General features: G+C 33.6%; 63 protein-coding genes and 1 pseudogene. 12 read left to right on the top strand and 52 right to left on the bottom strand.

The genetic code is table 11. The annotated features are described in order from the left end of the window. The coding region (locus IJ258_RS02940) for a transposase (RefSeq protein ID WP_292802652.1) at nucleotides 1–1,474 on the top strand (1,474 nt) is incomplete at its 5' end. Nucleotides 1,475–2,026: 552 nt separating this feature from the next. Here the strand turns inward: IJ258_RS02940 and mch are convergent. From mch to IJ258_RS02960, 4 genes are all read right to left on the bottom strand, one after another. Further along, nucleotides 2,027–2,998, bottom strand: coding sequence for a methenyltetrahydromethanopterin cyclohydrolase (gene mch / locus IJ258_RS02945; protein WP_292802655.1), 972 nt, complete (start codon nucleotides 2,996–2,998; stop codon nucleotides 2,027–2,029). Between the two features lie 109 nt (nucleotides 2,999–3,107). Further along, the gene (locus IJ258_RS02950; RefSeq protein ID WP_292802658.1) at nucleotides 3,108–4,913 is read right to left on the bottom strand and encodes a BspA family leucine-rich repeat surface protein; all 1,806 of its coding nucleotides are present in this window, start codon (nucleotides 4,911–4,913) and stop codon (nucleotides 3,108–3,110) included. Between the two features lie 58 nt (nucleotides 4,914–4,971). Beyond that, entirely contained in the window at nucleotides 4,972–5,472 is a 501-nt protein-coding gene (locus IJ258_RS02955; RefSeq protein ID WP_292802661.1) for a nitroreductase family protein, read from the bottom strand. Continuing rightward, on the bottom strand, nucleotides 5,473–7,029 hold the full coding sequence (locus tag IJ258_RS02960; RefSeq protein ID WP_292802664.1) for a ClC family H(+)/Cl(-) exchange transporter: 1,557 nt from the start codon (nucleotides 7,027–7,029) through the stop codon (nucleotides 5,473–5,475). It abuts the gene before it with no gap. A 147-nt stretch (nucleotides 7,030–7,176) separates the two neighbouring features. On the opposite strand from IJ258_RS02960, the pseudogene IJ258_RS11920 reads away from it, so the two are divergent. Beyond that, nucleotides 7,177–7,317: pseudogene (locus IJ258_RS11920) on the top strand (hypothetical protein); the annotation flags it as partial. A gap of 76 nt (nucleotides 7,318–7,393) precedes the next feature. On the opposite strand, the gene IJ258_RS11925 reads toward IJ258_RS11920, so the two are convergent. The 8 genes from IJ258_RS11925 to IJ258_RS03000 all read right to left on the bottom strand — a co-directional run bounded on the left by IJ258_RS11925 (nucleotide 7,394) and on the right by IJ258_RS03000 (nucleotide 12,220). Next, nucleotides 7,394–7,498, bottom strand: coding sequence for a zinc-ribbon domain-containing protein (locus IJ258_RS11925; protein WP_366514562.1), 105 nt, complete (start codon nucleotides 7,496–7,498; stop codon nucleotides 7,394–7,396). Nucleotides 7,499–7,509: 11 nt separating this feature from the next. Then, nucleotides 7,510–7,827, bottom strand: coding sequence for a transcription factor S (locus tag IJ258_RS02970; RefSeq protein ID WP_292802670.1), 318 nt, complete (start codon nucleotides 7,825–7,827; stop codon nucleotides 7,510–7,512). Between the two features lie 58 nt (nucleotides 7,828–7,885). Next, nucleotides 7,886–8,275, bottom strand: coding sequence for a hypothetical protein (locus IJ258_RS02975; RefSeq protein WP_292802673.1), 390 nt, complete (start codon nucleotides 8,273–8,275; stop codon nucleotides 7,886–7,888). Continuing rightward, nucleotides 8,276–8,716, bottom strand: a complete 441-nt coding sequence (locus IJ258_RS02980) for a hypothetical protein (RefSeq protein ID WP_292802676.1) — start codon at nucleotides 8,714–8,716, stop codon at nucleotides 8,276–8,278. Between the two features lie 59 nt (nucleotides 8,717–8,775). Further along, nucleotides 8,776–9,099 (bottom strand): DUF2149 domain-containing protein, encoded by a 324-nt coding sequence (locus IJ258_RS02985; RefSeq protein WP_292802679.1) that lies wholly within the window; start codon nucleotides 9,097–9,099, stop codon nucleotides 8,776–8,778. A gap of 7 nt (nucleotides 9,100–9,106) precedes the next feature. Continuing rightward, nucleotides 9,107–9,751 (bottom strand): MotA/TolQ/ExbB proton channel family protein, encoded by a 645-nt coding sequence (locus IJ258_RS02990; RefSeq protein ID WP_292802682.1) that lies wholly within the window; start codon nucleotides 9,749–9,751, stop codon nucleotides 9,107–9,109. Between the two features lie 12 nt (nucleotides 9,752–9,763). After that, nucleotides 9,764–10,474, bottom strand: coding sequence for a DUF2162 domain-containing protein (locus IJ258_RS02995; RefSeq protein WP_292802685.1), 711 nt, complete (start codon nucleotides 10,472–10,474; stop codon nucleotides 9,764–9,766). Nucleotides 10,475–10,666: 192 nt separating this feature from the next. Next, a complete protein-coding gene (locus IJ258_RS03000; protein WP_292802688.1) occupies nucleotides 10,667–12,220 on the bottom strand; it encodes a hypothetical protein in 1,554 nt (517 codons plus the stop codon). Nucleotides 12,221–12,434: 214 nt separating this feature from the next. On the opposite strand from IJ258_RS03000, the gene IJ258_RS03005 reads away from it, so the two are divergent. The 3 genes from IJ258_RS03005 to IJ258_RS03015 all read left to right on the top strand — a co-directional run bounded on the left by IJ258_RS03005 (nucleotide 12,435) and on the right by IJ258_RS03015 (nucleotide 14,979). Further along, complete coding sequence (locus tag IJ258_RS03005; RefSeq protein ID WP_292802691.1) at nucleotides 12,435–13,736, top strand: phenylacetate--CoA ligase family protein; 1,302 nt, start codon at nucleotides 12,435–12,437, stop codon at nucleotides 13,734–13,736. An 8-nt stretch (nucleotides 13,737–13,744) separates the two neighbouring features. Continuing rightward, the gene (locus IJ258_RS03010) at nucleotides 13,745–14,176 is read left to right on the top strand and encodes an acetolactate synthase (RefSeq protein ID WP_292802694.1); all 432 of its coding nucleotides are present in this window, start codon (nucleotides 13,745–13,747) and stop codon (nucleotides 14,174–14,176) included. A gap of 179 nt (nucleotides 14,177–14,355) precedes the next feature. Then, nucleotides 14,356–14,979, top strand: a complete 624-nt coding sequence (locus IJ258_RS03015) for an ERCC4 domain-containing protein (protein WP_292802697.1) — start codon at nucleotides 14,356–14,358, stop codon at nucleotides 14,977–14,979. On the opposite strand, the gene IJ258_RS03020 is transcribed toward IJ258_RS03015, so the two are convergent. The 4 genes from IJ258_RS03020 to IJ258_RS03035 form a co-directional block, all read right to left on the bottom strand. Beyond that, nucleotides 14,980–15,666, bottom strand: coding sequence for a hypothetical protein (locus tag IJ258_RS03020; protein ID WP_292802700.1), 687 nt, complete (start codon nucleotides 15,664–15,666; stop codon nucleotides 14,980–14,982). It lies immediately after the preceding gene. Between the two features lie 20 nt (nucleotides 15,667–15,686). Beyond that, nucleotides 15,687–16,670, bottom strand: coding sequence for a beta-ribofuranosylaminobenzene 5'-phosphate synthase (locus tag IJ258_RS03025; RefSeq protein WP_292802703.1), 984 nt, complete (start codon nucleotides 16,668–16,670; stop codon nucleotides 15,687–15,689). Between the two features lie 70 nt (nucleotides 16,671–16,740). Beyond that, on the bottom strand, nucleotides 16,741–17,391 hold the full coding sequence (locus IJ258_RS03030; protein WP_292802706.1) for an adhesin: 651 nt from the start codon (nucleotides 17,389–17,391) through the stop codon (nucleotides 16,741–16,743). A gap of 40 nt (nucleotides 17,392–17,431) precedes the next feature. Further along, nucleotides 17,432–17,932 carry a ferritin gene (locus IJ258_RS03035; protein WP_292802709.1) on the bottom strand — a complete coding sequence of 167 codons (501 nt, stop codon included), beginning with the start codon at nucleotides 17,930–17,932 and terminating at the stop codon, nucleotides 17,432–17,434. Nucleotides 17,933–18,016: 84 nt separating this feature from the next. Here IJ258_RS03035 and nudC point away from each other — a divergent pair, with 84 nt between their 5' ends. Together nudC and IJ258_RS03045 are read left to right on the top strand one after the other, a co-directional pair. Beyond that, entirely contained in the window at nucleotides 18,017–18,805 is a 789-nt protein-coding gene (nudC, locus tag IJ258_RS03040; RefSeq protein ID WP_292802712.1) for an NAD(+) diphosphatase, read from the top strand. A 34-nt stretch (nucleotides 18,806–18,839) separates the two neighbouring features. Continuing rightward, entirely contained in the window at nucleotides 18,840–20,000 is a 1,161-nt protein-coding gene (locus IJ258_RS03045) for an MFS transporter (RefSeq protein WP_292802715.1), read from the top strand. Here the strand turns inward: IJ258_RS03045 and IJ258_RS03050 are convergent. Together IJ258_RS03050 and IJ258_RS03055 are read right to left on the bottom strand one after the other, a co-directional pair. Next, nucleotides 19,987–21,171: a MalY/PatB family protein gene (locus IJ258_RS03050; RefSeq protein ID WP_292802718.1), complete on the bottom strand. Its 1,185-nt coding sequence runs from the start codon at nucleotides 21,169–21,171 to the stop codon at nucleotides 19,987–19,989. The genes IJ258_RS03045 and IJ258_RS03050 overlap by 14 nt on opposite strands. After that, the gene (locus IJ258_RS03055) at nucleotides 21,158–21,676 is read right to left on the bottom strand and encodes a nitroreductase family protein (RefSeq protein ID WP_292802721.1); all 519 of its coding nucleotides are present in this window, start codon (nucleotides 21,674–21,676) and stop codon (nucleotides 21,158–21,160) included. The genes IJ258_RS03050 and IJ258_RS03055 overlap by 14 nt, the downstream gene beginning before the upstream one ends. Nucleotides 21,677–21,737: 61 nt before the next feature. Here IJ258_RS03055 and IJ258_RS03060 point away from each other — a divergent pair, with 61 nt between their 5' ends. After that, on the top strand, nucleotides 21,738–22,223 hold the full coding sequence (locus IJ258_RS03060) for a DUF308 domain-containing protein (protein WP_292802724.1): 486 nt from the start codon (nucleotides 21,738–21,740) through the stop codon (nucleotides 22,221–22,223). 96 nt (nucleotides 22,224–22,319) lie between these two features. Here the strand turns inward: IJ258_RS03060 and IJ258_RS03065 are convergent, their stop codons facing one another. From IJ258_RS03065 to IJ258_RS03100, 8 genes are all read right to left on the bottom strand, one after another. Continuing rightward, a complete protein-coding gene (locus IJ258_RS03065) occupies nucleotides 22,320–23,102 on the bottom strand; it encodes a hypothetical protein (protein WP_292802728.1) in 783 nt (260 codons plus the stop codon). A 110-nt stretch (nucleotides 23,103–23,212) separates the two neighbouring features. Then, nucleotides 23,213–23,818, bottom strand: coding sequence for a flavodoxin family protein (locus tag IJ258_RS03070; protein ID WP_292802731.1), 606 nt, complete (start codon nucleotides 23,816–23,818; stop codon nucleotides 23,213–23,215). Continuing rightward, entirely contained in the window at nucleotides 23,815–24,447 is a 633-nt protein-coding gene (locus tag IJ258_RS03075) for a flavodoxin family protein (protein ID WP_292802734.1), read from the bottom strand. The genes IJ258_RS03070 and IJ258_RS03075 overlap by 4 nt, the downstream gene beginning before the upstream one ends. Before the next feature lie 61 nt (nucleotides 24,448–24,508). Continuing rightward, a complete protein-coding gene (locus tag IJ258_RS03080) occupies nucleotides 24,509–24,715 on the bottom strand; it encodes a hypothetical protein (RefSeq protein ID WP_292802737.1) in 207 nt (68 codons plus the stop codon). A gap of 8 nt (nucleotides 24,716–24,723) precedes the next feature. Then, nucleotides 24,724–25,119 carry a type II toxin-antitoxin system VapC family toxin gene (locus IJ258_RS03085; protein ID WP_292802740.1) on the bottom strand — a complete coding sequence of 132 codons (396 nt, stop codon included), beginning with the start codon at nucleotides 25,117–25,119 and terminating at the stop codon, nucleotides 24,724–24,726. 23 nt (nucleotides 25,120–25,142) lie between these two features. Next, nucleotides 25,143–25,376 carry a hypothetical protein gene (locus IJ258_RS03090; protein ID WP_292802743.1) on the bottom strand — a complete coding sequence of 78 codons (234 nt, stop codon included), beginning with the start codon at nucleotides 25,374–25,376 and terminating at the stop codon, nucleotides 25,143–25,145. A gap of 605 nt (nucleotides 25,377–25,981) precedes the next feature. Next, the gene (serS, locus tag IJ258_RS03095) at nucleotides 25,982–27,259 is read right to left on the bottom strand and encodes a serine--tRNA ligase (RefSeq protein WP_292802746.1); all 1,278 of its coding nucleotides are present in this window, start codon (nucleotides 27,257–27,259) and stop codon (nucleotides 25,982–25,984) included. Nucleotides 27,260–27,397: 138 nt separating this feature from the next. Further along, nucleotides 27,398–27,763: a helix-turn-helix domain-containing protein gene (locus IJ258_RS03100; RefSeq protein WP_292802749.1), complete on the bottom strand. Its 366-nt coding sequence runs from the start codon at nucleotides 27,761–27,763 to the stop codon at nucleotides 27,398–27,400. Between the two features lie 181 nt (nucleotides 27,764–27,944). On the opposite strand from IJ258_RS03100, the gene IJ258_RS03105 reads away from it, so the two are divergent. Beyond that, a complete protein-coding gene (locus tag IJ258_RS03105) occupies nucleotides 27,945–28,199 on the top strand; it encodes a hypothetical protein (RefSeq protein ID WP_292802752.1) in 255 nt (84 codons plus the stop codon). 220 nt (nucleotides 28,200–28,419) lie between these two features. Here IJ258_RS03105 and IJ258_RS03110 read toward each other — a convergent pair whose 3' ends face one another. The 7 genes from IJ258_RS03110 to IJ258_RS03140 form a co-directional block, all read right to left on the bottom strand. After that, the gene (locus IJ258_RS03110; RefSeq protein ID WP_292802755.1) at nucleotides 28,420–28,806 is read right to left on the bottom strand and encodes a helix-turn-helix domain-containing protein; all 387 of its coding nucleotides are present in this window, start codon (nucleotides 28,804–28,806) and stop codon (nucleotides 28,420–28,422) included. Nucleotides 28,807–28,894: 88 nt separating this feature from the next. Further along, nucleotides 28,895–29,500: a pyridoxamine 5'-phosphate oxidase family protein gene (locus IJ258_RS03115; protein WP_292802758.1), complete on the bottom strand. Its 606-nt coding sequence runs from the start codon at nucleotides 29,498–29,500 to the stop codon at nucleotides 28,895–28,897. Next, a complete protein-coding gene (locus tag IJ258_RS03120) occupies nucleotides 29,497–30,483 on the bottom strand; it encodes a zinc-binding dehydrogenase (protein WP_292802762.1) in 987 nt (328 codons plus the stop codon). Before IJ258_RS03120 ends, IJ258_RS03115 begins: the two co-directional genes overlap by 4 nt. After that, on the bottom strand, nucleotides 30,480–31,508 hold the full coding sequence (gene acgM, locus IJ258_RS03125; protein WP_292802765.1) for a radical SAM/SPASM domain protein, ACGX system: 1,029 nt from the start codon (nucleotides 31,506–31,508) through the stop codon (nucleotides 30,480–30,482). The genes IJ258_RS03120 and acgM overlap by 4 nt, the downstream gene beginning before the upstream one ends. Before the next feature lie 49 nt (nucleotides 31,509–31,557). Continuing rightward, nucleotides 31,558–31,929 (bottom strand): hypothetical protein, encoded by a 372-nt coding sequence (locus tag IJ258_RS03130; RefSeq protein ID WP_292802768.1) that lies wholly within the window; start codon nucleotides 31,927–31,929, stop codon nucleotides 31,558–31,560. 98 nt (nucleotides 31,930–32,027) lie between these two features. Then, entirely contained in the window at nucleotides 32,028–32,378 is a 351-nt protein-coding gene (locus IJ258_RS03135) for an arsenate reductase family protein (protein ID WP_292802771.1), read from the bottom strand. Nucleotides 32,379–32,394: 16 nt separating this feature from the next. Further along, the gene (locus IJ258_RS03140; protein WP_292802774.1) at nucleotides 32,395–33,039 is read right to left on the bottom strand and encodes an HAD family hydrolase; all 645 of its coding nucleotides are present in this window, start codon (nucleotides 33,037–33,039) and stop codon (nucleotides 32,395–32,397) included. A gap of 45 nt (nucleotides 33,040–33,084) precedes the next feature. Here IJ258_RS03140 and IJ258_RS03145 point away from each other — a divergent pair, with 45 nt between their 5' ends. Next, nucleotides 33,085–33,789, top strand: a complete 705-nt coding sequence (locus IJ258_RS03145; protein ID WP_292802777.1) for an alpha/beta hydrolase — start codon at nucleotides 33,085–33,087, stop codon at nucleotides 33,787–33,789. Here IJ258_RS03145 and IJ258_RS03150 read toward each other — a convergent pair. Further along, the gene (locus IJ258_RS03150; protein ID WP_292802780.1) at nucleotides 33,770–34,276 is read right to left on the bottom strand and encodes a YgjV family protein; all 507 of its coding nucleotides are present in this window, start codon (nucleotides 34,274–34,276) and stop codon (nucleotides 33,770–33,772) included. The genes IJ258_RS03145 and IJ258_RS03150 overlap by 20 nt on opposite strands. Before the next feature lie 35 nt (nucleotides 34,277–34,311). Next, nucleotides 34,312–34,449, bottom strand: a complete 138-nt coding sequence (locus IJ258_RS03155) for a hypothetical protein (RefSeq protein ID WP_292802783.1) — start codon at nucleotides 34,447–34,449, stop codon at nucleotides 34,312–34,314. A gap of 19 nt (nucleotides 34,450–34,468) precedes the next feature. On the opposite strand from IJ258_RS03155, the gene IJ258_RS03160 reads away from it, so the two are divergent. Further along, nucleotides 34,469–34,657 carry a hypothetical protein gene (locus IJ258_RS03160; RefSeq protein WP_292802786.1) on the top strand — a complete coding sequence of 63 codons (189 nt, stop codon included), beginning with the start codon at nucleotides 34,469–34,471 and terminating at the stop codon, nucleotides 34,655–34,657. A gap of 15 nt (nucleotides 34,658–34,672) precedes the next feature. On the opposite strand, the gene IJ258_RS03165 is transcribed toward IJ258_RS03160, so the two are convergent. The 14 genes from IJ258_RS03165 to IJ258_RS03230 form a co-directional block, all read right to left on the bottom strand. Next, nucleotides 34,673–35,179, bottom strand: coding sequence for a methylated-DNA--[protein]-cysteine S-methyltransferase (locus tag IJ258_RS03165; RefSeq protein WP_292802789.1), 507 nt, complete (start codon nucleotides 35,177–35,179; stop codon nucleotides 34,673–34,675). After that, entirely contained in the window at nucleotides 35,166–35,840 is a 675-nt protein-coding gene (locus IJ258_RS03170; RefSeq protein WP_292802792.1) for a 2Fe-2S iron-sulfur cluster-binding protein, read from the bottom strand. Before IJ258_RS03170 ends, IJ258_RS03165 begins: the two co-directional genes overlap by 14 nt. Beyond that, nucleotides 35,833–37,446 carry an FAD-binding protein gene (locus tag IJ258_RS03175; RefSeq protein ID WP_292802795.1) on the bottom strand — a complete coding sequence of 538 codons (1,614 nt, stop codon included), beginning with the start codon at nucleotides 37,444–37,446 and terminating at the stop codon, nucleotides 35,833–35,835. Before IJ258_RS03175 ends, IJ258_RS03170 begins: the two co-directional genes overlap by 8 nt. Then, on the bottom strand, nucleotides 37,443–37,994 hold the full coding sequence (locus IJ258_RS03180; RefSeq protein WP_292802798.1) for a hypothetical protein: 552 nt from the start codon (nucleotides 37,992–37,994) through the stop codon (nucleotides 37,443–37,445). Before IJ258_RS03180 ends, IJ258_RS03175 begins: the two co-directional genes overlap by 4 nt. Nucleotides 37,995–37,999: 5 nt before the next feature. Beyond that, nucleotides 38,000–38,794 carry a Ni-sirohydrochlorin a,c-diamide reductive cyclase ATP-dependent reductase subunit gene (cfbC, locus tag IJ258_RS03185; protein WP_292802801.1) on the bottom strand — a complete coding sequence of 265 codons (795 nt, stop codon included), beginning with the start codon at nucleotides 38,792–38,794 and terminating at the stop codon, nucleotides 38,000–38,002. Further along, the gene (locus IJ258_RS03190) at nucleotides 38,787–39,287 is read right to left on the bottom strand and encodes a CDP-alcohol phosphatidyltransferase family protein (protein WP_292802804.1); all 501 of its coding nucleotides are present in this window, start codon (nucleotides 39,285–39,287) and stop codon (nucleotides 38,787–38,789) included. Before IJ258_RS03190 ends, cfbC begins: the two co-directional genes overlap by 8 nt. Before the next feature lie 60 nt (nucleotides 39,288–39,347). Then, the gene (locus IJ258_RS03195; protein ID WP_292802807.1) at nucleotides 39,348–40,586 is read right to left on the bottom strand and encodes a peptidase U32 family protein; all 1,239 of its coding nucleotides are present in this window, start codon (nucleotides 40,584–40,586) and stop codon (nucleotides 39,348–39,350) included. A gap of 6 nt (nucleotides 40,587–40,592) precedes the next feature. Then, the gene (gene purF / locus IJ258_RS03200; protein WP_292802810.1) at nucleotides 40,593–42,014 is read right to left on the bottom strand and encodes an amidophosphoribosyltransferase; all 1,422 of its coding nucleotides are present in this window, start codon (nucleotides 42,012–42,014) and stop codon (nucleotides 40,593–40,595) included. 62 nt (nucleotides 42,015–42,076) lie between these two features. Then, nucleotides 42,077–42,970 (bottom strand): hypothetical protein, encoded by an 894-nt coding sequence (locus tag IJ258_RS03205; protein ID WP_292802813.1) that lies wholly within the window; start codon nucleotides 42,968–42,970, stop codon nucleotides 42,077–42,079. A 9-nt stretch (nucleotides 42,971–42,979) separates the two neighbouring features. Further along, on the bottom strand, nucleotides 42,980–43,948 hold the full coding sequence (gene galE / locus IJ258_RS03210; protein ID WP_292802816.1) for a UDP-glucose 4-epimerase GalE: 969 nt from the start codon (nucleotides 43,946–43,948) through the stop codon (nucleotides 42,980–42,982). Between the two features lie 10 nt (nucleotides 43,949–43,958). After that, a complete protein-coding gene (locus IJ258_RS03215; RefSeq protein ID WP_292802819.1) occupies nucleotides 43,959–45,137 on the bottom strand; it encodes an NAD(P)/FAD-dependent oxidoreductase in 1,179 nt (392 codons plus the stop codon). Nucleotides 45,138–45,141: 4 nt separating this feature from the next. Then, entirely contained in the window at nucleotides 45,142–45,309 is a 168-nt protein-coding gene (locus tag IJ258_RS03220) for a 4Fe-4S binding protein (protein WP_292609466.1), read from the bottom strand. Between the two features lie 113 nt (nucleotides 45,310–45,422). Further along, a complete protein-coding gene (locus tag IJ258_RS03225) occupies nucleotides 45,423–45,848 on the bottom strand; it encodes a universal stress protein (RefSeq protein ID WP_292802822.1) in 426 nt (141 codons plus the stop codon). A 2-nt stretch (nucleotides 45,849–45,850) separates the two neighbouring features. Then, nucleotides 45,851–47,557, bottom strand: a complete 1,707-nt coding sequence (locus tag IJ258_RS03230; protein WP_292802825.1) for an ATP-binding cassette domain-containing protein — start codon at nucleotides 47,555–47,557, stop codon at nucleotides 45,851–45,853. 85 nt (nucleotides 47,558–47,642) lie between these two features. On the opposite strand from IJ258_RS03230, the gene IJ258_RS03235 reads away from it, so the two are divergent. Further along, entirely contained in the window at nucleotides 47,643–47,939 is a 297-nt protein-coding gene (locus IJ258_RS03235) for a hypothetical protein (RefSeq protein ID WP_292802828.1), read from the top strand. Here the strand turns inward: IJ258_RS03235 and IJ258_RS03240 are convergent. From IJ258_RS03240 to IJ258_RS03250, 3 genes are all read right to left on the bottom strand, one after another. Next, nucleotides 47,936–48,478, bottom strand: coding sequence for a zinc ribbon domain-containing protein (locus IJ258_RS03240; RefSeq protein WP_292802830.1), 543 nt, complete (start codon nucleotides 48,476–48,478; stop codon nucleotides 47,936–47,938). The two genes, IJ258_RS03235 and IJ258_RS03240, sit on opposite strands and share 4 nt — an antisense overlap. 100 nt (nucleotides 48,479–48,578) lie before the next feature. After that, entirely contained in the window at nucleotides 48,579–50,330 is a 1,752-nt protein-coding gene (gene uvrC / locus IJ258_RS03245) for an excinuclease ABC subunit UvrC (protein WP_292802832.1), read from the bottom strand. 8 nt (nucleotides 50,331–50,338) lie between these two features. After that, on the bottom strand, nucleotides 50,339–52,114 hold a 1,776-nt coding region (locus tag IJ258_RS03250; protein WP_292802835.1), incomplete at its 5' end, for a DUF3320 domain-containing protein.

Below are 52,114 nucleotides of genomic sequence, written 5' to 3' on the forward strand. Positions count from 1 at the left end.
GGATTTGAAATTCAATTCTAAAAGAGGACCTAAAGCTTATCCAAGAACATTAGTCCTTGGAGGATTGATGTTTGCATTAAAAATTGGAAAAACAAATTTAAAAAGTATAAGTTCCTTTTGTGAAGATAGTAGTTTAATCAACATGTTTACTTCCGGTTTTAATCCAAAGGAAGATGTTTATCGAAGATTGCTTAAAGATTCTGATCCAAGAATTTTGAAAAAAATTTTTCTATTCAGTTTAATTAGATTAAATGATTATGGTTGGTTGGATTTAGCTCAATTATTTGTAGATGGTACAGATGCATTAGTTAATGCATCTAAATATTATTTAATTCATTTGGAAGAAATTGAAAATGTCAAAAAGATTAAAAAGTTAGGATTAATCCATAATGGCAAAAAAAGTTCTCCAAAAAGATTTAAACAAAAATTAAACAAAATATTGGAGTCAGAAGATCTTGATGAAGAAACTGAAAAAGTACTTAAATTGGCTTTAAAAAACAGTAAAATTTATTGTAGAAAAGTTTTTAATAATTTGGAAGAATTAAAAAATGCTATTGGTAAAAGTAATAAAAATTATGTTTCTGTTAGTTTTCCTGATGCTGTAATGATGAAAACCAAAAAAGGAGGATATGAATTTGGATTAAATCTCCAATCAATCATGGCAAATCATCAAATATTAATAACTGGTGTTCTATTGCGAAAACCAAATGACCATTCGGTATTAGAAGAAGTTTTAAAAGAATTAAAATTAAGTTTTGAAATATTGAAAGAATTAAATCTAAAATATGGATCTCAACAAGATTACGAAAAATTTGAATTTGAAAATTTAATTGACCAAGCAATTTTTATTTGCGATTCAGGTTATTTTAGCAATGATAATTTTGAAATAGCAGATTTTAATGACCTCAATTTTATTGTAATGTCCAAACAAATTGCAAGACAAAATAATAACAAAAAAAGAAAACTTTGGAACATTCAATTAAAAGATGGAAAAAACAACAAAAAGAAAGACAATGTCTCAAAAAAACAATGCATTCGCATTGTTAATGCATATATCTGTCCAAATGAACGATTAATAAGTTTAGACAGTTATAAAGTAACAAATGGAAAATACAACAAACAATCACATATTTTTGGAGATTTACGAGAGTTTAGTTTCAAATTCAGTTGCAAAGATTGTAGTGGATGTCCTTTTGTTGAAAAATATGGTGAAAAATGCAAATGTGCTGAAATTGAGGATAGAATGAGTTTATATATGTATAAAATGACTAATGAATTTGCTGAAGGGAAATACAACGAAATTTACAAAGACAGATTCCCCAACAGCGAATGCATTAATGGATTTCACAAGACTAAGAATAGTATTTTGAACTTGTTATGCCGTGATTTCACGGCAAATCAAAATGAAATGCTTCTGAGAGGTTTATTATACAATATTATACGATTAAAAGAACTTAAAGGAACAATTTGTTGATTTTTATTCTCCCTCATAAAAAAATCAAGAAAAATTTTGTTTCCAAATAATAAAAATTTGAAGTGATTTAAATTTTTATTCAATAAAATCTTTTATTCACCTCTTTTAGGCAACCTTAGCATCGAGAAATCACTATTTTCACCAGAAATTGAATTATCTGGTGAAAATAGAAAAAATTGGTATACCATTCATATATTTGAACTAAAAAACTAATAAATTTAACTATCAAAAAAAACACCTTAAAATTAAAGGAAAATAAAATAAAAAATAAAATAAATAACAAAATAAAGTAAAAATAACATAAATCAATCAAATATTCAATTAATAAAAAAAATAAATAAAATCCCAAGTTAATTAAACTCAAAACACATAAAAATGCCATTAAAAGATTATCGAGTTACCTCTTTAAAAAAAAGATTTAATTGTAACAACCCAGATATTTCGCAAGTTGAATCAATAATTAGACTTAAACTCAACATTGCCCGATTAATTTATTATTTTTAAATTAAAGATGATGTGAAAATATTTAAAAAAAAGAAAAGATGAATAAAATTATTCATCTACGCCGAAGGATTTTTTAAGTAAATCTGCGTTAACAAATCCTTCTTTATAAATTTTACCAGTAGTCAAATCGTTAATTACTACTTCTGCAGGAGCAAACATTCCTTTGTCGATTTTGTAGAAGTCAAATTCTGCTTCTTTAAATACATCGAAGAATGGTTTACCATATCCATCAGCTGCAGATGATGGTAATTTAGCTGCTACATCAGCAATATCATCGTTTTCATCAGATTCAACATAGTAGTAGGTTCTTCCACCGAACAATACTGCATCGTTGGTTTTACCCATTGCTTTTAAACCATCTGGGTCAACAGGTGCAATTGGTGCAATACCTGCTGCATGTTTTACTTTGGTTACATCGAATTTGATTGCTTCTAACATTTTGTAGGTTCCGTTTTCAACTACTCTTCCGGAAATTTGGATAGATCCGACAAGGGAAGATGTAGGAGCTACAAGCAAGTAAACATTTTTAACATCAACATCACATTCATCAGCAATGTATTGAGCAACATCGTCACCAGGCAATACATCAGCTTCGAGTGTTAAGATTGCTAAGTCTGCATCTTTGTCTTCGTAATCAATTTCTTCATAAGTTTCAGCTGGTTTTAATGCGATTGCTCTTGCAGGTCCTGAACCTAATGCAAAGAAATCACCAACAGAAACAGACCAACCTGCTTTTTGAGAACCTAAGGTTGAAATAGAAGGTGAGTCAGTTTTAATTTTTACTGAAGGAAGTGCGAATTTTTCAGATAAATCTCCCGGAATTGAAATTCCAACATCTGCAAGTCCACCAAGACAAACTTTAGTATAAAGTTCTCCTGCTTTAAAACTTCCATCGACATTTACACCACAGTCGATAACAGTAGCACCATTATCTAAAGTTGCAACAGCGATGTTTAATTCATCTGCTTTTTCTATCATTACATCTACGGTTTTTTTAGCTTCTACGTTTACACTTACCATAGTTTTAACCTCTAAAAATATTAACTTAAAACATTAAGTTATTGTGTAAAAATTTATTGTTATTCTTATTTAAATTTGCCTAAAATAATTTAAAAAAAATAGAATTCAATTACTCTTTTTTAGCCATGTCATTTGCATACTTTAAAATCTCTTCATCACTACATTCTTCAATAATCCTTTCAAAGGAATTTTGAGATTTTATATTCAAAAGAGCAAATAAACTTACATCAAGGGATTTTGAATTTAAAACAATGTCAATCCATTCCTCTTCACTGTCAACATATTTCATAATATGGCCAATATTATCAAGAATATACTGGCTTTCTTTTGCTATTTTAACAAGCATGACTTTGTTTTTGATTTTGACAAATGCCTCTTCACGATTGTAGAAATAAAATTTGTAGTTTAAAGGATTTGACTCATCATCTGAAGGGGATATGTCATAATTATGATCATTGATTGCAATATTGGTTAAAATTGTCTCATCAGTGATTTTTTCAAGTGCAATGTGCTGAACGGATTTGAATTTAGACCTGTCAACAATGAACTCCAAAATGGATTGGCTGTCAACTGAATCCACAATGTCCATCTGAGTTTCTTCATCAAAATTATTTAGGTTTACTTTGAAAAAGGATTCATCCAGCTCATTAATGAATATTTCAAATGAATCAGGATTTAAATCCCTATTTTTTAAAACTTCCAATTTATACCATTCAGGATATACTTCAAGCAAACTGCATTCATCAAAGATGGAATCAATATTCAAATTATCTGATACTTTCCAATCGGATAATGCAGATGCATCAACTAATGAATCGCATTTCTTAAACATTCCTTCCATATTATTGATATTGCTTACATCCCACTCCTTTAAAGGTGAAACATCTTCCAACAACTCACAATGCTTAAACATGCTTTTTAATGAAGATACATTGGATATATTCCACTCCTTTAAAGCAGATATATTTGTTAGTGAAGTACAGTTTTTAAACAGAAAATCAAATGAGGAAATATTTGAAACATCCCAATTTTTAAGTGCAGACAGATTTTTAATTGAACTGCAACCTTCAAAAAGTCCAGATATCCTATTGATTTTAGATACATCCCATGATTTCAATGGAGATAAATTTTTAATAGAACTGCAATATGCAAAAATGGACAAAAGACTTTTATTATTATCCATTAATGATAAATCCCAATTAGACAATGGAGAAATATCTTTAAGACTAACACAGCTTCTAAAAAGTGCAGTTACATTAAACGCATTAATCAGATTCCAATTTTTCAATGCAGAAATATCTTCCAAGGAAGCGCAAAATTCAAACAAGCATGCAATATCCCGTACATTGCGAACATCCCAATTGGCTAATGCAGAAATATCTGTAAGTTTAAGACAATCTGAAAATAAGTAATGCATATCATCAACGTGGCTGACATCCCAATTAGCCAAAGCGGAAACACTTTCAAGTGAAGAGCATCCCATGAACATGCATGACATATCAATAACATTAGAGGTGTTCCAGTTGGCTAAAGCGGAAATATCTTCTAAGCTAGAGCATCCCTTAAACATGTTGCTGACATCATCAACCAAAGAAACATCCCATGTATCAAGAGAGGATATTTCAACTAATGATTCACAACCGTTAAACATATCTCTGGTCGACACTATATTTCCGACACCCAATGTAACAATGGCTCTCAGGTTTATTAAATCTTTGTATCTGCCTTCAAGGATTGTTTTACCGAATAGGTCTTCACTGATATATAGAATATCCTCAGGATTTTCAACATAATCCCAACTGGTCAAATTAGTTCCATCAGTTAATATAATGAGAACATTAAAATCCCCCAATTCATAAATACTCTCAGTGGTTGAATTAAAATGTTCAAAATCATTTAAATAAATCCTTGCCATGTTAACCCCTTTTAATGATTATAATTTTATTCAATTAAATATATAATCATTACACATTTCAGTATCTGTCAAAGTGAATTTTTGATTCATCATATCTAAGCTTCACTTCATTTTCTTTTTGAGGATAACCAACGCAAATTACAGAAAACGGTATGCAATAATCAGGAATATTCAAATATTCCTTTAACTTCAAAGTACGGTCTTCTATTGGGTGGAATCCCAACCAAACAGCACCCAATCCCTCATGGGTTGCCTGAAGCAATATATTTTCATTACAAGCTCCAAGGTCCTGTTCAATCATCCGGTGAATCTTAGCCTCGTTGAGGTTTCCTACTGTAACAATCAGATGTGATGCCTTTTCTGCAGGCTTTGCAAACTGATGCATCTCGGAAACTGCTTTTTTGTCTTCCTCATCACTGATAACTACAAACTCCCATGCCTGCTGGTTACAGGCAGAAGGTGCCTGCATTCCCGCTTTTAGGAGATTTTCAATTTTCTCATCACTGACCTTTTCATCAGTGAATCTGCGTACACTTTGTCTTTTGAATACTATACTCATCTAACCACCAAACAACTCTTCAATTTCCTGTCTGACAAATGGATAATCATTACTATCTGTTAAAACATGAATCTGATCGCCATATTTAATATGGAAATCCTCCGTTGGAATAATATACTTTCCATTACGTATGACTGAAACAACAATAGCATTTTTAGGAAATGGAATATCTTTAACTTTAAAATTAATATAATTACAATCAAGAGGCACCAAATACTCTGATAAGACATGTTTTGAAGGTTTTTTAACATATTCCCTATTCTTGTTCAATAACAATCTGTCATATAATGACTCGTAAATCGGATCATTTCCCAAGAGTGTAGGCACCACATACGCAATTAAAGACACTATAATCATTGCAACCAATGACTCAGTCGAACCGCACATCTCAGCAAGCAGAACCACACCGGTAATTGGTGATCTGACAGTTGCTGCAAAAAATCCTGCCATTGAAACTACAATGAACTTATAAATCAAGTCATGTTCCAATCCCAATGGCTGAACAACGACACTTCCAAAAACAGCACCAATATACGCGCCTAAAACAAGAATCGGTAAAAATATTCCTCCAGGAGCTCCTGATGAGAATGAAAACATTGAGAAGAGATATTTTAAAACCAACAATAAAAGCAAAACTCCCAAAGATGGAATGGCAACATCAAGCATGTCCATCATAAAGTGTCCTCCATCACTGATTTCAGGAATCAATAATGCAACAACACCTGAAACCATGAAAACCAATACAAACTTAAGCCATGAAGGTATATTAAGATGATTCATAACATCACTTGACTTAATCATGCCCACATTGTAGACATAACCCAAAATACCTATGATAATTCCCAAAACAATTAAAATCCAATAGCATTCAAGCGGAATGTCCAAAATTGGAAAGGACAATATTGTATGCTGTCCAAAGATAACTTTTGAGATAAAATCAGATACGATGGCTGCAACCAAAGCAATGAATACCAATGTTTTATCGAATCCATGATTAATCTCTTCAAAAACAAATATTACTCCTGCCAACGGTGCATTGAATGCTGCTGTAATACCCACTGCAGATCCGACAAGAATCAATCTTAGCTCATCGGTTTTTGATCCCTTGAATAATTTTGCAACGCCCTTTCCGGCCATACCTCCAATTTGAACTGACGGACCTTCCGGACCAAGTGACAAACCGCCAAGAGCTGTCAGAACACCTGCAGTGATTTTAGAAATAAGGACTTTAATCCAATTGGCCTCCATATGACCTTTAACCTCTGCATATATCTGAGGTATTCCGCTGCCAGCTGAGTCAACTTCCCATTTGGTGAGCCTATCAATCAAAAGTCCCATCACCGCCAGAGCTATAAAAAACAGAACAATATACAATACATTCCCATGTATTATAGTCAGATAATCTCTTAAAACACTTTCCGAACCTGAAAGTAAAAAACGATATAGACAAACCATCAGTCCAGAAAATATACCTACCATCACTCCCTGAACCGTTAATCTGAAGATATATTTGGGATTTTCAGTTACTGATTTTAGTGTTTTTTCAAGAGTTTTCATTATTAATTATTTTATTTAAATACTATAATAAAGTTTCATCCTTCGATAACTTAATAATGAAAAATAATCAAATTCCAATTAATGATTAGAAAAGCCTTAAAAAAAGATTACCCATAAATTTTTAAACTGAATCAAGCTAATGTTGAAATGCATCAAAGAAAAGAAGGTATTGCTCAAAATTTATATGAAAATATTTTCAAACACGCTTTAAATAAAAATTATGATTTGGTTTGTGCTGAAATTGACATTGAACCAGAATACAATCACAAAAGCACTCGTTTTCATGAAAAAAGGGGTTTTCATGAAGTTGGAACAAGAATTTCAAAACAGACATTAACCGTTCACTGCAAATCAAAAAACTGGATTAATCTTCCCAATCATCCATATCAAAATCCGGATTGTAACCACAGTTTTCACAATATGGTTCATTATCTGCCAGTATTGAACCGCAATTCGGACATATTTTCATATTTCATCCTCCTAGTTTGAGCTTCTCCAGGTGTTTCCACATTTTGCGCATCTTATAAAATTTGTTGGTGCCTCATCAGCCGAACGGGTTTGTACTGTCCACCAGTATCCCTTTGTCCCGCCACATTTATAGCAGGTTATTGTAGTTGTCGGAAGTGCCACATTATCCCTATCGGTTACGATAACTTTTGCTTGAGGATTGGTTTCACCTTCCATTGTGTATTGTTCCTCAATATCTTCCTTTTCAAGGTTTTTTTCATAACCGCATCTACATTTAATCTTGCCTTTTTTTGGCATTAACATCTTACCACAATTAGGACAGAATTCCATATAATTAAACACCTATTAAAATTCGTAAGTATTAGTTTAATCAAAACCACTTATAAAATTATCGGCTTGAAAAATAATTGGCAATTAAAACAATTATTGAAAAGACAATTAGAACTGCCTTGGAGTCTAAAATCAAATCATTGCCCAAAACTATCGGAGCAAATATGTTCATATCAAATACATAATGCATCAAATAAGCAAAAAACAAATAAAAAATAATTAAACATAAAATAGCTACAATATATCTCTGATAGTTATCTTCAATGATACCATCTTCGATTAAGCGGTTAACACCATAACCTGCAAAAATATACATACCCAGCAATACTCCAAGATAGGCCAAATAATCAATTTTAACAGTTGACAGCACAAATGAAACCATTATCATGATTATTACAGACATTATGAAATACATAATAACTGATTTTGAGAGTTTTGCATATTCCATCTATTCCACCCCATACTTTTCCTTATCCTTTAAGTAAAGCAAGAAATTAAAAATCAGCATGATGACAGCAAAAATAATTAAATATATACCTACATTTAATGTTAAATCAAATCTTACACCATCAAAAACAAAAATTAAGTAATCTGAAAGCTTTAAGAAATCTGATCCGAATATTAACGGTACGAAAATTAAAAATATTGCATCATAGATTATGATTAAAGCAATTGCTATGAGAAATCTTTCATGATTATTTTTCACATCACCTGATTCCACCAGAATGTCAATTCCAAAAATAACTAAGAAATACAAACCAAATATATTTGCAACGTGCAATACATCTGTCAGATGGAATGTCATTAAAAAATAACATGCAACAAATGTAATGATAAGTGCAGATATTAAATTCACTATAACTACTCTTGAAAAATGACTATCAAACATTATAATATATATTATATTTTAAAATATAAAAAGTTTAAAAAAAAAGTTCACGTGGAAGATTAACCTTCCACCATTATCAGCTTACCCGTCGCAGGGTCTTTATAAACTTTACCCATTTCAGTATAACCCTGACCTGAACTATTTGAAGTATCAGGAGTATCGTTTAATTCTTGACCTTGGTCAACTTCTGTCATTGTCTTTTGTTGCATTTGTTCTTGAATATTCTGGTCAGGATCAATCATTGCCTGCATGTTCCAGCTTATGATAACAAAAACTAAAAAACCTACAGCAATAACCAGCATTGCATCCACAAGGTTGGATGTACCAGCCATCGGGTCTTCTTCCACTCTTTTAGATCTACGTCTACTTTGTTTCCTTACCATAAAATCACTAGTTATTCATTTTGTCAAGAACTGAATCAATTAAAGCATCTAAATCAGATAAGTATCTGTCATACCATCCTGAACGGATTTTACCTATAAAGTAACATAAAGCACCAGAACCGATACCTACAATAGTAGTGTTGAATGCCACTGTCAATGAAGATGCTAATGTATTAATATCTCCAGCACCTAATGCTGCAAGACCCGGACCCATTGGAATTAAAGTACCCATTAATCCCAAGGTTGGTCCAATACGAGTAATAATATCAGTTTTTTGTAAATTATTCATTGTTTTTTCTTCTTCAAATTCAAATAATTTACGTGCAAGTGCTTCTCTTGAGGCATCCCCCAATTCAGATGAAGCAGCAATTTCATTTAAAACCTTTTTTTGTGCTTTTGGAATATTGGCATTAGTAATAACGTTTTTTAATGTTTCAACAGAATCTGCTCTATTGATATCATAAATCAAATCTCTAATTGTTCCAACGGGAACCTTACGTCTTGAAGTATACTCTGCAATAGCTCCACCCAATGTAATAATTGAAATGATAACAATAACCAGTAGAATTATCAGTACAGGTATTGTTAAACTTTGAGAAATTACATCAAGAGAACCAGTTAAAAATTCTCCACCCGGAATATTTAAAGCCATATTTTTTCACCTTTATCTTAAAATACTTCTGCCTCTTTTATTTAAAACGATACCTCCAACAAGCAAAATAGCAAATGCTAAAATCACCATTAGGATATCCTGAGGAGAACTCATTGTAATTGGACTTGTAGTTTTTGATAATGCTCCTGCAATGTTTGGTATAACAATCGCTGAAAGCAAGAAATAAGCACCAAGTAAAAGCATAAAATTACCTAAAACAATAGGATAAGGCCTATTGATAACTTTAACTATAGTATTTGATGCCAAATAAGTTACAATCATGACCCCAACAAGTGCAGCAGCTGCATACCAGCTTAAATTAAGTGAACTTACACCTATTGTTGGTGCAACGATCAAAACACTTGCGATAATTGAACCAAAACAACATGGACAAGGAGCAATAATAGCTAGGGAAGTCGCAGTAGATGTATTCTTATCATGTATCTTCCATTCTCTTATTGTAAACAAACCTGCAATAATCATTATTGAAGCCATTATAATGTAAAATATTGTATTATAACTATAAATTGCTTGAACAAGCTGTTCTGAATATAAAGAAGCAATTGCTGAAATTAATACAACACCTCCACCATAAGCAATGCAGATTACTGCAAATAATTTTTTTGACAGGTCGGCCAATCCTGAAGCAAGTCCTATCTTTATTCCAAAAACAAGGACTGATGCGAAGATTCCAACTTGCCACAATACACTCATCATATCCATAGTAAATTCTCCATGATAAAATTAAAATTAATTAATTACATTTTAATATTAATCTAATAAGATATATAAAAGTTATTAGATAGCGATATGTATCTAAGAAAACATCCTGAAAATTTATAATATAACAAGTTAAAAAGAGTTAGGTTTTGAAAAAAAATAAAAAAATATTTCACAGATGTGAAATATTATAAATTAACGTTTTCGGTAACTTCTACCAAAAATTACACACACTATTAAAATTGATGCCAATGTATATAAAATGTTAAACGGATTAGCATTTGAATTAACTGGCATGTCAACGATTTCATCAGATTTATTTTTATTGTCTGAAATATTAGTGACATTTTCCCTTGAAGTTTTATTATCAATGGAAGTCTTATTATCAGTAATATTAACACTGGCTGTTTGATTTAAATCCATTGCATAAACATTGGAAATAATCTTATGACTGCTTTTAGATGAACCATGATCTTTATGGTTAGTGGAAATCAATCCTCTAATTTTTGCCATATTATCCCCTTGTTCTTTTACTTTATCAGATTCAATTAACTCAGCAGCATTTGAATCGTATTTTAAAGCATATGATGTATATTTAGTATTTTTTACCACTATGAAATAAAATACTAAATCCTTCCATGATGGATCATCTACAGAAATTAAATGTTTTTCATTGAATTTTGGTCCCAAAGCGTCTAAAATTCCATCAAGAACCTTATCTGTTTTTAAACCATCAACTTTAACATGACCTGCAGATGTTAAAACGTACAAATATGGATAATCATTAGGAATATCAACACCCTGTGATTTTAAGTAATTAATTGCCTCATTACTTGCATCAACACCTATCTGATATAGGTTTAAGCTTGAAGATTCCTCCATAGATCTACCTACCATACTAACATCGAAGGACGCTTTTTCATCTGAAGAATTTGACTTCTCCAAAATAAACGCATCATCATCGAAATCCCTTGAGACGCCTAAAACATCAACAAGAGGCAAATCAAATTCATGTGGATAATATTTAACAGTTTGAAGCTTATCTTTTCCACCTAAAAGTCCATCAGAATTTCCAATTTGATATGACGTAATATTTAAATCATATAAATTTCCACTAGTCCAGGAATCAATAACCGACAATATCGAAGCAATTTCAATATCATGCAGTTTTAACTTTTCCAGATGACCAGCAGATATTCTTGGACCTACATTACCGCAATATATAGGGGTTGCATCGTTTTTATACAATGCAATTGTAAAAGATTTATCGTGTTTTACAAAGAATGCTACATATACTGAATCAGCAGTTGAAGATAATGATATAAGATTACCATCTTCATAAGTTATATATCCATTAGAAGCATCTATTATTCCATTTAAAACACTTTCTGTGGTTTCATTATCAATCCTTGAAATTCCAGCATTTGAAATTACCAATATATCTTCACCATCAATACTGACGGAATTGGTAAAATCCGAGGTGATTTCATATCCGAGTTCATAATTTCTATCAAGCTGTTGAGTGTGAATATCCTCCTCATCAGCAGCATATAAAATATCCTGCGAGTCATCTTCACTTAAAGATATTATATCCGAATTATCATTTTCAAGTGAAACTTCCGATACTTCACAATCACTGACTGCCTCCATTTGGATTTCGTCAGGACTATCCAGAATTGGAGCATCATCGCTTACAGTGATATTGTCACTGGCAGACACTGCACCAACCAAACTCAGAGTTAGTATCAATAAAAAAACCATAAACAAATTATGTTTTTTCATAAACTCCTAACCTAGACATATAATTAATTGCTAATTATACCCACCTAGATTTACAGCAATGCAAAAAAGCATTACTAATTTAAATATATAATTTAATATTTATAAAAAACTTACTATAAAGTGAAAGTTTTAAGCTAACAACAAATATAATATATATTAAAAAGAATTAATGAGGCAAAAAATGTTTTGGAACGAAGAAATAGAAACAATGCCAAGGGAAGAGCTTGAAGAATTACAGTTAAAAAAGCTTCAAGCAACCGTTAAAAGAGCATTTGAAAAAATACCATATTATAATAAAAAATACAGTGATGCTGAAGTTTATCCTGAAGACATAGAAACTTTAAAAGACATTGAAAAGCTACCATTCATTACAAAAGACGATTTGCGTGAAAGCTATCCGTTCGGATTATTTGCAGTGGACATCAAAGAAATCAAGGAAGTTCATTCATCTTCAGGAACTACTGGAAAACCTGTTGTCTCAGGTTATACTGAAAAAGACCTGGATACATGGGCAGAAACTATTGCACGTGGACTGACAATGATGGGAATAGGCGAAGATGATATTCTACAAAATACCCACGGATACGGATTGTTTACCGGAGGTTTTGGTGTTCATTACGGTTCACATAAGGTCGGAGCAGCAATCATTCCAATTTCAACCGGCCAGACCAGAAGACAGATTGAAATCATGAAGGATTTTGGAACCACAGGACTTATTTTCACACCATCATATGGTATTCATTTGGCTGAAGTTGCCCTTGAAGACGGAATTGATCCTAAGGAACTTGACATTAAAGCAATAGGATTCGGTGCAGAAGGATGGACTGAAGAAATCAGGACAAGAGTTGAGGAACTCTTTGGATGTAAAGCATACAACATTTACGGATTGACAGAACTAATGGGTCCGGGTGTCGGTATCGAATGTAGTGCACAAAAAGGTCTGCACATTGCAGAAGACATATTCTACCCTGAAATAATCAATCCAGATACCCAACAGGTATTGGGTGAAAACCAGCCTGGTGAATTGGTACTGACTAATATTGACCGTGAAGGAATGCCAGTTATAAGATTCAGAACAAAAGACTTGACCAAAATTACACGCGAACCATGCGAATGTGGAAGAACACATGCAAGAATGAGCAGAATAACAGGCAGATCTGACGATATGATTAAGGTAAAAGGAGTAGCTATTTTCCCATCACAAATCGAAAAGGCATTGCTTAAGGTTGGTGATGCAGAGCCTCATTACATGATTATAGTTACAAGACCCGGAACACTTGATGAAATTGAAGTTAAAGTGGAAGCATCACAAGAGATTTTCTTTGACGGAATTAAGGAAATGATGAATGTTCAAAACAAGATTGCAAAATCCATCGAAAATGAAACAGGAATCAGAGTAAAAGTAACACTGGTAGAACCAAAAACCTTACCAAGATTTGAAGGAAAAGCAAAAAGAGTAATTGATAAAAGGAACTTGCACTAGGTGATATGATGAAAATCAAACAACTATCAATATTTTTACAGAACAGAATGGGCAGCTTATCAAAACCACTGGAAGTATTGACCTTCGCAGATGTTAACATCAGAGCAATGTGTATGGCAGACACATCCGAATTCGGTATCTTAAGACTTGTGGTTGACGATCCGATTAAAGGAAAGGATGCACTTGAAGAAAACAACTTTCTGGTTAAAATAACAGACATCATAGGTGTTGAAATGACAGATACTCCTGGAGGATTGACTACCGTTTTAGGAGTCATCAAAGATAATCTGATTGATTTGGAATATCTTTACGCATTTTCACATGACAAGGAAGGCAAAGCTATCCTATTACTGCATGCAGATGACATTGATAAGTTGATTTCCGTTTTAAGTGAAAACAATATACCAATCGTTTCTGCTGAAGAAGTTTACAATTTATAAACTTCTTTAATTCTATTTTTTCAAAAAAAAAATCCTTTTAAAAACCATACCATATAGATATACTAGAACAAACATACTTATTTTTTCTAAAAATTGCTTTCACTTTGAAATATTGACCTGAAAACAAAGCAAAATTACTTATAAAAACAGGAACAAATTTAATTCCTGTTGTGGTTAGAATGATTGTCAAAATCGATAATAGAGAAACAAACAGGCATTGCGAAGCCATTAAGCAGTACAGCAAAAATCACAAAATTATCATTGAGGAATTGTCCGTAGGAGATTTCATTTTCTCAGACAAAAATGTTGAAGTTGTTTTTGAATACAAAACATTCAATGACTTCAAAAATAGCGTTAAGGAGGGAAGAGTTTTTGATCAGGCCATAAGACAATACAATAATTTTAGACACCACTTCATAATTATTGAACTGGACAAGAAAAACCCTGAATTATACAATAACAAATACTATTGTGAAGCAATAGCCAGTTTGAACACATTCACCACAGTGATAATTTGTCAAAGCAAAAAATTGGCACTTAAAATGATGGAAAAACAGGCAGAATCATGTATTGAAATAGACCCTCTGACAAAAAAGCCGCCTGAAAAATCAGATAATGTCGCATACAATTATCTGAGACTGATTAACGGCATTAATAACGTTAAAGCTCATACAATATGCAAACACCTTAATCTGAAGACATTTGAAGATTTAAGAAATGTTACAACAAAAAAATTAGTTAAAGTACCAGGGATTGGCCCGATAACTGCATTAAAAATTACAAAATCAATACATGTAAACTAATCAGCTGAATTCAACCAGCAGGTCAAAGAGTTCCTTGGTTTTGTCAGTTACTGTCCTTTCAGAAACATCTTCCGGTGCTTCATAGACAAATGTAGGATAGCCTGCCTGCGCAATTGGCTTTGAAACAAGAACTGCTGAAGTTGATTTGTAGGTTTCATTGCCTGTAACCGGATAATAGTTGAAATCACTTGTTTCATTGATTTTTTTAGCTATATCAACAGATGCATTATCCATTTCAGGTGTGGCCACATAGAACCAGTCCCCATAGTCAGGATTGTGTGAATGGCTGATTATTACTGCATCAGCATCAGAAGAGGTTACATCAGGATTAACATAATCATGTACAAGACTTTCACCGTTGGCTCTTCCCTGCTTGTAATCTTCAGGATTTTGAGTTACTGTAACCTTGTAGCTGATTATCTTGACATTATCATTGCCATATTCCTTGGCGGCTTCAATTTCAGGGTCAATTGATAATGTTTCCCGTGGATGAATTCCAGTTATTAAAGCAATGCTTACATCGGCACTGGCATTTCCAGATATTCCCTTCTCGACTGTGCCTATGCCTGTATCGGCAATTGTAGTGTAGTTAATGTCATTGTAGTTCTTATTGGTCTCTGTTAAAACTAAACCGCCAATGATTAGCAGTATAACTACAATGAGTATTAATTTTGTCTTTCTCTGCAAAATCTACACCAGAATAATTATTATTTTTCAATGACAAATCCATGGTTTTGTGCTTTGGTTACAAATACCGTTCCCTTATCACCAATGATTTCCTTGGTCTTTTCAACAATATCTGCATTGGATTCATCAAACATTGTGTATAATACAGGTCCGAATGAACTGATTCCCACACCATAAGCTCCTGCATCTTCAATAGCTTTCATTGTAGGAAGGTAACTGTCATCAAGGCTGTGTTCCAATTTGTTGAATCCTACTTTTTGAAGTTCACTTACAGCCCATCCGAAGTTTTTGATGTCCTTTTCAAGCATAAATGGTACGAGATTCATTAAAATTAAGTGTGATACCTGTTCCACTTCCTCTTTTGGGATAGGACAATATGTCTGGAATACATCCACTTCATCATCACCTTCCATATGTTTTTCAATATGTGGAATGGCAATTAATATATTCCATTCTTCAGGGAAGTCATATCTTGCAATCAATGTTGCAGGTTTTGCCTGTGATGCTCCTGAAGGTAAAAATAATGGTTTTTCCTCTTTACTGTGACCACCGTCAAGGATGAATCCACCTAAATCGTGAGTGTAGGTTCCAATACCAGAGGTTCCTCCTCTTCCTACAATACTGCTTAGTTCACGACTTTCAATTTCAATTCCCATGGTTTCAGTTATCAAGTGGGCTGTTGAAACTGCAATTTGTGTTCCGCTTCCAAATCCTGAATGTGGAGGGTAGGTATTGTGAACTGTGAATTTGAAACCTGAATCAATGCCAAAATAATCTATTGTTTTTTGAGCTGCATCAGGTATTTTTTCTCTGCATTCTTCTATTGCTTCTGAATCTGTTACTGTATCTGCAAATTCAAGTGTTATGCCACTTTCGGTTTGCTCGACTTCCAGGACAAATTGTGGATCAGCTAATGCTAAACCAATTCCACCATCGACTCTTCTATATGACCCGTTTAAATCAATTAAGGACATATGTATTCTTGAAGGTGCTCTAATTATCATATTTTTCACATCCAATTTTTTACTTTCAATATATATTTGTTGTTAATAATATATAAAAGGTTAATATGGATTAGAATACCAAATTATCAACTGTAATTATTAATTTAGATGCCAAATTGCATGAAACTTCAAATTTTTCATATGAATAGCATTCATATACAATTGTTGGAATGCCAGAAGCTGCAGTCGGTTCAGTAATGAATGGCGGACTGGACCTAAATTCCGGTGCATAATATACAATTTCATCAATTTCATCAAGTATCTGATTCAGGAATTTTGTGGATGAATCATCAAATCCTGGTGCGAAAATGAAATTGGTAATCTTATACTCGCCAGGACCTGCAGATCCACGGTTTGAGTGAATGTCTAAAAACAAGTCATATTTCTTGTCAATGATATCATCTTTTATGAACTCCTGAGCCAATTTCTGGCCTTCAAGACGACCTTCGGTTTCTGATGCCTTATCATTGACATTGATGTTGTAAATATAATAACAATATTTTAAATCATCTTTAGGTGTTAGCATGTCAAACAGTGCCCTGTGCGATTTGCTTTCAAGAGGATGCATTCCTATTACATAGGCAATCTTGATTTCTGATTCCTCATTGCCGAATGGACCATGCAAGTGCACAGTACCCAGTTCGTTTTCACCGAGCAGTATGGAATCGTATTGTGCTGAGTCTATTTGAGCTTCGCTAGTAGGACCCTCTGAATATTTCATTTAAACACCTAAAAAAAATAAGTTCAGACTAGAATATTATCTAGTCTTCTGAAGGTGAACGTGCACCTAATTCTTTGTTCAATTCATAGATTAATCTGTTGTCGCCGTCAGCGAGTTTGATTTTTGCAACGAGTTCCATTGCATTTTCTTCTTCTTCAACTTGTTCTTCAACAAACCATTGCAAGAAGTTGTTGGTTGCATGGTCTTTTTCTTCAATAGCAAGATCAACCAAATCGTTGATAAGTCCTGATACCATTTTTTCATGTTCGAGTACATGTTCGAATGCTGCTACTGGAGAATCCCATTCGGTTTGTGGGCCTTCGATTGCAGTCAAGGTTACAGAAGCTCCTCTTCTGATAATGTAGTCATAGAATTTCATTCCATGTTCTAATTCTTCTTCTGCTTGTACTCTCATCCAGGTGGCGAATCCTGCTAAGTCTTCATCTTCAAAGTATGATGCCATGGATAAGTATAAATATCCTGAGTAAATTTCAGCATTTAATTGACCGTTTAATGCTTTTTCCATATTTTCTGATACCATTAATATCACCATTTTAAATTATGTAATTAATTTCTTATATAGTTTAAGTGACCATTTAATTACTTAAACTACATAATAATAGTTATGATAGAAAAATCCATTTATGAAGATTATCAGATTGATTTCAGTGACACATACAATAGCGATAATGCATATTATTTTATTTTCAACCATGAGAGGGAATTATTTTTAGTCAATGAAACATTGCCTGAAAGTTTTAAGGATTTTGAAGTTGATTTCAAACTTTACATCGGCAAATTCAAAGGAAAAGACACTTTTGTCATAAATGCTGATTCAGACGATTCATTTTATCCTCTGCAGGAGGTTTATGAACTCAATAAAGACATCTATCTGATGGCAAATAGGGCAGTTTTAATCAGAGACTGGTTTATTTCCCATCAGTACTGCGGAAAATGCGGTGTACATACCGTTTTGGATGAAAAGGACATGATGATGAAATGTCCTGAATGCGGTCAGGTACACTATCCAAGGATTGCTCCTGCAATAATCGTGGCTGTAAGCAATGATGATAAGCTGCTCATGGCAAAGCACAGCTATCATAAAACCCACAGGTATGCTCTGGTTGCAGGTTTTGTAGAGCCTGGTGAAAGCATTGAGGAAGCGGTGCACAGGGAAGTTGGTGAAGAGATAGGAATCAAAATCAAGACCCTGAAATATATGAAAAGCCAGTCATGGCCGTTTCCAAACTCACTGATGCTTGCATTTACTGCTGAATATGACTGTGGTGAAATCAATGTGGACGGTGATGAGATAGTAAAAGCCAAATGGTTCAGTAAAGAGGATATAGTTAGATATGATTCAGACATCAGCATATCAGACTGGCTGATACAGAATTTCATCGATACACATTAAAATTTATAAAACCTTAAAGTATAATATAATTAACATGAACAATAATCCAAAAATACTCCTGTATATTTTAATGCTGTCAACACTTGCAATCAACACTCCATTGAGCATTGTTGGCATCATAGCACAGATATCCGAGTATTTTTCAACATCAATTGCAATTTCAGGACTGTATGTCAGTTCATTCACATTCACAATTGCAATATGCGGATTATTCGTTCCTATTCTGTTTTCAAGATTCAATCGAAAGAAAACATTCATTCTTATTTTAGCGATATTTGCATTGTCAAATTTCATAATAATTTTTACAAAATCATTTGCTGTTGCTTTTGCCTTCAGAATCATTTCAGCAGCATTTTATCCTGCATTCATTTCAATTGCATTGACCGTTTGTGAAGATATAGCGCCCGAAGGTGAGGAGCAGGACTACATTACAAAGATTTTGCTTGGAATATCCGTGAGAAGCATTGTCGGCCTTCCTATTACAACATGGTTAGGTACAACCTGGGGCTATCAGGTTGCAATGAGCTGGATATTCCTGATAACAGTAGTCTGTTTGATATTGATACTATTATTCATTCCAAATCTCAAAGGCAGGTCAAAAAGCTATGAAAAGCCAATATCCAGCGTTATAACAAAAGAATTCTTTTTGGGTTCCGTTGCGATAATTATGATGCCAATCGGTGCAAGCATTGTCTACAATTACATGCCATATTTCCTTCAGACCGTTACACACATCTACACTTACAAGTTAAGTGTTTTGCTGTTTGTCTATGGTTTGATATCAATAAGCGGAACATGGATTGGTGGAAAATTAATTACAAGAAATGCAAAGCTCACACTGTTAATCTTTCAATTGGTGTTAATGACAGTCTTTGCAATGCTTTATCTGTCAGCAGATTATCTTATTCCAACAATAGTCTTCTTTTTGATATTTGGAGTGCTGGATGGAATGGGTTATAATCTCATACAGTTCATTGAAAGTTCAGTTGTTCCGGACAGTCCGGAACTTGCAAACGGTGTGTTTTTAAGCATATTGAATGGTGGAATAGCTATAGGAATAGCTATTGGCGGTTTTTTAGTTACTGACTTTGGTGTGATGTCAATATTTACAAGCGGAATAGCCTTTTCAATATTGGCTTTTGTCCTGCTATATTATGCAATTTACATTTTCAAAATCAATCTTAAATATTCTTAGACAGATTATTGATATTGTTTAAGGCAATTACTCCTGCTTTGAGTTTGGACAATCCATCTTTCAGCAATTTCGGCGGACATGCAATATTCAGCCTTAAAAATCCATCGCCGACCTCCCCAAAATCACTTCCAGCTGACAAAAAGAGTCCCTGATTCTGGCGAAGGAATTCCTTAAGGACATTTGATGAAACGTTGAGTTTTCTGCAATCAAGCCACAACAAGTATGTTGCATCACAGTCAATCAGTTTTATTATCGGAAGTTCACTTTCCAAAAATTCTTTTACTATCTGCTTATTTTCATACAGCACTTCTTTAAGTTCTTCAAGCCAGTCTTCAGAGTCATTGTATGCAGCTTCAACTGCACTTACTGCAAATACGTTGCATGAGTCTGAATTGTCAATGTGGAGTTGTGTTTTTATTCTTTCAAGCAGTTCTGTGTTTTTTGAGTATACCACTGAACTTTGAAAGCCAGCAACATTGAAAGATTTGGAAGGTGATATAGCTAGTATACTATTTTCATAGTCACTTGATGTCATGAATGGATTATAATGCTTTCCAGGGTCAGTTAAATCACAGTGAATCTCATCAGATACCAAAATAACATTGTGTTTCTTGCATAATTCACCTATTTGTTTGAGTTCATCTTTTGACCATATTTTGCCGACAGGATTTTGAGGGTTGCACAGTATCATCATCCTGACCTTTGAGAGCTTCTCATCCAAATCATCAAAATCGATTTTATATTCCTCATCTTCATAAATCAATTCGTTTTCAACTACCTGGCGATTATTATCCCGAATCACATAAAAGAACACATGATAAACCGGTGATTGGATAAGAATAGCATCATTTTCATCTGTCAGGCATCTAATCATTGAGGATATTGAAGGCATCACTCCTGTTGCATAAAGCATTTCTTCACGGGACATCTTGAAATCGTATCTCCTGTCCCACCAGCTGACATATGCTTCAAAGAGTGAATCCGGTATGATTGAATAACCATATACCGGATGAGAGGCTCTTTTTAAGATGGCATTTTCGATTGCTGGAGCAACCTTGAAATCCATATCTGCCACCCACATGGGAGCATCATCATCAAACAAATCCCACTTAAGTGAGTTGGTATTTTTGCGGTCAATTACTGTTTTAAAATCGTAGTTAGTATTTTTCATAATGTATCCTTTCTTCGTCAAATTTATCCAAGAACTTGTTTTCCCATCCATCTGCAGGATATCCTAAAGTGATTATGCAGTACGGTTTGGTTTCAGTAATGTCATCTATTCCTATGATTTTACCTATTGCTTTCATCCTATCTTCTTCAGGTGCAACTCCATTCCAAAGTCCTCCTAATCCGAGATTTACAGCTTCAAGCAACATGTTTTCAGCTGCCGCGCCCATATCCTGTTGCCATACAGTTTTATAGAAGGATCTTTCAATATTAGCAACCAATACAATTGCTACAGGCGCATTGGTTACACGTGGTTTGATTTCACCAAGTTTAGCCAATGTATCCTTGTTTTTGATTACTACAAACTCCCATGGTTCAGCTCCAAGCCTTGAACCAGGAGCCTGCATTCCAGCCTTTAAGATTTTTAAAATATCCTCATCACTGACTTCCTTATCATCATACTGACGAATGCTTCTTCTTGTGTTTATTATTTCTTCAAAATCTACCATATTCTTAAATAATAACGTCATCATATATAAAAATTAGTTTATCAAATGGAGGTGAAGGTGAATGGTTAACAAAAGTGCAGGATTATTGGCGATAATTCTTGGTTTGCTTTTTATAATATTTCCCATGTTTTCATCAGAGCTAATTTCAATCATAGTGGGTTTAAGCTTGCTTTTCTTTGGAATATCAGCAGCGTTCATGGGATGGAATATGAGAAGCCCATATAACAATACCTTTTCAACAATAGCCATAATCATAGGCATTCTAGCTATTATATTTGGATTCCTGTTTATATTCTATATCGATGCATTATCATTCCTTATCGGCATCCAATTCTACCTTGTCGGATTTATTATGATAGTATTCGGTATCACTGGACTTTTATCCAAAATGAGCCGTGTATCTGCTTTTTCTTCAATACTTGTATTGATAATGGGTATTATTGCAATCGCACTTGCAGCATTTGCAATATCCGAACCGATATATATTGCAATAATCATTGGAATAGTCTTGATTGTTGAAGGAATCAGCTTAATCCTTTCAGATTAAGGCTTGAAAACTATGAAAAATTTCCACCATCACCATACAAATACTAAAAAAAAAGTTGAAGTGTGAAAAATCACGTTTGCACACTTCCTGTTTAAATTATTCATCAAAAAGTGAATTTTGCATTGAGCTAAATTCAATTTCATTCTCTTTACAATACTCCTCAACATGATTTAAAATCTCAGAAATATCATCATCAGAATATTCATTTTTAAAGTAATACACGACCGGCTCAGCATTGGTGTAAACACCAATTGACAATACCTGATTGTCATACACTCTTATTATCAATGTATTATATATCTGAATATCTCTTATGATGTCATTTTGGGCTTTTCCAAGTGAAGTTTCATTGCCTATTTCCTTGACTTCTGATCTGTCGTACTTCTGTTTTAAAATTATGAGTTTGTCCTGGTCGGTTAAAACCTCATTTTCGGGTTTTAAATCAACCAATTTGTCCTTGAACAGTTTTGCATTATGTAGTTTTTCCTGAATTTCTGATAACTCATTTTCCAATTGTTTTTCTTCTTCAAGCAATGAATTTATGAATGCTTCACTTCCATTGTTGAATTCCTCATACATCTCAAGTACATCTCGTGGTGAGAGAATTGAGTGGTTTTTAAAGAATTCCTTTGTGTGAGGTTTTACTCGTATGCTCAATGGCTTTAAATTTTCTTTTCTTTTTGAGGAATTGTCAAAGAATTCATCTTTTAAATCATTTCCTTTTCTGTAAAGTGCATCCATTCTTTCGGAAAACATTTTTTCGAAGTCTTCACGAGTCATATCTTCAGGGAAATTGAATTGGAATTCTCCCGGAGTGTATGATCCTCCGAATCTTTCGTTTCCGAATACAAATTTTCTAGTTCTTTTTTGGTCTGTCATTGTATCACCTACAATTTTGTATTACAATTTTGGTTTTTGTATACAATTAAATATTGTGCAGACATAGTATATAAATGTATTCATTTTTAAAATTTGTATACGTTAAAAAATTATTTGCTTAATTTTGAGCCAATTTCAAAAACAGTGTTCAAATCATTATTGAACTGCTTTTGTTTTGCTTTTAATTCCTCATCTGATGAATTGGATGAAACATTCTTGGATATATTGGAAAAAGTCTCAATGACAACCTCACCATTTAGCATCTTAAACAAATCCTCAGACTGTTTGATATGAGGCCTTACTGACTTTTCAAAGTAATCCATCGAATAGTTGATTGTATAAAACAGTCCCACATTGACCTTGCCCTTAAACTTGTTTCCACTCTTATATGAAACAATGCAATATATCAACCTTTCAAGCAATGCCATGAAATGGCTTGTAGGCTGTGAAAAGAATATTGGAGCTGCAATCAAAAGACAATCCGATGATAGAATCTTTTCAATGACAGAAGAGAGTTCATCCCTCCAATAGCACTTGCAGATTTCCTCATCATTTTTACATATTAAACAGACTCTGCAGCCTGAGAGATTCAGCTTATATAAATCTATATATTCGACATCAGCGCCTGCTGATTTGGCACCATCAGCTGCAGACTGTGCCAGCTGCGCATTTATATCCTTTCTTTTGGGACCGGCATTAATCACGATTGCCTTCATTTGGATAGCTCCGCGCCAATCTTAAATGCCTTTTCCAAATCCTTGGGAAACTGCAAAATCCATTGCTTTTCCTTTGCTTCCTGACTGAAGCCTGCCATGTTGAACTTGGAATAGTCACTGACCTGAATGGTGTCACAGACTGGATATGAAGTGACTTCACCATTTAAAAATGAGAACAGAAATTCTGTTTTTGCCAGATTATCCTTCATTGAATCCTCAAAAAACTGCAATGGAGCGTTCATAGTGTAAAACAATCCGACATTAATCTTGCCAGTGAAATAGCTTGAACCGTCATCATATGAAAGCACACAAAATATCAATCTTTCAATCAAAGCCCTGAACTCAGCAGTAGGCTCACCGAAATATATTGGAGTGCCGATAAGCAAGGTGTCAGCTGCCAGAATCCTTTCAATTATTGGGGAGAGATTGTCCCTCCAATAGCACTTGCACTTTTCCTTTCCCTTAAGTTTGCAAACAAGACAGCTCCTACAACCCTTAAAATCAACATCATACAAGTTAATGTATTCAGTTTCAGCACCAACAGATTCAGCACCCTTTTGAGCAGACTGCATGATTTCTGCAGTGTTCCATTTCTTTCTTGGACTTGCATTGATTACAACAGTTTTCATTTTAAACCCTCTAAATAATATTTGGATTTAAATGTTAAAAAACATATTGGAAACTAGATGATTAATCTACATTCAGTGCTTCATTAACTTCATTTAGAAATTTTTCAGAATGTAGTTTCCTGAAAGTATCATCATTGCAATTATCACCCATTAACCCACGATTAATATAATTTGAAATTAATTCATTAACGGGAATATTTACTTGATTAGCCTTCTCTTCAACCAATTTTTTAAGTTTTTCATTTTGAAACTCATATTGAATATTCATACTTTCACCTACATTGCAAAAATCACATCTAATATATCTATTTTTCTGAAATCTGAATCAAATGAAACGATTGTATCAATACCCATTCCCATCATAGTGTTGAGAATTGTACAATCACTATAATTAATGGAATTTCCGAACCAAGCACTAACTTCTAAAGATTGTTCATAATCTTCATCAGTTAGTTGGACTACTTTATTTTTTGCATGCAAATCATCATGAACTTTTTTGACAATATCATAAGAACCAGTGACTCTGTTTAATGTTTCAACAAGTACTGTAGTATTAATCACAGTTTTTTCATTCTGTTCATTGATATAATCTTTAATTTTCAAAGATTCATTATGATAAGGATCTTTATCATCATGTAATGCTTTAAAATAGCCACTATCTAAAAAAATCATTACAATCCCTCCAATAATATAAATTATTCCCTTTTTGAAGGAATACTATTTTTCTTATCCCTTTCCATATTTCTTTTAAATATTTCATCGATTTCTTTTTTGGAAAGTTGAGGTTGAGTGTAATAATCATCACCATATAAACCTCTTCTGATATACCTTTCAATTAATTCATCCAAAGAGATGCCTAATTTATTTGATTTTTTAATTAATTGCGCTTTTATCATTTCATCACCAATTAATGTTTCTTTATCAGACATTTTAACACCTCATGACTTTAAACATAATTTTGTTGGAGGTTATAATTATGAGTTTCCAATCACGAGAATATTATATCCAAATACAATTGAAATAATACTAAAAAGTCCAATAATTATTTAATTTATATTATGATTTAATAATATATAAACTTATTTAATTTATTAAAATATGAAAATTTATAAATAATAGTTTAAAATTAAAAATATAGTACCATATTATAATAATTTAGAAAATAAATCAAAAAAAGTTATTGTTCAAGTGTAAAAAAAATTTAAAAAAAAGGCATTAAATCCTATTTAAAAGTCAATTTAACATTCTTATAATACAGAGAGATATCGATTAATAATGACGATAACAAGTTTAAATCAAAAAAGAGAATAAAATCCATTTTGGTTCCATAATTTATGATTAATCAAATAATTAATAACCCTTACAAATTACAATTATCTTATTGAAAAATCAGATGAAACAATACCAAAAAAATATTGAACGATAATTAAAATCATCGAAGATGTTAAAAATAGTAAAACTTTAAAAAAAACACATCTGAAATAAAAAGAAGAATAAGAATTGAATGGGTGTGAGATAACACCCTTTTTTTAATCTATTTTTTAGCTTCGATAACTGTTTTTCCATTCATGTAAGGGACCAGCACTTCAGGAATTTTAACGCTACCATCAGCCTGCTGATAGTTTTCCAAAATACAGCACATTGTACGTTCGGTTGCAATTGCAGTACTGTTTAAGGTGTGCAATATCTGTGCATCCCCGGAACCTGCTCTTCCAACACGTGTCTTTGTTTTACGGGCCTGGTAATCCTTACAGTTGGTACATGACACCAGTTCACGGAATGCACCTGATCCTGGGAACCATGCCTCAAGGTCGTATTTGATAGCTGCATTGTCGTTTAAAGCAGAAGATACAATAGCTATAACCTGGTATGGAAGACCTAATTTTTGATAAATCCTTTCAGTAACTTCCATCAGATGGTCATGCTGGTTTCTTGAATCTTCAGGTGTTGAGTAGATGAACTGTTCGATTTTTTCGAACTGATGAACCCTGAAAATTCCTAGAGTGTCTTTTCCGTGGGATCCTGCCTCTTTTCTAAAGCATGTTGAAAGTGCACAGTATCTTAAAGGCAATTCATCAGGTGAGATGATTTCATCCCTGTGAAGTGCTGCTAGGGTCTGCTCAGCAGTTGCAATAAGGTACATGTCCTCATTTTCCACTTTATATAATGTTTCTTCAAACTCGCCCAGTTCTGAGGTTTCCGCTGCAACTTCCCCTTTTACAAAGAATGGTGTCTGCATTGGAATGTAGCCTTCAGCTTCAAGTTCTGAAAGTGCAAACTGAATTAAAGCCAAGTTCAAGTGCAGGATATCACGTTTTAGATAGTAAAAACGGGCTCCTGCAATGCTTGCTGCGGTTTCCAAATCAGCACCATCGATTTTGTTAATCAAATCAACATGGTTTAATAGTTCAAAGTCATATTCCGGGATTTCACCGTAGGTTCGCACCACTACATTATCTTCTTCAGTGTCGGATATTGGAACATCTTCATCTATGATGTTTCCTACCTTGTATCTGTAGTCGTCTCTGAGTTCAAGGTATTCAGCGTTTTTAGCTGTCAATTCCTTGATTTCTGCTGCAACTTCTTTGGATCTTGCAATCACTTCTTCCAAATTACCTTCTTCTTTTGCTTTTTTGAATGATTTTGATAATTTATTTTTCTCAGATCTAAGTGAATTGAGTTTTCTTTCACCTTCTCTCCATAAGGTGTCATATTCTATTACTTTTTCCACGTTTTCTGTGTCTCTAAATCTTTTCTTTTCAGAGTCTATTATTAATTCCGGATTTTCTCTGAATAATTTTATATCTAACAATATTTTGTCCCCTAAAATATTTTATTCAATATTAAATATGATTTTAATGTATTTTAAAGTTAATCATTGAAATAAGCATATTTTAAAAAAAGTAGTGTTTTTGGGTTCACACCGCAACCCAATTTTAAGTGAAAAATCCTATAATAATTTTTCCTTGAAGGTTGTTTTCAAGTCGTTTCTGATTTTATCAGAGTAATTTTCACTGTCGACTGTTACCATGGCGATTTCATATAATACCTTGTTTAATGATTCGCCTTTTTCTGTCAATTTGTATTTCACGTTCTTTTTGTCTATTTTATCAACGATTTTGTGAATCAAGCCGTTTTTCTCCATATCTTTTAGACAGTTGCTTAAAACCTTGTTTGAAAGATCTGGTTTTCCTTCCTTGAATTCATGAAATCTGGTTTTGCCAAAGAACAGGTCTCGGATTATGTGGATAACCCACTTTTTTCTTATTAAATTTACAACTAATTCGATAGGACATTTTTTTATATGTTTAGTCATGGTCATTGTAGTTTCCTCCTAAAAATCAGTCGGCTATATTACCTGCTTTTTTATAGTATATAAACCTTTCGGTTTTTCAGGTAGTGAGTGAATGGTTACGAAAAGCATTTATATACCATTTACATAAGTTTGTATTGAAAGTTGCAGCAATGTGGCTTTCAAAATTTAGGAGATGGCAAAAATGTTTAAATTAAACAGTTGGAATGAAAATGAAAAATTTTCCCCAAACAAAATTGCACAAGATGTGATTAATACTCAGAGAGACAAAAGCATAAACACTAGCTGTTGTGTTGACACAACAAACCTAAACATGATCGAGACATCTTGTTCAAGCAGTATAAAAACAAGTTGCTGTATTGATACAACCAAAATCCTACCAGGCCCATGTGGTAGCGATATCCAAACAAGCTGTTGTATCGATACAACTAAAGAGTAAGATATTAATCTTACTCTTATATTATTAGTTTCACTAATATAAGTTTTTGTAATTAATCAGCAAAAAAAATAGATTTAACCTCCAAAATAATTAATCCCCATTAATTGTTTCATAGGATTTCCAAAAAGGGAATTTTTTGAGGCAACATTAGTTTGCCGCTACTACGAATCTAAACCGAATAGATGAACTCCCACTTTCCCAAAAAAAAATCAAAAAATTCCTAACCATCTTCTTTTAAAAGAGCATCATTAAAGACTATTTTTAATTCATCAACACGTTCTTCGGAATAGTATTTATCTGCAAGATCACTTGTCAAGGTAAACATTGCAAGCTCATACAACACTTTATTTAAAGCCTGACCTCTTTCAGTCAGTTTATATTCAATACTGTCTTCAAGCTCATGCCTTTTTATAAGCTGGTTTTCCTCCATGTCCTTAAGGCAATGACTCAATACCTTATTTGACAATCCGGGTTTATCCTCCTTAAATTCATTGAAACGGGTTTTGCCAAAAAACATGTCCCTTAAAATTTGAATAACCCACTTTCTGTTAATCAATTGCATTGCCAGTTCAATCGGACATATACTTGCATCACTATCAGTTACCATTTAATCACTAATTAAAAATTTATGATTTAATATAAATAATTTTTAAGTAACCTGGAGGTAACTTAATTGAAAAAAAGAAAAAATAAAGCTATAATTTAATTATAGCTGATGTTGGACAATTTTCAAAGCACCTGCCACAATGTAAGCAGTGCTCTTTCATGATTTCATAAGGAGTGCCCTCATTTATCGCATGCTGCGGGCAGGCTCCAAAGCATGTTGCACAACCCACACAGACATCAGTAATCTCAAATCCCTTAGGCGTAATCCTACCATTGCCCAAGGTGAATGATTTTCTGTAAATTGGATTTTGTGTAAGGTCAAAAAACTCCATTTCACCATCTTCAATGCAGAAAGGCTCCAGAATATATCTTGCAGCTCCAGGATAGACATTGTTCAGGAACTTGTTTTCATCAAACATCAAATCTATCCAGTATTTCTGGTCATCCAGCTTATGTGCCTTACCACTTATCCTGATGGTCTTGTTGTTGTTCAAACACAAATAGCTGACCTGCGGATGGTTTAAAATCTCTTCATAGACATGTTTTCCACGGGCTGTCAAGAAATATATCCTGTCATCCTCAATATACATTATATCAATGATTCTTGATTGAGGATTGCCATTTTTGTCAACTGTGGACAATGTCGCATCTATAACTTCTCTCAATTGCTTGAAACACTCTTCTTTTGTTATCATTTTTCTAACCTGAATATTATTTTTCCATAAGCTTTATTTGACTCCATCAGCTCATGAGCCTCACCTATATCCTCTAAATCAGTGAAGACCCTGCCAATCTTTGGATTGATGTCATTTTCCGCAACGAAAATATACAATTCATCAATCAGTTCCTGAGTAGGATAGTTTGAGAAAAATGAAGTCAAATACCTGTCATTAGGTATTGATTTGATAGGATCAAATTCCACAATATACTCTTCACCACCTAAAATTCCAGTATTACAGCATATTCCACCTTTTTTCAAGCATTTCATTGAATCTTCGAGGGTTTTTGGACCAACAAATTCCAGAACCTTATCTACACCCTCAGGACATATTTCCCGTACATTATCTTCAATATTTCCATCATCTATAATTACATAATCTGCACGGTTTAATAAAAGATTTCCAACTTTATTTTCATTTCTTGTTGTGGCAATTATTGTCGCTCCTATTGCATCAGCCAACTGCATTGCTGACAATCCTGCAGCAGATGTTGCACCACGAATTAAGATAGTGTCATCCTTTTTAAGTTTTAATGATTTGATTGAACCGAATGCAGTAAAATATGTTTCAGGAATTGAAATTATCTCCTCAATTAATAAATATCCGAAAACGCACTCAGGTATTTTGAAGACATTCTTTTGGGGAAGCAATGCATACTCAGCATAAGATCCATCAAATGACCTTCCCATTCCACCCATCAGACCAACAACAATGTCACCCTTCTCAAAATGAGTGTTTGACGGGTCAATTATCTCACCTACACACTCTATACCCGGTATCACAGGCAAATTGATATAATCTTCATCCGCTTCATGGTCCCTAAGCACAATTTCAGAACGATTAATTCCAAATCCGAGCACTTTAACCAGTAGCCAGTCAGGCTTGACTTCAGGAATTGGAACTTCACTTACCTTTAATTCATTAGCTTTGCATGTTTTTTCAAGTACGACCGCTTTCATTCTATCACCTTCCAACATTGAGGATCTGACGAATACATATTATTAGTGTATCCGTAGCTTACTGCAGGACATCCTCTGCAGAATCTTAAAAGTTCACATTTGCTGCATTTTTCAAAGTTCTCGAATTGCCTGTAAGTGTCCATTTCTTCACCTGTGAAAATTTCAAACAAATCATCTGTCAAGGCATTTCCAACTTTACTGTCCATTCTTCGGCATGCAAAGACATCTCCTGTCGGTAGTATTGTCATATGACTGTTTCCACAGTTGCAACCATCATATATTACATCACTTTTTAGGTTTTCAGGGATTTTAAATAGTCCCTTTTCATATAAAAATAATGTCCATAAGTGATCCTTTAAATTGAAATATGTATTGGATTGCTGGTATTCATTATATTTTTCCCATACTTTTTCCAAAAGTTGCTTATACTCTTCTGGTGTGACATGGGATGTGTCATCATCTCCTGTTGGACAGTATCTTGCAAAACTGAATAGTCCAACCTGTTTTTGTACAATAACATCAATGAGTCTTGGAATTTCATCTATATTGACATTGGACACTGTTGTCATTATGCTTGCCCTTACACCGGCGTCCTGCAATGTCTTGATTTTTTCTAAGGTTATGTCAAATGAACCTGGTTTTCTAAAATAATCGTGAGTTTTCCTTAGTCCATCTAAGGATAATTGGTATTGTCTGCAGCTTAAATCTGCTAATCGTTTACATACATCATCTGTTAAGTGAAATGGATTTCCCATTATACTGTAGTCAATCTCTTTTTCATATAATATTTCAAGCAAATCCCAGAAATTAGGATGTAGAATCGGATCTCCTCCAGTTATGCTGAAATATGGTTTGCGGTTTGTTTTTCTACACATTTTTAAGGCGTTTTCAATTACTTTTTCCATGTCCCGGAAGTTCATTGTGTGTAGTTCTTTGTCATTATCTTCAGCAAAGATGTAGCAGTGTTTACATCTTTGGTCACAGTCATCTAAAATATGCCATTGAAATGCAAAATAATCTGCCATTTAAAAGCCTCCTTAAAAAAAAAGAATTTGATTTTAAGATTGGATAATCTTAAAATCTGTCTGATCCACAAGCTGTTGTGATGTCAGAGCCACAAGCAGTATTAATATCTCCACCACTTGCAGTATTAATGTCACTACCACAAGCAGAAGCAACAACATCAGAGCCACAAGCAGTATTAATATCTCCACCACATGCAGTATTAATGTCACTACCACAAGCAGAAGCAACAACATCAGAGCCACAAGCAGTGTTAATATCTCCACCACATGCAGTATTAATGTCACTACCACAAGCAGAAGCTGTGACATCACTGCCACATGCAGTATTAATGTCACTGCCACAAGCAGTTGCAATTACGTTTTGTGCAATTTTAGATACAGAAAAACTTTCGTTTTCATTCCATGCGTTTAATTTAAACATAATATTTTCTCCTTAAAATTTTATAAAAGTTATTTAAACTTTTATTAAAGAGATTATGTTTAAACTTAAATAAAAAGAGAATAGTTACTTAAAAGTAACTATAATAATTTTTCTTCCCATTCCTTGACTTTAAAACCCACTAAAACAGTATCATCACTTACAAGGATTGGTCTTTTCACAAGCATTCCATCAGTAGCTAAAAGATCCAATTGTTCATCCTCAGACATGTCTAGAAGCTTATCTTTAAGTTTTAATTCACGATATTTCATTCCACTGGTATTGAAGAATCTTTTAAGAGGCAACTCGGAGATTTCCCACCATTTCCTTAATTCTTCAGCAGTAGGATTGTCTTCAACAATATGTTTTGATTCATATTCTAAATCATGTTCCTCTAACCAGTTTTTAGCTTTACGGCAAGTGGAACATTTCGGATAATTAACAAATAACATACTATGATTTATGATGTTAGAAATATTTAATTATTTCATCAAAATCATCAATTGCCTCTAAAGGATAATCGTTTTCCCAATCGTTTTCGTTTCCATATCCCCATTTTACAACGATACAATCAATTCCAGCATTTTTTGCAGTTTGAATGTCAGTTCCAGAATCTCCGATATATACTGTCTCATCCGGAGCTACATTGGCCTTTTTGATTATTTGCAGAACCGCTGTAGGATCAGGTTTTGAAGGATAATCAAAATCATGACCCATTATCGATAAAAAATTAATATCGCCAAAGAATTTATCTGTAAATGTTTCAATGGAGTCTGTAAATCTGTTTGAGTTAATTGCAATCAATACTCCCCTGTCCTGTAGTTTTTGCAATACCTCACGGCTTTTTGGAAATGGTATGGTGTTTTCCTTATCTGCTCCATAATAAATGTCAAGGTAGGTATCCTTTATTAGTTTAATATTTTCTGGAGTGCTTTGCTCTTCAAGGACAAGTGAAACGATTTCATCAATATTTCCTCCCAAATACTTGACATATTCATCACTGGTCAGTGTTGGAAAATCATACATTGACAATGCCTTATTCAAGTAAATGACAACATCATGAACCGAATCCATTATTGTTCCGTCAAAATCAAAAATTGCAAGTTTTTTCATAATCTGTCCTCACAATTATATTGGACAATTAAGATATAAAATATTATGAATAGAAAAGTTAAAATTGGAATTATTGTAATTATTGTGATACTGCTTGCATATTTTGCATTCACTTTTTTAAGCTACAATCATGCTGAAAAGACTGCAACTGATTATTTGAATGGAACTGATAAGGTTAACGTGACAAAAATTGATAATGGACTTTTTGTTGACGGATACGGAAACGATACTGCACTGATTTTCTATCCTGGTGCTAAAGTTGAGTATACATCATATTTGCCTATGTTTTGTAATCTGGCTTCAAAAGGTGTTGACTGTTATCTGGTTGAAATGCCACTTAATTTTGCAATTTTCGGTGAAAATGAAGCAGATTCAATTATTGATAAGACAAACTACACACATTACTTCATGTCCGGCCATTCACTTGGAGGATATGTTGCTTCATCATACCTATCACATACAAACAGAACTGACGGATTAATATTGTTAGCAGCCTATCCTACAGAAAAAATTGACAAACCAGTATTGTCAATTTACGGCACAAAAGACAATGTATTGAATATGGAAAAATATAATGAATCAAAACCGTTAATGAGCAATTTAACTGAATATGTCATTAATGGAGGAAATCACGCCCAATTCGGATATTACGGCAATCAATCAGGAGACAATTCCTCAAAAATCACACCTCAAAATCAGCAAAGCCAAAGTGTTGAAGTGATATTGGATTTCATTGATGAATTAACCTAAACAATGCAATCAAACCGATTAATGCAGTAAAACTTTCAATAACAGCAGATGAGAAATCCAGAATAGCTAAAAAATAAATTACATAAATAGCACTATTTACAATAAAACCTGTTTTAATTGTCTTGATTGATTTTAAATAGTAATTACATAACGTGATTTGTATTATCGCAATTATTGGCAATAATCCGACAAATCCCATAGTATTTACCATCAAACCCAAAACGACAGAAATTACTATGAAAAATATTGTCCAGTTGAATGTCAATTTGTCCTTATAAACCATCATGTTACGTGCTGCTGCAATGGCCATTGTAGTGACTCCTGTCCATGACAGGAAAAAAACAGAAGATATTATTAGGATAAAGGCATTGAGAAACTGGTATTTGTAAGCCTGTTTTTCATCATTAACCCACATGCTTAGAATAATGAATATTCCGGCGATTAGTGATATTGCATTACCTGCTAGTATATTCCATGCCAAATCCATATTACCTTATTTATTTTAATCGTTAATATTTTTTCCTAATCCCATTTCAACTCAACAATGTCAAGAATGATTATGATTTGAATTGAAAACAAACCGACAATTACAACTGCAACCAAAAACATGATTGACTGCCAGATTTGAGAAAATGTACTTAAAATTCCTAAATAGATCAATATGAACACCGGAAGCATAATGAAACTTATCAAAACCAAAACCACATTTAACAGTGCAGAAACCTTGGTTGTAAAGACATATGTAAATATCATCAAAAAAAGCATTATTATAGCAATTGAAATAATTACATTGCTCGGCAAATCTGAAAAAAAGACTAAAAGAGCCAAAAGCATTAGTAATGCAACAAAAGAAATTACCCTTAAATGATGAGAATACATCGAATCACCTTTTGAATGAGATGTTTTCAATTTTCAAAAGTTCCATTTTCTTATCTATTCCTGCAGCATAACCTGTAAGCTTTGCGTTTTTTCCCAAAACCCTATGACAGGGAATGACAATTGCTATCGGATTTGCACCAACTGCACCGCCAACGGCCTGAGCAGACATTGTAGGAGATATTTTTGATGCTATCTCACCATAAGTCATAGTTTCACCATATTGAATTTCTGACAATATCTGCCATACCTTTTTCCTGAATTCTGTACCCTCCGGCTTTAACTTGAAATCGATTTCAGGATTTATACCATTGAAATAATCATCAAGCCATTTTTTGACCTTTTCAAAAATAATTAACTCATCATTGACAGTTAATTCACTTTCAACTGTTGATTTGAAATGTTTTTGACCGTCAAACCAAATGCCTTTAATAGCTTTCCCATCACTTACAATAAGCATATCTCCAACAGGAGATTTATAATTAGTTGAATACAGCATGTTAATCCCTATCAAAAATCCTCCACAATTTCCAGACAGATTTCCGGTTCATTTTTGATATTGCTCTTTGAGTGCTTATTCCCATTGGACATACATCCTCACAGGCAATAGTTTTTAGACAATGAGGATAGAATTTATCCTTATATTTGTCCTTCAATTCTTTTAAATGATTAGGATCTCTTTCCTGAGCTACCAATTTTGACGCAGATACTGCAATAGGTGTTCCGACAAAATCCTCACCATCATAGTTTGGACATGCCTCAACGCAACATCCGCACATCAGACATAATGACATTTCATATTCAAAATCGATATTGTCCCTGTTAATCTGAGCATCACTTTTAAGCCATTGGCCGGAATCCTTTAAATCATCATATAATTTTGATTTGTCAACTTTCAAATCCCTTATTAATGGGAATTTTGATAATGGCTCTATTGTGATTTGTCCGTATTCCTTTGTCATCAGCTCTTCAGAAACGATTGTCTGACATGCGAGCTTCGGCTGGGAATTGATTACCATTGCACAGGCTCCACATAATCCCTGAAGGCAGCTGCATGAGTAGGTAACATGACCAATATCTTCAAGAAGAGCAGTAACTGGAATGTTTAGATCACCAGAATATTCAAATTCCTTGAACTCGCCATTGATTTTGATTTTGACTGTCACATCACTCATCCAATCCCTCAAATGTAATTTTAATTTCCCCATCAAAGTTTATGCATGTAGTTTTTTGATAACTTTCACTGGTTTCAGGACAATCCAATCTTTGATGTGCTCCTCTGCTTTCCTTTCTTTCAATAGCTGAAGATATGCATGCTTTAGCCAATAGCAATAATGATTTTATTTTCACATAATCATAGTAATTTCCATTTGCATTAATATCAGAATTTAACTCATCAATTTTAGCTAAAGCATTTGACAAATCCTTTTCGTTTCTGTATATTCCCAAATTATCATTCATTATTGATGCCAATTGATTTTCAATGCTTTTTATTGAAACTCCATTTGCCGAATCGTTCCAGGATTTGACAGAAGCGATTTCATCTTCCAACACATTCCTAATTGTTTCTTCATTGATTGAATATTCATCCAGAACAATGTTTTTGGCCGCAACCCAGCCACCGTGAATCGCTCCCAAAAGAGAATTTCCACCTAACCTGTTTGCACCGTGATACTGGCAGGAACACTCTCCTGCTGCATATAATCCTTCAATATTTGTTTTATGATTTTCATCAGTTCTTATTCCACCCATGAAATAATGAATGCCCGGATAAACAGGAATCGGTTCAGTTGTCGGATCCAATTTAAGATATTTCATGCAAACATCATAGACCTCATCCAGTTTTACTTTAACAGTTTCGTCATCCAGATGAGTGATATCAAGGTAAACTTGATTTTTGCCTGCCTGAGAAGCCTTGTATATGCTTCTTGATACAACATCTCTTGGCATCAGCTCTGCCATTTCAGGATACCATTCCTTCATGAAATACCACGGTTTTCCATCTTTCACTACGAACAGTTTGCCGCCTTCTCCACGGGCAGCTTCTGTTATCAGCATCCTTTTTGATGACGTTTGAACAGTTGTTGGATGATACTGTATCATTTCAAGATTTGCAAGTGTCACACCTTGCTTGAATGCTTTTGCTGTAACATAACCATCATTTAAAACAGAACCTGAGGTTTTTCCAAATAGCTTGTTCATACCTCCGCTGGCAAGTATTACCTTACCCTTGAAAGCCTTAATTTCAGAGGTATCCTCATTAATGCATATTATGCCATGACATTTGTTATTTTCAATAACCAACGATAAAAATCTCCAGCCCACATAGCGTTTAACATTTCCTTCAACTTCCTTCATTCTGCATAATGAGATTAATGATGTAACCAGTTGTTTTCCGGTTCTTGCACCTGCATATGCAGTTCTTGCAAATTTTTGACCTCCAAAGTATCTCAAATCAATATTGTTATTTTCATCTCTTGTGAAGCTGACTCCTATGCTTTCAAGCCATTTGACGATTTTTGGTGCATTTTTAGTTAACTTTAATACCGCTTGAGGATTGTTTATATCACATCCTCCATTGATTGTATCCCAGAAATGTCTTTCAGTCGAATCGTTTTCTCCTTTAGTGTTTAATGAAGCATTTATTCCACCCATAGCCATTACTGACTGGGAAGTTTCAGAGTAATTTGGAGAAATCAGACTTACATTTGCTCCCAAATCACTTGCCCTGACAGCTGCAGTAAGACCTGCAAGTCCTGCACCTACAATTACTACATTCACATTAACACCCCATAACGGACAATATCTGCCATAATTAAAAAAATCAATATGATTAAAATTATTATGTTAAACTTCCTTTTAAAATTTGAATATGCATTTTTTGACTCGAGCATTCCGAATGAAACAAGCATCCTAGGAATACTTACCCTCAAATGCAGACATATTGATGTAAACATCATCCCATCAATAATTAATTGAAGCAAACCTCTTCCAAAATCATAATAGAAATTGGCAGGAGGAAACATATAAGAGATGATATGAAGGCTTACAAAAACAATTATTCCGATTCCAGTAATTATCTGCTGATTTGTTTCGGAAATTAAATCAGAGTAAATCCTGACATTTTTGCGCCTGTCCTTAATAAACAGATATAAACTTATTATGATATGAGCTACAAGAGGATAAAAAAGTCTTCTTCCAGTTATTTTAAAACTGGGAGAATAATCAATAACTCCATATAAAAATAATGCTGACAGCACAGCATGATGTATAAGCATTAAAATTATTATGACAACCAGAATGCCATTAATTTTTCTCAGTGAAATCATGGTATCTATAAGTATGATTTGAAAAATTCCTCAAATTCTTCATCATCCATAGGTTCCGGAGCAGATACATTTTCATTATGCATAATGCTTGAAGCTAGGTTACGGTATTCTTGTGCTTCTTCACTTTCAGGATATTTTTCTACAACGGTTTTTGCATCTAATTCAGCCTCTTGAATTAAATTACTTCTATGGATAGTACCAATAACATGTGTTCCTATCTTTTTGGCAAAGTCATTAACAATTTGCTCTTCATTATCCACATTTCTACAGTTTAATACAATACCACTTAAATTACCCTTAAGTTTTTTAACACCCCGGACAATATTATTAGCAGCGTACAATGCCATATACTCACCTGAAGTAACAATCAGCACTTCATCAGCATATTTTTCACGCAAAGGCACTGAAAAACCACCACAGACAACATCACCTAAAACATCATATACGACAACATCAAGATCCTCATCAAAAATGCCCAATTTTTCAAGGCGTTTCATAGCTACAATTACCCCACGGCCGGCACAACCGACACCAGGCTCAGGCCCACCGCTTTCAACACATTGAATTTCCTTAAAACCCTTGAAAACCAAATCTTCCTTTTCAGGTTTTCTGTTATTCTTTAAAGTTTTAACAACAGTAGGAATTCTTTTTCCATACAATGTACGTGTAGTGTCTGCCTTTGGATCGCATCCAATAACAAGACAATTCAAATCATCACTGCCCCATACGGCAGACAGGTTGGCAACAGTGGTACTTTTTCCGATTCCGCCTTTTCCATAAATAGCTATTTTCTTAATCATTTGATTCTCTCATGTTTTTAATTCTTAAAAGTGAAGATGCTATTGCACATACAGTAATAGTTATAGTCAATATCAATGATATATTTTTAGAATTTATCAGTACTGCAACAATAGGGAAAGCATAAAACATATATGCTACAAATGTACCGAAATTATCATATTTCAAGGCCCCATTACCGGAAGTCATGAAAAATTCAATTAACTTCAAAATAATAATCAATAAAAACCAAAACGGAGCCAAATCAGTTAAAACGAGTCCTAAAGTTGAAAAGATTATAAAGAAAAAATCACAAATAACATCAATCCTGGAACCATTATCAACAACCAGATCATATTTGCGGGAAAAATATCCGTCAAGAATATCGCTAGCAATAGCTAAAGCAAAAATAATTATCAAAAATGCAAGATTTAATTTTAATACAACAAAATATAGAAACAATAATCCAAAAAGGATTCTGGAAATCGATAATAAGTTAACAATCAATCTATTCATAATTAGCCCCAAGTACATATTAAATTATTAAAAAAATATTTAATAAATCTTTTTGTACTTTTAATCCCTTTCAACTAATTTATAGACAAAATCATTCTCACGTACTTTTTCAGGAATTGTAATGGCAACATTGCATCCCTTTTTAACATTATCAACAGATTCACCATCAATCTGCATGGAATCGATTGTGTGAGTTATTGAGCCTGTGGTCTGGCCTTGAATAATTATCTTATCACCAATCTTCAAATCATCCCATATTCTTATCTCAGCAGCCTTTACCTTATTGTAGTAATTTACAACTTGACCAATGTCCCTTTTAATATATTTTGATTGGTTGTCTTCGCTTGTCTCAAACGGTGTGTTAAAGTAAAAGTTAGTGTCAAATCCACGATTGAACACACTGATCAGTTCTTCCATCCATTCGTCCTTGACATGATAATTCAAAGGGTTCCTAATGTAATCATCAATTGCTTCCCGGTAGATTCCAGTAACCATAGCCCCATAATCGGGACTTCTGGCCCTTCCTTCAATTTTAAATGATGCCACTCCACTTTTCATAAGTTCAGGAATATATTCAATCATGCACATGTCCTTTGGTGAGAAGAAATTAGTTCTGTAGCTTCCATCATCACTGCCAGTGATTATGAAACTTTCATCCTCAACATCCGAAAAGTTAATGACATTATCATCACCTTCCTCATATGTCAGTGTCCAATTTTTACGACATGGCTGAAGGCAATCACCACAATTTGCGCTTCTTCCATACAATCCATAACTTAAAAAGCATCTTCCTGAAATCGCCATGCATATTGCACCATGAACAAAAATTTCAGTTTCAATCGGTGACTTTTGAGTAATTTCAGTAATTTCCCTTAAAGAAAGCTCCCTTGAAAGTATTGCTCTTTTGGCACCTAACTTTTCAAGAGTCTTTAAAGTATAAGAATTTGTCACATTTTCCTGAACGCTAATATGAGCTTCAAGACCATGCGAAACGGTATCCTCAATCAATCCAATGTCTGATAAAATAAGTCCATCAATTTCTGATGATGAAATAGTTTCCAGATTGGCATTTAACTCATCTGCCAATCTTTCATTAAGAATAATATTTGTACATAAATAGGTTTTAGCCCCATAATCTTTAGCAATAGCAGAAACTTTATTCAAATCATCTAAACTGAAATTTTTAGCATTGGCCCTCATATTATAATCATCAAGACCAAAATAAACTGCATCGGCACCATTTTCAAGTACTGCACGCAGTGAAATGAAGTTTCCTGCCGGAGCTAATAATTCAACCATGATTATCTAAGGTTTATAATAAGTTTCAGCTTCAATATCGTCAGGAAGTTCAGTAGGATACTCTTCATTTAAACAGCCCAGACATAAATCTTCTTTAGGCATTCCAATAGCCTTAACAAGTGCAGGTAAAGTAATGTACCCTAAAGTATCAATGTCAAGCTGCTCCTGAATTTCTTCAATACTGTAATTAGCAGCAATCAATTCCTTTTTGGTTGCCATAGCTACACCATAAAAACAAGGTGCCACAACAGGCGGACAACCAACTAAAAAGTGAATTTCAGCAGGTTCCGCTTCTTTAACTAAGTCCAACAATTGCTTAGAAGTGGTTCCTCTGACAATACTGTCATCAATTAAAATAATCTTTTTGCCTTTGATTGCTTCCTTAATAGGATTCAATTTAAGCCTAACCGCCAATTCCCTTTCTTCCTGGGTCGGCATAATGAATGTCCTTCCAACATATCTGTTCTTGATTAAACCTTCACCGTAAGGAATTCCGGAAGCCCTTGAATATCCGATAGCAGCCGGAATTGATGAATCAGGAACAGGAATAACAACATCCGCATCAATAGGATATAATTCATGTAATTGACGACCAATGTTCATTCTTGTCTGATAAACATTAATACCATCGATTGTGCTGTCAGGCCTTGCAAAATAAACATATTCGAACATGCAGTGAGATAATTTACAGTCACCGGCGATATCCAACATATGGGAGTTAATTTCATTATTTTCAAAGTATACGACTTCGCCAGGAACAATGTCTCTAACATATTTAGCATTAATTACATCAAATGCAACAGTTTCGGAAGCTAAAATATAATCATCCCCTCTTTTTGCAACTGCAAGAGGTTTGATACCCATGGGGTCACGAACACCATACAAATCCCCATTAACAAGAATTGTCAATGCATAAGATCCGACAAGTCTTTTGGTAACTGCTTCAATAGATTCAATTATACTTTTATTATTGTCATAATGTTCTTTTTTAAGCATGTAACAGATTACTTCAGAATCGGAATCAGACTTGAAATCATAACCTTGAGATATAAATTCCTCTTTTAACTCACCAGAGTTTACAATATCCCCATTGTGAGCCATTGCAATGAAACCATCATCAAAATCAGTTACAAAAGGCTGTGAATTTTCAAGTTTTGATTGGCCAGTTGTTGAGTATCTTACATGACCAACAGCCATGTTACCCTGTAGATTCTGGATTTCATAGTCTTTAAAAACATCAGTTATCAAACCCATTCCACAGTAATAATTTAAACCTTTTTTCGGATTGAATGTAGCAATTCCTGCTGATTCTTGACCTCTGTGCTGTAAAGCATATAAACAATAATAAACTAATGATGCGACATCCTTAGATTCATCCTTTGAATGATATCCAACAATACCACACTTGTCTTCCATTTCACCTTGCATGTGATAACTCCCAAAATAGTATAATTATAGTTTTGTTAATCTAATATAAAATAATTAATGTTTTAGTCCCAGAAGTTTTCAAAATTGTTTGGAATTTCATAATCCTCTTCAACTTCTGAAGGCTCAGTTTCACTATTTGAATTTAATTCTTTTCTCAAATCATCTTCATTATCATCAACGAATATCAATGCAGTTCTAACAATATTTAACCATTCAATTGCCTTTGCTTTAGACTCTGCAGCAATATAACCCTGACCAACTATAATGTTATCGGGTTTAAACTTGTCTGTAGCAATTACTATTCTTTTTGCATCATTCAAATCCTGATGAAAAGTATCCTGCCACAGTTCATCCAAATTAAAAATTTCCAAGATTTCTTTTGAATAAATATCCTCATAACGTAATTTAAAAGCAGAAAAATCAGATTTTATTTCATCAATATCTTCACGTAATTCCTTATTTTCACGTGTTAAAACTTCTTGTTCCTTTATAACTTGATTATAATCGTCCAACAGATTATTATAGTTATGAGTTACTTTCATTAGCTTATTTTCCAAAGTATGAATATTGATTAAATTTAAAGAATAAGATAAGGTTGATTTAATTATTGAGTTTAAAATTTCTTTTTCAGCAAGCTTAAAGTCTATTGATTCGTCTTCAACAATGATGTTATTATAGTCAAACAAACCAATATGATTAAAATCAGTTTTTAATTCATTGAAAAGAATATTATATGTTTCATCACTTCCATAACCTCCAATAAGCAAAATATCAGCACCATTAGCTACCTTTTTAACAATGCTGAGTTCCACAGTTGGAATGATTGATGAAACAATTATATTATAATCATTTTCAAGTTGAATATTATTGACAGCTTTTGATACAAGCTGTGCAATATCCAAACCGCCCACTATTATACGTACGTCAATTTTTGACTCATGAGCATCTGATTCCATGAAGATTACCTAAATTCCATTGATTTTTTGATGCCATTTCCAAGCAGATTCCACTATTTGCTCCAAATCGTATTGAGGATTCCAACCAAGTTTATTTTTGATTTTTGAAGAATCTGCAATCAACCTTGCAGGATCACCTTCACGGCGTTCATCAACTTTAACTTCAAAGTCCCGTCCTGTGACTTTCTTACACATTTCAATAACTTCACGAACGGAGAATCCCTGACCATTACCTAAATTGAATACATCAGATTCGTTGTTTTCACATAAATATTCATATGCTTTAATATGTGCATCAGCAAGATCATTTACATGAATATAATCCCTGATACAGGTTCCATCAGGAGTATCATAGTCATCACCATAAATATAGATGCAATCACGCTTTCCGATAGCAGCATCCAATATCAAAGGTATTAAATGAGTTTCAGGGTCATGGAATTCACCAATCTGGCCGTCAAAGTCACATCCGGATGCATTAAAATATCTTAATGCAACATAATTGAAGTCTCCTTTTTCAGCTTCTCTTTCAAGAGCTTTTTCAACCAACCATTTGGAGTGTCCATACGGATTGATTGGCTTTAGATTTGAATCTTCAGTAATTGGAATTTGCTCAGGATTTCCATAAACAGCAGCGGTTGATGAGAATATGAATTTATCAACATTATATTCTCTCATTACTTTAAGGAGATTTAAAGTATTTTTATAATTGTTTTTTAAATACATTTGAGGCATTTTAACAGATTCCGCTACTGAAATAAAACCTGCAAAATGAATAACACCATCAATGTCATACTTTTCAAAAACTTCTCTTAAATCACTACTTCCAATGTCATAGTTTTCTAAGTTTCCCCATTTTACGAAATTTTCATAACCTTTTGAAAGGTTATCCAAAACAACTGTGTCATATCCTGCATTATGCAAGGCTTTATTGGTATGGGAACCAATATAACCTGCTCCACCAGTAACTAGAATCATTTAAACACCTTTAGATGAATTTACCTAATTTAAGTAAAGCTTTTGGAGATATTTTGATTAATTTTTTAACAATTTCAGTTGTTGAGATTTTCTCAAAACTTTCTCCTTCAAATTCATGTCCAAGTTCATTTAATTCATCATCATTTAATGTAAGTAAATATTCCTGTACCTTTTTGTATCTTTTGATTTCATGATCAAGCTCTGCATGAGCCATTTCGTCATATTGTTTTAGGAATTTTTTGGAACAGTCTTCTTTGATAGCCTGAGCTGCTACCTGACCTGCACACATTCCTCCTGTCATACCGGAGATGATTCCTCCACCTGTTAATGGATTAACTTGACCTGCAGCATCTCCAACAACCATTATATTGTCATCGTAAAGTTTTTTGGTCATTCCACCAACAGGATCTCCTCCAACATTCATTTCGACCGCTTGAGCATTTTTCAAGTAAGGAGAATTAGCTACAAAATCATCCAAATACTCTTTAGCAGTTTTTTCAGCTTTGTGAGGGAGTACAGCTAAACCGACGTTTGCAATGTCATCCCCTTTAGGGAAAATCCATACGTATCCTCCAGGAGCACAGGAACCTAAATAGAATTCAATAACATTTGGTTTTTCAAATTCAACATTACACATTTCATATTGAATACCTGATTCCATTTCTTTTGCTTTTGCAGCAGGTCTGAGTCCTGCCCATCTTGCAACGTGACCTTCCGGACCGTCAGCAGCGATTAGGATTTTACATTTGTAATCTATTTTTTCTCCCATGCATTCTGTTTCAACAATGTAACCATCATTGATTTTTTCAACACCGGTTACTAAAGTTTTGATTTTAATTTCAGCACCTGCTCTTGCAGCATCCATAGCCATGTGCTTATCGAAAACTTTTCTTTCTAGGATATAACCTGCTTCAGGCAATTTAACTTCATCTTCAGTTAACCATATGTCAGTTCCATCAGGTGTTTGGATTCTGACACCTTCAATTTTACTTGTAACCCAACGAGGAGAAGGTTCAATTCCTAATTTTTCCAATCCTTGGATTGAAACACCTTCAGCACATCTTTTCGGTGCACCAATTTCAGATTTTTTATCCATTAAAATAACTTTTGCTCCGCCTAATGCAGCGTGTTTTGCTGCACTGGATCCTGCAGGTCCTGAACCTACTACAATTACATCAGTTTCAATCATATTATCAGTCCTCTTTTTCTAAAGCGTCAATTGGACATGCTTTGATGCATGTGTCACAATCTTTACAGTCATCGTCATTAAAGACTAAAGCGTATTCTCTTACTTGTATTAAATTTCTTGGACAAACTCCTGCACATTCACCACAGAATGAGCACCAATCTTTAACAATCATAAAAATATCTCCTATAATATAAACAATTTATGTTATGAATAATATAGATTTTTATATTATTTAAAAGTTTAGTTAAAAATAACTAAAAAAAGAATAAAAAAAGGTTTTAAGTATTATTTAACCAATAATACTGGAACATCAGATGTTCTTAAAAGTCTTTCTGAAACAGAACCAATTTGAGTATCAGAGACTTCATTTTCTTCAAAAGATACAAATCTGTTGTTATTAGCACCGTGTGCATGAATAACAACCAAATCTGCACGAGTTTGATTGATTATGAACTTCATATCCCTTAAAGGGTCAGCAGTAAGCAAGTGTTCAGTAACTTCAACACCCACAGAACTTGCCTTTTTTGTGATTTTTGCTAAAATTGCATCACCGGAATCCTCTTCTGAATCATAACTGTTAAATGAAAACTCCTCCAAAACGTGCACTGCAGCTATTTTGGAGTTGAATTTCTGAGCAATTTCGATAGCTACATCAGCTGCCTCATATCCATAATCAGATCCGTCAATGGGAACACAAATCACATCAAACATGCTTATTCACCCTTAAGGTAATCTGCATGACAGAAATCAATGAAATTGTCAACAATTGAATCGATATCTTCACTGTCATCAATTATTTTACCGTCATCCATGAATACTGCCCTATTGGATAGCTCTTTAATGAAGTCAGTATTGTGTGAAATCATAATAATTGTAATTCCATAATCTTTGGAAATTGTTTTTAAAGCATTAGTTACATCCCTTAAAGTAACTGGATCCAAATCACCGAATGGTTCATCTAAAAGTAAGAATTTAGGTCTTGAAATTAAAATTAATGCAAGCATTACACGTACCTTTTGACCACCTGACAATTCATAGGATTTTCTGTGCAGGATATCCATGTCCAAGTCAAGGCTTTCAAAAATATCTGCAACAGCTTCTTTTGTAGCAGTTTCAGGGAATTTAGGGAACAAATCATTTAATATTTCACCATCGAGACCAACTTGCCTTAAACGTTCTTTAGCCTCACTTTCAGGCAAATCAGTTAACAGGTAAAATGAATCCAACAATTCTTCACTAAGTCCCAATTTTTTGGCTCTTGCCTGTGCATCTTTAACAATGTCCTGGTTTTTATACCCAAGTCTAGTGGCCAATTGATTTAGAACTGTCGCATAATGGCTTAATGCAAATTCCTGATGCATGAAACCTAATTTTGAACGAATTTTCATACGATTCATGCCTGGAATATCAATATCTGCCCATGTGTCCTCATCAATCTTGTATAACACTTCACCCTTATCAGGATCGTCCAATCCACCAAGCATTCTTAAAAGCACAGTTTTACCGGCACCACTCGGTCCGATAATACTTAAAATATTTTCCTTTTGGACTTTAAAGTTGATGTCTTCAATCTGAAGCACTTCACCACCAGTCAATAAATAGAATCTTTTGTAAACATCCTTAACATCAATGACATCTTCATCTGTTGAGATGTTTTGGATATCCACAATATCATCCATCCCCTCCATGAATTTGTCACAAATCTCATCAGGTGAGCCTTCATCGGCAATTTCACCATCTTCAAGTAAAATAACCCTATCTGCTAAATATTTTTGGACATCAGGCAAATGAGATACAAGTATTACAGTAATATTTAATTCTTTGTTGATTTTTTTAACTGCATCTAATATTTCTTGCTTTGTTTTAGGGCATGCCATAGTTGCAGGTTCATCAAGAAGCAAAGCTTTAGGTTGTTTGGCGAGCTGTCTTGCCATGATAAGTCTCTGTTTTTCCCCACCACTTAAAACAGATGCGTAATGGTCTGCCTTATGTGTCAGAGAAACAAGTTCCAACAATTCATCAGCTTCAGCGCCAAATTCACTTTCAGCCACTTCAAAATTAGTGTCACCCTCATCAAAGTATCTTCTGGCATATAACTTACGCAAGACATTTTCACGTACTGTATCCGGCCATAATCCAAAAGACCTTTGAAGATGAATTGCAGTTTCCTTTTTTAGATTATTATAGTAAAATTGAGAAGATGTGGATGTAACTTTTACCTTTCCCACTTCAATAGTTCCGCCGTCAATATGTTCAACACCTCTTAAAGCTCTTAAGAGTGTTGTTTTACCTGAACCACTTTTTCCCATGATTCCAAGTATTTCTCCTTCCTTTACTTCGAAACTGACATCATTAAGTGCAGTTACTTTTGTTCCATCATCAAGTTCATAAGCTTTACTTACATTTTCAACTTTTATCATTCTTAATGCCCCTTTATAATAGTACAATTTATATTCGTGAAACTATTTATATTTTTAAAATAATATCTAAAAACAAGTGATAAAAATGGCTAGCGATAACAAAATTCAAGAATATTTAGATACATTAGAAGAAGAAAAAATCATGATTGAAACACATTTTGCCAACATTGAAAGGATTTTAAAAGACAATCCAAAATTAGACCAGCAAAAGGCATTCGGACTACTGAATAACTTTAACACACTAAGTATCCAATATGAGCAATTATGCAATGACATGATTAGCTTCATAAAGATATTCAAGGACAAAGATTCCCAGGAAATCAGATTATATAAAACCGATGAGCTTGTGGAGCTTTTAGAAGAAAAAATCAATCAAATCTAATAATTGTAATGTATTACAATCCTACCATTAGCATCTGTAGTTGAATTTTCAGCTACAACTTCACCATTTCTTATAAGTTGAACGGAAAGTTCCTCTTCACCCCAATCCTGTTTTTGCACATCAAGAGAAACTCTTTCCCATGCAGCGCAATCAAGAGTATAAGTTTTAGAACCATAGTCTGCTTCTTTTATAAGGTAGTTTGGATCACCCATTTCAGCATACCAACTTCCGCTGTATTGAATTTTAACTTTATAAGGATAAGAAGAAGTTTGCAGATGACTCCCATCATCAGTAATAACATTTAACGATTCTTGTTCTGTCGGTTGAGTGTTGTTATATACAAAAGAGAATAATAAAAACATTACAATAACAATTCCCAACACTATTACAATTTTTTTAGCTATGCCCATATTCCAACTACTTTCTCGCCGAACCATATTAATTTTTTTACCATCATCATCGGCAAGAAGATAGGCACAGTTATCACAATATACGGCAGAGGAGGAATTCTCATACCCGCACCGTGGACATTTAACCATATAACATAACCTTTTTATTTCTGTTATAAAAAGATTATTAAAAAACTTGTATTTAAAGTTAATGGAAAATTAGTCTTTTATTGTAAAAAATACTTAGAAGTTAGTGATAATAATTATAGACATTTTCCGCCGTTTTTTGATTTATGCCCTCGGTTTTGTATAACTGCTCCAATGAAGCATTTTTAATATTATCAATACTGCCAAATTCTTTTAAAAGAGCAATCTTCCTTTTTTTGCCTACACCAGCAATATCGTCCAGTGAAGACGCCGAAATATTCTTACTGCGAAGTTTTCTATGATAAGTAATTGCAAATCGATGAGATTCATCCCTAACCTGCTGAAGCAAATACAATGCTTTATTGTTTTTAGGAATAATAATCGGACGTGATGAATTAGGAGTAAATACTTCCTCAAATTCCTTAGCTAATCCAATAATCGGAATATGAGTTAAATTTAATTTCTCAAGCACACCGCAAGCCATACCTAACTGTCCCTTACCTCCATCAATCACTATCAGGTCAGGTTCGGGGTCACGATCAACCATTTTTAATCTGCGAGTCAACAATTCCTCCATCATAGCAAAATCGTTAGGTCCTGGAGTTTCCATTTTGAAATGTTTATACATTTTTTTGTTGGGTTTTCCATCTTTAAACGATACTTTTGAACCTACAGCAAACTTACCGGAAATGTTACTGATATCATATCCCTCGATTACACGAGGCAATTTTTCAAGTTTGAGGTATTTTTTAAGCTCTATCAATCCATCTTCCATTTTTTTCTTCTGATGTTTGATTATTTCCGCATTTTTCTTTGCCATTTTTACAAGTCTTAATTTAACACCTTTTTGAGGAGTTTTAATTTTAACCTTATTTCCTCTTAAATCACTTAACCAATCCTCTAATAACTCTTTATCATCAATATCTTCATCCAAAAGAATCTGTTTTGGAATGTGTCTGTTATAACCATAATATTGTTGAATAAAAGCAAACATGATTTCAGATGATGAATCATATTGTGATGCACTCATCAAAAAGTCGTCACGACCTACAATTTTACCGTTTCTAATAGGCATTATTATTACAACAACCTCATTTTCACCAGGAGCAATGGCTATGACATCCTGGTCCAAGTCATCGTCAACCAAATCCACAAACTGCTTTTCCATTATCTCTTCAATTGAAGAAATTTGATCTCGAATAACTGCAGCTTTTTCAAATTCCTCATTTGCTGCAGCACCCATCATCTCTTTTTTCAGGTTTTTAACTATTGTTGAGTATTTCCCCTGGAAAAACAAATCAATTTTATTTATTATTTCAGCATATTCCTCTTTTGTAATTTTTCCATCACAGGGAGCATAACACAAATCGATTTGAGCATTCAGGCATGGCCCATCCATATTGCGACAGGTTCTTATTTTAAATAATGATTTTAAAAACTTTACAGTTTGCTTTACAGAACCCACATCAGTAAATGGCCCATAATAAATACCATTTTTTGTAACATTTCTTGTAATTACCAATCTTGGAAAATCCTCATTGGTTATTTTAACGTAAGGGTACCTCTTATCATCTTTCAGTTGAACATTATATCTGGGACGATGCTTTTTAATTAAAGTGGCTTCTAAAATCAGTGCTTCCTTTTCAGAATTGGTAACAATATATTCCAAACTATGAAAATGACTCATTAAAATTTGAGTTTTAGGCCTGTCCAGCTTTTCTCTAAAATAAGATTTGACTCTCTTGATAAGGTTTTTTGCCTTTCCAATGTATATGATGGTGTCTGTTTCATCACGCATTATATATACACCAGGCTTACTTGGCAGATTATCGGGAGATTTGACTTTAGTTGACATAACACACTCTATTTAAGTTCAACAATATCATTATCGATTTTAACTCTATTATTTGCAATCATTAAATCAAGAACCCCATTAATTCTTGTTGCTGTCTTTTTGGATGTTGATTTGAATCCAAAATTACGTGAAGTTTCCTTTGCAATTTGTTTTGTTGAGACATTCTGATTGTATGTCAATACAAGTTCTATACTTTTTGCTATCTCTTCATCTGAAATCAAGTCTATATTAGGTTTATTCCTTTTTCTAATGAGTACATTATTATTTGAAGCATCATATAAAAAGTCACCAATTTTAATTATCTTACCTGAGCTTTCTGCATTTTCAATAGCTGAATTAACAGTTTTTTTCAAATTAGCTCCTGCACGTTTGATATTGCAGCTGTCTTTTATTCTTTTTGTGACTTCACTAACATGAATTGGTCCTTCAATATCAACAATCAGTTTAACGGAATCTGCAACATTGTCTATAGGTTTCTTATACAAGTCATCTGAAGAGTTCAAACCAATATCAGATGACTGGACATAATCTACAATGTTATCTTCAAGTTTCTTTTTGCCAGGAAGCTTATGATTGTCAAATGCTTTAAGTTGATTGTCCTGCCTGAATCTTTCTTTTTCAATTTCTTTATAATCTTCATTTGCAGATTGGATGATATCCTCTAAAGCTTGATCTTTTAGCTCTTCTCTTCTGTGTTGTTCATGAACTGGAACTATCACATTTTCATCACTTTGGATTTCTTTTTTAAGAGCATCCATTTTCATTTCCCTTTCTATTCTGATTTCCTCTTTTTCGGCAAATGTCAATTCTTCCTCTTTTTCTATAATTTTATCAGAATCATCATCACTTGGCATATTTAAATAGTCTGCAGGATTATATTCCTCAGTCCTGTCAACTACAGAGACATAGTCGATTTTTGTTGGATTTTCTATTTCTTTTAAGGACTTGTTGATATATTTCATATCCTTTTTGATTCCTTTGATAGATTCCTTGACTGAACGTGGCTTTTCTTCTTCATAGTAGAAATTGTTTTTTCTGAGTTTGCTTGTCACATCATTTGAACCCTTATAATAAGTAACCCCATCATCCGGTATAGGTTCCTGAGTAACTTTTTTATCAACTTCTCCAACCATTGCATCATTTTGAATAAAGTCTTCATTATCTTCAATAGAATTGATTTCAACTTCATTATTTGAATCGTTATTTTGTGATTCTTGAACTAAATCATCATCCTCTAAATCAAATACTTTCTTATCCCCATCAATCTCAACATCATCAAATGTTTCATCCAAGTAATCATTTTTGGCATCATCAACAATATTTAACACATCGTCATCATCATTATCCCAGTCAGGCAGATTATCATTGAAGATGTTTAATTCCTCATCATAGTCATCAAATTCATCATCACCAATGATTTCAGCTTCAACAACCAAATCATCCTTTGGAGCAGGTTTATGCAACGGTTCCTCATCATCATCAATGAATTCACCCTTAACTGTTTTGACTTCCTGAGGTTCCAACCTAGTTTCACCACCTACAACATCTGAAATGATGGACTTGACAAAATTGGTTCTTTTGGATTTTTGATAAACTGAAGACTCTTCTGCAATATCAGAAACATTATCTTGGCTATCAGAACCTGAATCCTCCTCCTGACTGTGATCAACATAAATATAATCATCATCAGAACCCAAATCAACCCTAGGCTCATCAGCATCCTCATCCAAACCTGAATCATCATGACTATGGTCAACATAAATATAATCATCATCAGAACCCAA

Origin of the sequence: Methanobrevibacter sp. (assembly GCF_017468685.1) — an archaeon.
Lineage (GTDB): Archaea > Methanobacteriota > Methanobacteria > Methanobacteriales > Methanobacteriaceae > Methanocatella.

Bases quoted from the DNA above. Each gene is read 5' to 3' on its own strand.
- IJ258_RS03030 (WP_292802706.1), bottom strand. From the start codon at position 17,391: ATGAAATATTCAGAGGGTCCTACTAGCGAAGCTCAAATAGACTCAGCA.
- IJ258_RS03075 (WP_292802734.1), bottom strand. From the start codon at position 24,447: ATGAAAACTGTTGTAATCAATGCAAGTCCAAGAAAGAAATGGAACACT.
- IJ258_RS03050 (WP_292802718.1), bottom strand. From the start codon at position 21,171: ATGAAAAATACTAACTACGATTTTAAAACAGTAATTGACCGCAAAAAT.
- IJ258_RS03225 (WP_292802822.1), bottom strand. From the start codon at position 45,848: ATGTTTGATGTGATTTGTGTTCCCATTGACGGATCTGATTATGGATAT.
- IJ258_RS03025 (WP_292802703.1), bottom strand. From the start codon at position 16,670: ATGATAATTAGAGCACCTTCAAGAATACATATGTCCTTAATTGATTTA.
- IJ258_RS03145 (WP_292802777.1), top strand. From the start codon at position 33,085: ATGAATAGAAAAGTTAAAATTGGAATTATTGTAATTATTGTGATACTG.
- IJ258_RS03120 (WP_292802762.1), bottom strand. From the start codon at position 30,483: ATGAAAGCGGTCGTACTTGAAAAAACATGCAAAGCTAATGAATTAAAG.
- IJ258_RS03195 (WP_292802807.1), bottom strand. From the start codon at position 40,586: ATGGTTGAATTATTAGCTCCGGCAGGAAACTTCATTTCACTGCGTGCA.
- IJ258_RS03220 (WP_292609466.1), bottom strand. From the start codon at position 45,309: ATGATTGTTAAAGATTGGTGCTCATTCTGTGGTGAATGTGCAGGAGTT.
- nudC (WP_292802712.1), top strand. From the start codon at position 18,017: ATGATAGAAAAATCCATTTATGAAGATTATCAGATTGATTTCAGTGAC.
- IJ258_RS03160 (WP_292802786.1), top strand. From the start codon at position 34,469: ATGAAACTTATCAAAACCAAAACCACATTTAACAGTGCAGAAACCTTG.
- IJ258_RS03130 (WP_292802768.1), bottom strand. From the start codon at position 31,929: ATGTTTAAATTAAACGCATGGAATGAAAACGAAAGTTTTTCTGTATCT.
- IJ258_RS03035 (WP_292802709.1), bottom strand. From the start codon at position 17,932: ATGGTATCAGAAAATATGGAAAAAGCATTAAACGGTCAATTAAATGCT.
- IJ258_RS03070 (WP_292802731.1), bottom strand. From the start codon at position 23,818: ATGAAGGCAATCGTGATTAATGCCGGTCCCAAAAGAAAGGATATAAAT.
- galE (WP_292802816.1), bottom strand. From the start codon at position 43,948: ATGATTCTAGTTACTGGTGGAGCAGGTTATATTGGTTCCCATACCAAT.
- IJ258_RS03045 (WP_292802715.1), top strand. From the start codon at position 18,840: ATGAACAATAATCCAAAAATACTCCTGTATATTTTAATGCTGTCAACA.
- IJ258_RS02955 (WP_292802661.1), bottom strand. From the start codon at position 5,472: ATGAGTATAGTATTCAAAAGACAAAGTGTACGCAGATTCACTGATGAA.
- IJ258_RS03170 (WP_292802792.1), bottom strand. From the start codon at position 35,840: ATGAGTGATGTGACAGTCAAAATCAAAATCAATGGCGAGTTCAAGGAA.
- IJ258_RS03240 (WP_292802830.1), bottom strand. From the start codon at position 48,478: ATGGTTAAATGTCCACGGTGCGGGTATGAGAATTCCTCCTCTGCCGTA.
- IJ258_RS03010 (WP_292802694.1), top strand. From the start codon at position 13,745: ATGAAAATCAAACAACTATCAATATTTTTACAGAACAGAATGGGCAGC.
- IJ258_RS03055 (WP_292802721.1), bottom strand. From the start codon at position 21,676: ATGGTAGATTTTGAAGAAATAATAAACACAAGAAGAAGCATTCGTCAG.
- IJ258_RS03015 (WP_292802697.1), top strand. From the start codon at position 14,356: ATGATTGTCAAAATCGATAATAGAGAAACAAACAGGCATTGCGAAGCC.
- purF (WP_292802810.1), bottom strand. From the start codon at position 42,014: ATGCAAGGTGAAATGGAAGACAAGTGTGGTATTGTTGGATATCATTCA.
- IJ258_RS03235 (WP_292802828.1), top strand. From the start codon at position 47,643: ATGGCTAGCGATAACAAAATTCAAGAATATTTAGATACATTAGAAGAA.
- IJ258_RS03100 (WP_292802749.1), bottom strand. From the start codon at position 27,763: ATGACTAAACATATAAAAAAATGTCCTATCGAATTAGTTGTAAATTTA.
- IJ258_RS03180 (WP_292802798.1), bottom strand. From the start codon at position 37,994: ATGATTTCACTGAGAAAAATTAATGGCATTCTGGTTGTCATAATAATT.
- IJ258_RS02970 (WP_292802670.1), bottom strand. From the start codon at position 7,827: ATGGAATTCTGTCCTAATTGTGGTAAGATGTTAATGCCAAAAAAAGGC.
- IJ258_RS03190 (WP_292802804.1), bottom strand. From the start codon at position 39,287: ATGAATAGATTGATTGTTAACTTATTATCGATTTCCAGAATCCTTTTT.
- IJ258_RS03085 (WP_292802740.1), bottom strand. From the start codon at position 25,119: ATGATTTTTTTAGATAGTGGCTATTTTAAAGCATTACATGATGATAAA.
- IJ258_RS03090 (WP_292802743.1), bottom strand. From the start codon at position 25,376: ATGTCTGATAAAGAAACATTAATTGGTGATGAAATGATAAAAGCGCAA.
- IJ258_RS02975 (WP_292802673.1), bottom strand. From the start codon at position 8,275: ATGGAATATGCAAAACTCTCAAAATCAGTTATTATGTATTTCATAATG.
- acgM (WP_292802765.1), bottom strand. From the start codon at position 31,508: ATGGCAGATTATTTTGCATTTCAATGGCATATTTTAGATGACTGTGAC.
- IJ258_RS03150 (WP_292802780.1), bottom strand. From the start codon at position 34,276: ATGGATTTGGCATGGAATATACTAGCAGGTAATGCAATATCACTAATC.
- IJ258_RS03135 (WP_292802771.1), bottom strand. From the start codon at position 32,378: ATGTTATTTGTTAATTATCCGAAATGTTCCACTTGCCGTAAAGCTAAA.
- IJ258_RS03115 (WP_292802758.1), bottom strand. From the start codon at position 29,500: ATGATAACAAAAGAAGAGTGTTTCAAGCAATTGAGAGAAGTTATAGAT.
- IJ258_RS03110 (WP_292802755.1), bottom strand. From the start codon at position 28,806: ATGGTAACTGATAGTGATGCAAGTATATGTCCGATTGAACTGGCAATG.
- IJ258_RS02960 (WP_292802664.1), bottom strand. From the start codon at position 7,029: ATGAAAACTCTTGAAAAAACACTAAAATCAGTAACTGAAAATCCCAAA.
- IJ258_RS02980 (WP_292802676.1), bottom strand. From the start codon at position 8,716: ATGTTTGATAGTCATTTTTCAAGAGTAGTTATAGTGAATTTAATATCT.
- IJ258_RS02990 (WP_292802682.1), bottom strand. From the start codon at position 9,751: ATGGCTTTAAATATTCCGGGTGGAGAATTTTTAACTGGTTCTCTTGAT.
- uvrC (WP_292802832.1), bottom strand. From the start codon at position 50,330: ATGTCAACTAAAGTCAAATCTCCCGATAATCTGCCAAGTAAGCCTGGT.
- IJ258_RS03005 (WP_292802691.1), top strand. From the start codon at position 12,435: ATGTTTTGGAACGAAGAAATAGAAACAATGCCAAGGGAAGAGCTTGAA.
- IJ258_RS03230 (WP_292802825.1), bottom strand. From the start codon at position 47,557: ATGATAAAAGTTGAAAATGTAAGTAAAGCTTATGAACTTGATGATGGA.
- mch (WP_292802655.1), bottom strand. From the start codon at position 2,998: ATGGTAAGTGTAAACGTAGAAGCTAAAAAAACCGTAGATGTAATGATA.
- IJ258_RS02950 (WP_292802658.1), bottom strand. From the start codon at position 4,913: ATGGCAAGGATTTATTTAAATGATTTTGAACATTTTAATTCAACCACT.
- cfbC (WP_292802801.1), bottom strand. From the start codon at position 38,794: ATGATTAAGAAAATAGCTATTTATGGAAAAGGCGGAATCGGAAAAAGT.
- IJ258_RS03105 (WP_292802752.1), top strand. From the start codon at position 27,945: ATGTTTAAATTAAACAGTTGGAATGAAAATGAAAAATTTTCCCCAAAC.
- IJ258_RS03215 (WP_292802819.1), bottom strand. From the start codon at position 45,137: ATGATTGAAACTGATGTAATTGTAGTAGGTTCAGGACCTGCAGGATCC.
- IJ258_RS03080 (WP_292802737.1), bottom strand. From the start codon at position 24,715: ATGAATATTCAATATGAGTTTCAAAATGAAAAACTTAAAAAATTGGTT.
- IJ258_RS03060 (WP_292802724.1), top strand. From the start codon at position 21,738: ATGGTTAACAAAAGTGCAGGATTATTGGCGATAATTCTTGGTTTGCTT.
- IJ258_RS03140 (WP_292802774.1), bottom strand. From the start codon at position 33,039: ATGAAAAAACTTGCAATTTTTGATTTTGACGGAACAATAATGGATTCG.
- IJ258_RS02995 (WP_292802685.1), bottom strand. From the start codon at position 10,474: ATGGATATGATGAGTGTATTGTGGCAAGTTGGAATCTTCGCATCAGTC.
- IJ258_RS03065 (WP_292802728.1), bottom strand. From the start codon at position 23,102: ATGACAGACCAAAAAAGAACTAGAAAATTTGTATTCGGAAACGAAAGA.
- IJ258_RS03205 (WP_292802813.1), bottom strand. From the start codon at position 42,970: ATGGAATCAGATGCTCATGAGTCAAAAATTGACGTACGTATAATAGTG.
- IJ258_RS02985 (WP_292802679.1), bottom strand. From the start codon at position 9,099: ATGGTAAGGAAACAAAGTAGACGTAGATCTAAAAGAGTGGAAGAAGAC.
- IJ258_RS11925 (WP_366514562.1), bottom strand. From the start codon at position 7,498: ATGAAAATATGTCCGAATTGCGGTTCAATACTGGCAGATAATGAACCA.